Below are 55,267 nucleotides of genomic sequence, written 5' to 3'. Positions count from 1 at the left end.
CGGCTGCCGTCAGGTCGGCTGGTACGGGGCCGGGGGCTGCGGCGCCCGCTCGCGCCGTCGGCGCCGACTCCCACGTACGCCGTCTGTCTGCTGGGCAAAGAACCACCCCGGGCCCCCTGGGAAACCCGCTGGATCCGCTGGCCGGACTTCTGGCTGCCCCGCGACCGCGCGTACGCCCGCGAGGTGCTGACGCAGGCGTGGAACCGGGCGGCGGCTCCGGACGAGCGGGTCGAGATCGCGTGCGGGGGTGGTCGCGGACGTACGGGTACGGCGCTTGCCTGCCTGGCGGTTCTGGACGGCGTACCGCCCGACGAGGCGGTGGACTTCGTACGCCGGAACTACGACCGGCATGCGGTGGAGACGCCGTGGCAGCGGAGGTATGTACGGGGTTTCGCGGAGCCGTCCCGGGTCCGGTGGGGGTCCCTCAGGCGAGGCGCAAGGTGATCCAGGGCACGGTGTCGCCCGGCAGCACATACCGCTCGAACTCGACGAACCCGTGCTTCTGCGCGAACCGCAACCCGTCCTCGTTGGACGCGAGAACGACGGTCTCGATCACGTCGGCGCCGAACTCCCGCGCCCGCTCCAGCCCGCGCGCATAGAGCTCCTCGCCGAAGCCCTGCCTCCGGTGGGCGGGCAGCACCCGGGCGATGACGGTGACGTCCGGCGCGTCGTCGGTGGGCGGACGCACGGTCGAGCACCCCACGAGTACGTCTTCGAGATACGCGACCTCGAGGTGATACAGCTCGGCCCGCTCCCGCGCCTCCTCGATCGACATCGCGGCCGGAGGAACGATGACGTTGTGAACGTGCTGCCAGTCCTGAAGCGCGGCATCGCTGTCCACAGCCACTTGCTCAACACGAAGTTTGGTCACCGGGGGAGCCAATCGTGCGAGTGGGGGACCGTCAAATCAGTTTCCGGCTCCCGGCTGAACAGGGCCCCTGCCTAGGACAAGATCTGGCCTAGATGTCGCCTAGCGTGGGCCCCACATTGAGGCACTCGTATCGCAGGAGGCAGGCACATGGCCGTCAAGACTGTTCCCGAGGGCTACACCACCGTGACCCCGTGGATCATCTCTCGCGACACGGATCGGCTCATCGCGTATGTCAAGGAGGCCTTCGGCGCCGAGGAGATCGCTCGGGTGGTCGGTGAGGACGGGCGGATCGGGCATGCGGAGGTGCGGATCGGCGACTCCGTGGTGATGATGTTCGATGCGAAGCCGGAATGGCCTGCGACCCCCGGCTTCCTGCGGCTGTACGTCGAGGACGCCGACTCCGTGCACCGGCAGGCCGTGGCCGCCGGCGGTACGTCCGTCACCGAGGTCACCCACCTTTTCTTCGGCGACCGGGTCGGCCGGGTACGCGATCCGCTCGGCAACCTGTGGTGGATCCAGACCCGCGTGGAGGACGTGAGCCCCCAGGAGATGGAACGGCGGCTCGGCGACTCGGAGTTCACCAAGGCCATGGAGTACGTGCAGGACGCCGACTTCTTCCCGGGCTTTGGCACCTCGGACGATTGAGCCGAGCCGGAGCCGCTCAGGGGGCGGTCTCGCCCCGTACGAGCGGATGGCACACCGGCTGGAGGTCGCCGGGGAGTTCGTCCGGGCGGCACCAGCGGGCCTCCAGGATCTCGAAGGGGTCGATGCGCAGTTCGCCGCCCAGCAGTCGCGCTTCATAGGCCACTTCGAGACGGGTGCGGAAGCCGCTGTTCAGCAGGACGAGGCGGCCCGCCTCCACATCGAGGTTGGTCTCCTCCTTGATCTCGCGGACCACGGTCCGCCGGAAGTCCTCGCCCTTGAGCGCGAAGCCACTCGGCAGGCCCCACTGGCGTCCCGGCGGCCACATCCGGTGCCGTAACAGCAGCACCCGGCCTTCGTCGTCGCGCACGACACCGGTCACGCCGACCACGAACTTCGCGTTCAGGCACCACATCACACGGCTTTGCACCGGGCGCAGGGCGCGCCAAAGGCGGGCAAGGAGTCGCCTCACGGGGCCTCCGAGGGGTACGGGGGTGTCGCTCCCCGCGAGAACGGGTGGCGGTCGGGCGAGGCCTTCGCCCCTACGGACGGTACCTCGTCGGCGACGCGTGTTCGCGCCGCGCTCGGTGATGCTCGGCACCGACGGCGGCCCGGGCGGCAGGCTTCGTGCGTGCTGTCCGGCCACCCTGTGTTCCACGGCCCGATGGTGAGTTCTGAGAGGATTCAGCCCTTCGCCTTTTCGGCCAGGAAAGCGCTCAGGCTGTCGAGAAGCATGGTGCTGCCCTGCTCGGCCATGTCGCGCTCCTCGGCGGAGTCGCACGTGTGGCTGAGCACGATCCGGGTGTGGTGGTCGTCCTGCCCGTCGAGTTCCAGGGCCATGACTGCGGGCTCGGGCTTGCCTGGGACGTCCATGCCGATCACCAGACGGCGGTTTTCGGCGACCTCGAGATAGCTGCCGGTCAGCGGGAACTGCCCGCCGTCGGGGGTGAGCATCGGAGTTCATACCTTGGTTGCCCTCTCATCGACCATCGACGGACAGTCAAGTTCCCCTCGGCTCAAGAGACTTGCTGCATGGAGAAGACCAAGGGGAATCAGGGGAACACGGGGATCAGTCGTGCGCACTTCATGGCGGGAGCGGCTGTTGTCGGGGGTGCGGTGGCGGCCGGGGGTCTCGCGGCCCCCGCGTCGGCGTCGACCCGAGCGGCCGCGTCAGGGGCAACGGCAGTGGCGGCAGAGTCAACGGTAGTGGAGGCTCGGCGCGGGCTGACGCACAGGGGTGTCGTCTACACCGTGGGGAAAGGGGAGACACCCGGCACCGCCTGGAGCGAGCGGAGGATGCGCGAGGACGTCCGTGTGATCGGGGACGAACTGCACGCCGACTCCGTCGAGGTCACCGGGGACGGCGTCGAGAGGCTGAACGCCACGGCGAGTGAGGTGGCCGAGCGCGGACTGCACGTGTGGTTGCAGCCGACGCTGGGCGACGTTCCGGAGAAGGAGATCCTCGATCACCTCGCCGAGAGCGGGCGGCACGGGGAGCGGCTGCGGCGGCAGGGCGCGCAGGTCACCCTCGCCGTCGGGTGTGAGTTCTGGCTGTTCGTGCCGGGCATCGTGCCGGGAGGCGACGTCTTCGAGCGGATCGACAACCTGGAGAAGGGGAACTTCGATCTCGCGAAGGTGCAGAAGCGGCTGGCCAGGTTCACCGCGAAGGCGGCGGCGGTTGGCCGGTCCGTCTTCCGCGGCAAACTCAGCTACGCCGCCATGCAGGACGAGACGTTCGAGAACGTCGACTGGGGGCTGTTCGACATCGTAGGCATCGACTATTACTCGTACTTCCGCCAACGAGCCGACTATGTACGGGAGTTGCGTACGTTCCAGCGCTGGGGCAAGCCCCTGGCCATCACCGAGTTCGGCACCTGCACCTTCAAGGGTGCCCCTCAGGCGGGCGGCATGGGCTGGAACATCGTCGACTACACCAAGAATCCGCCGGAGATCAAAGGCAACCCGGTCCGCAGCGAGCGCACCCAGGCCGCGTATCTCACCGATCTCCTCGACGTCTTCGAGTCGATGAACCTGCACGCGGCGATGGCCTTCGAGTTCGTGACCGCCGACGCCCCGCACCGGCCCGACAATGCGCGCTACGACCTGGACATGGCGTCGTACGCCATCGTCAAGCCCCTCAAGGACCGCCCAGACGACCCCGTCTCCGACTGGCACTGGGAGCCCAAGCAGGCCTTCCACGCCGTAGCCCGCCACTACGATCGGGCACGCTGCTGAAAGCAGACGCCCAGTTCAGGGACGCCGGGCCCGGAATCGGAGGGCGCCCGACTCCGGGTGCCGCTGCACCGATACGTCGGTGAAGCCGGCCTTCGTGAGGCGGTCCGGGAGGCCGGCCGGGTCCAGCGTGTTCATCGTGTCGCGGAAGTGGAGCAGCCGGAACCGGAAACTCGGCTGGCTGTCGCAGCCGGCGAAGACACCGCCGGGACGCAGCACGCGGTACGCCTCCGCGAAGATCCGGTCCTGGTGGGCGGCCGTCGGCACATGGTGCAGCATGACGAAGCAGACGACCGAGGAGAAGCTCTCGTCGGGGACGGGGACCGTCGCTCCGTCCGCGTGCAGGATGCGCGCCTTGTCGCCCCACTTCTGCTCCAGCAGGGCGGCGGTGGTCTCGTCGATCTCCGCGGCCGTGACACGGGGCGCCTGTTCGATGAGTAAGCGGAGATTGGCGCCGTAACCCGGACCGATCTCCAGTACGTCGTCTCCCAGGTCCACGCCGTCGAGGGTCCACGGGAGGATGTGGTCCTTGGTCGTCCGAGCCCACTTGTCGGAGCTGCACAGTCTGCGGTGCATGAGATTCATCGGCATACGGCGACGGTATGGGCGAGCCGCCGTGTCCGACACGGGCTACGCTGCCGTCCCATGTCGCCAGACGGACAGCCGGCCGCCACCGCGATCTTCATCGGCCACTTCACCATGCCGAGGGGGACGACGTACGGCCGGCACTGGCACTCCTTCCACCAACTCGCCTGGGCCGCAAAGGGGTTGCTGCGCGTGAGCAGCGAACGCGGGGCCTGGCTGCTGCCGCCCTCGTTGGCCCTGTGGATCCCGGCCTGGGTGCCCCATACGACCGAGTCCGCGGGCGACACGGTCATGCGCAGCGCGTACGTCGACCCCGCAGCGTCCCCGGAGATCCGGTGGCCCGAGCCGACGGTGGTCGCCGCGGGCCCGCTGCTCCAGGCGCTCATCGACCACCTGGGACGGACCGGCCTCGCCCCGGACGCACGGTCGCGTGCGGAGGCCGTACTCCTCGATGTGCTGCACCCCGTGCCGGTGACGAGCGTGTCGGTGACCGAGCCACGCGATCCGCGGGCGCGGACGGTGGCGCGGGTGCTCGTCCAAGACCCTGCGGACGGACGGCCGTTGGAGTCTTGGGGTAGGGAAGTCGGCGCCAGCGCAAGGACGTTGGCCCGGCTGTTCGTCGCCGAAACCGGGCTGGCCTTCGGCCAGTGGCGCGAGCAGCTGCGTATGCAGTCCGCGATGCCGTTGCTCGCCGAAGGCATGACGGTGGAGGCGGTGTCCCGGAGGGTGGGTTACGGCTCCGCCAGCTCGTTCGTCGCGGCGTTTCGGCGGGTGGTGGGGGTTACGCCTCGCCAGTACTTCCCGGTGCGCGACTGAGGGATCTCTTGTGCGCCGAGGCCGGAGCCGGACTCTGAGCCATCGCGCCGTCATTTGGAGGGATCGCCTCGTACGAGTGAAAGCTCCGGGTTCGGGGTGGCGGCCCCATCTGCCAGTGGGTTTAGTGAATGCTAAACTCGCGAAGGGATTGAAGGTGGAAGAGCAGTGGGACGTCTACCTGACCGACGAGGTGGATCAATGGCTACACGACCTGGAGAAGGCCGACCCGGTCTCGTACGTGCTGGTGAACCAAGCGATCTGGATCCTCGCCTGCCACGGGCCCGCCGAGGGACGCCCTCTGGTCGATCGGATCAAGGGATCGACGCTGCACAACCTCAAGGAGCTTCGTCCAGGATCGGCGGGGCGGAGTGAGGTGCGCGTCCTGTTCATGTTCGACCCGTGGCGGTCCGCGATCCTTTTGGTGGCCGGAGACAAGGCGGGGAACTGGACGGCCTGGTACGACGAGGCGATCCCGCTGGCCGAGCTTCGGTATGCGGAGTACGTGGCTGAGCGGGATGAAGGAGTCGGGGAAGTGAGCGGATACATCAAGTGGTCGGCCAGTGGGCATCGTGAGCGGGCCGAGGAGTTGGCGGGTGACCGGGACGCGTTTCTCGAGGGCGCCCAGCGCATGCTCACCGAGGCTCGGGCGTGGCGGCTGGTCGACATGCGTCAGGAACGCGGGTTCACCCAGGCGCAGGTGGCCGAGCGGATGGGTGTGAGCAAGGGGCGGATCTCACAGATCGAGAGCGGTCAGGTCTCCGGTACGGATGTCGTGGCCCGGTACGTCGAGGCACTCGGCGGCAGTCTGGTTATGGTCGCGGTCTTCGGTGACGGGCAGTTGCGCAAGGTTGGTTGACCGGGGGCGGAGGAGGTGCTCGCGGCTCGGTGGGGCGTGGGCCGGAGTTTGAGAAGCGGGCGGCCCAAGCGTCCACTTGAGAGCTTGCGGCACGGTTACTCCGCTACGGCGCCGATGAACTCCGTCCAGACCGCCGCACCGATCACCAGCACGGGCCCGTCCATGACCTTGCTGTCCCGGACGGGGACGATGCCGGGGACTCCGTCGGCCACCTCGACGCAGTCCTCCCCGCCGTCGCCGCCGCTGTGGCTGCTCTTGCGCCAGCGGGCTGCGCCCACGAAGTCGTACGCGACCTCGACGCACGACTCGCCGTCCTCGCCGCCGCTGTAGCTGCTCTTGCGCCAGCGGGCGTTGCTCAGGTCGTACTCGCGCATCGTCTGTAGTCCTCCGCCACCGATTCGATCAGGGCCAGGGACGCCTCCGGCGACAGAGCAGCGCCCCTGAGGAGATCGTAATACCCCTGGATGCGCTTCACGACGGCTGGATCGTCCAGCAGGTTCCCCGAAAGCACGCCCTCTGTATAGGCAGTTGGCGGGGCGTCCTCGAACTCCATGAGCGTCATCATCTTGCCCATGGTCGGGTGCGCTCCGGCCGAGAACGGCAGCACCTGTACCAGCACCATGCGCTCGCGGATCATCGCCACGATGTGCTCCAACTGGGCAGCCATGACGGCAGGCCCGCCGACGGGGACGCGGAGCGCAGTTTCGTGCAGGACCGCCCAATACACGGGGCGTGTAGCGTCCTTGAGGATCGGAGCCCGGTCCATACGGGCCCTGACCATCTCCTCGATGTACGCCTCCGAGGCGAGCGGCTTGCTGGCCAGGTAGAGCGCGCGGGCGTACTCAGGGGTTTGTAGGAGCCCTGGGACCACCGTAGGCGCAAAGTCACAGATGCTCGTTGCCAGCCGCTCCAACTCCACCACGTGTGCGAAGTACGTATACGGCTGCTCCTTGATGAGCTTTCGCCAAAGCCTCTCGAAAAAACCCTCGGTTTGCAGAACCCCGTCGATCCGCTGTGCCACATCCAACTGCGGCTTCCGAATAGCCTGTTCGAATTGCCCAATGTAGCCGCCCGACACAAAAACGCGAGAACCCAAGTCGGACTGAGTGAATCCGGCTTCCTCCCGCCGCCGTTTCAGCTCTGTACCGAAGAACTCCCAGGCCGCCTGACGCGAACCATTGGCCATGGCCAACCCCCTTGTACTGCACCGTCGTTGCTGAGCGTAGAGGTCTTCCAGAGTCTAAGCGGCCGACGCCACCGTGGAGATGAAAAGCGTGAAAACCAAAAGCAAGGGGAGCACCACGATGGCTCACTATGAAGGTCGCGGCGTACGGCACTCGACGGGATGCGTCGAAGAGGCGGAGGAAACGGTGAAAGAGTTGCGGGAAGCACTCGCGAACGCAGGAATTAAGTTGCCGACGCTCCGGATCGACCCGGCAAGTTTGGCGCGGGAGACGCCTTGCCCGCTCATCGAATTGGGGCGGTGTTCCGTCGGGACGGCGGCACGGCTCGCGGCGGTGATCCGGTGACGCTGCCGATCGGGGCGTATGCCTTCGATACGAAGACGGGGAAGGTGGGCGTGGTGATGGGACACGAGGGACCGTACGTACAGCTCAGGCCGATCGGCGGCGGACGCGAGTGGGACTGCGAACCGGGCTCGGTCCGCACAGCCACCCAGGCGGAACGCCTCCGCGCGGCTACGGCGTACGCGAACGCACGCAGCCGCGGGGAGGTCCCTTGAAGCGTGACAGGTGGTAGCCGTGGGGAGATCGGTGTGACATAGGGTGCGGGCGCATGGCGATATGGAACCCGATACGGAACCTTCGCAAGCCGAGAACGGCTCGCAAGTACCCCGTTCCGCTCACCATGCACCAGCTGTGGATGGTGTCGCTGAGCGCTCCCGTGCACCGCGACCGGGACGCCTCACGGACGACGCTGTACCCCTTCACCCGCATCGACGACGAGAAGGCCCGGCGGTGGCTGGCCGACCAGTGGGAGATCACTTCGCGTGAGGCGCTGGCCGGCCGGCTCGACGGTCTCACGCGGGGCGGTTACCGCGCGCGGGCGCGGATGCGGCTCGGCGTCGAACCGCTGGCGTGGGACGCCGGGCTGTACGTGGACATCTCCCGGCGCGGCTTCGCCTGCGGGATGCTGAGCGAGGCCGAGGCATGGACCGCGCTCAAGAACATCGTGCCGGCGGTGGTGCGCACGTACGGCTCCTGGAAGGAGTACGCCGAGCACTATCTGCTGGGGCGGATGGTGTGGCTCGAAGGCCTCCAGGGCACCCGGGACACGGACTTCCCGGCCCCGCAGGAGGTGTCCGACGCCCACCTGCAAGCCCTCCTGGACCCGATGAACACGGCCAGCCCCTGGAACATGGCGCCCTGGGAGGCGATCAGCCACCCCGACCACGCACGCTGACTCCGTACGCGAGAATGGACCCATGGTATGGGCTGCGGAGGCGCGCGATGAGTGTCTTCCGGGACGACTGTGTACCCACGGGGGTGCGCGATGAGTCTTTTTCGGGATGACGGCGTCGTCCTGCGGACGCAGAAGCTCGGCGAGGCGGACCGCATCATCACCCTGCTCACGCGTGGGCATGGGCGTGTGCGGGCCGTGGCCCGCGGAGTGCGGCGTACGAAGTCGAAGTTCGGGGCGCGGCTCGAACCGTTCTCGCATGTGGACGTGCAGTTCTTCGCGCGCGGGAGCGAGCTGGTGGGGCGCGGGCTGCCGCTGTGCACGCAGAGCGAGACGATCGCTCCGTACGGTGGCGGGATCGTCGCCGACTACGCCCGCTACACCGCCGGGACGGCCATGCTGGAGACGGCCGAACGATTCACGGACCACGAGGGCGAGCCGGCCGTTCAGCAGTATCTGCTGCTCGTCGGCGGGCTGCGGACGCTGGCCCGCGGGGAGCACGAGCCGCATCTCGTTCTCGACGCCTTTCTGCTGCGCTCCCTTGCCGTGAACGGCTACGCGCCCAGTTTCAGCGACTGTGCCAAGTGCGGGATGGCGGGACCGAACCGGTTCTTCTCGGTCTCCGCGGGAGGTTCCGTCTGCGCGGACTGCCGGGTGCCCGGCAGCGTCGTACCCTCGGCGCAGGCCCTCGAACTGCTCGGTGCGCTGCTGACGGGGGACTGGGCCACGGCCGACGCGTGTGAGTCGCGGTACGTCCGGGAGGGCAGCGGGCTGGTGTCGGCCTATCTGCACTGGCATCTGGAGCGCGGGCTGCGGTCGCTGCGCTACGTGGAGAAACAGCCGTACAAAACAGCGGCAACAGAGACCTAGGGAGACGAGAAGCACATGGTGGTACGCGGGATCCTGGGGCGCCAGCGCCGCGAGTACAAGACGCCGGAGCCGCATCCGTCCGGCGCCCGCGCGCCGAAGCTTCCCGGTGAGCTGATCCCGAACCATGTGGCGGTCGTCATGGACGGGAACGGGCGGTGGGCCAAGGAGCGGGGGCTGCCGCGGACCGAGGGGCACCGGGTCGGTGAGGGCGTCGTCCTGGACGTACTCAAGGGCTGCATCGAGATGGGGATCAAGAACCTCTCCCTGTACGCCTTCTCGACCGAGAACTGGAAGCGGTCCCCCGATGAGGTCCGCTTCCTGATGAACTTCAACCGGGATGTCATCCGGCGCCGGCGTGACGAGATGGACGAGATGGGGATCCGGATCCGCTGGGTCGGCCGTATGCCCAAGCTGTGGAAGTCCGTCGTCCAGGAGCTTCAGGTCGCGCAGGAGCAGACGAAGCGCAACGATGCGATGACGTTGTATTTCTGCGTCAACTACGGGGGGCGGGCCGAACTCGCTGACGCGGCCAAGGCGTTGGCCGCGGACGTTGCCTCCGGCAAGCTTGATCCGGAGAAGGTCACCGAGAAGACCGTGCAGAAGTATCTGTACTACCCGGACATGCCGGATGTTGATCTCTTCCTTCGGCCGAGTGGTGAGCAGCGTACGTCCAACTACCTGATCTGGCAGTCGAGTTACGCCGAGATGGTCTTTCAGGATGTGCTGTGGCCGGACTTCGACCGTCGCGATCTGTGGCGGGCTTGTGTGGAGTATGCCCAGCGGGATCGGCGGTTTGGCGGGGCGGTTCCCAATGAGGAGCTGCTGGCGATGGAGGCCGCGATGAAGGGGCGTCCCGAGGGCGGTTGATCGCCCCCGCCGCCCCTACTCTCCGCCCCGCTCTCGGCTTCGCTCAAGCGGGGGACACCCTCATCGCTCTTCGATCCCTGCGCCACCTTCTCGTAACCGGCTACAGCACTCGCTGGGCGGAACGGCCCCGCGATCTTCCTGGCCGACTCACCGAACTCTGCCGAGAAGGCGCGTGGCGCGGCGGACGGCGGCGATGGTGTGCCGGTCGTCGGTGACGCGGGTGGCGACGGCGATCTCCACGGGCGGTCCGTCGAGCGGGACGAACCGGACGTCCGGGTGCGGGTAGAAGCGGCTGGCGGCCTCGGCGTGCAGGGCTATGCAGCCGGTTGTCGCCACGGCTGACGGTATGGCGGCGGGGTGGCGCAGGGCGCCACGGCTGTGGGACCCGTCGGCGGCGGGGCCGGACCATGCTTCGAGCGCGGGATGGGCGAGGGCGGTAGGCAGCCACGGGCTGTCACTGACGTCGGCCTCGGTCAGACGGTCGGCGTCGGCGAAAGGGGAACGGGCGGGGACGACCACGACCCGGGGCATGGTCAGGGCGTGCTCGAAGACGAGCCCGTCGACGGGACCGACGTACTGGACGATGCCCACGTCGACCCGGTGGCTGCGGACCGCTTCGTACTGGTCGGCCAGGTCCAGTTCGGCGTAGGAGAAGGCGATTCTGGGATCGTGTCCGTGCACTGCCGCAGTCAGGTCCGTCCAGCGTTCGGCGAGTCCGAATCCCAGGACGCCCAGCGTAAGGACCTTTTCGTCGGCGGTGCGGCGGCGGTTTTGTTCGGTGAGGGAGTCCACGGCGTCGAGCAGAGTCCGGGCTTCGGCGATCAGCCGCGCTCCCTCAGGGGTGAGCGTCACCCGGCGGCTGGTGCGTTCGAAGAGCCGGGTGCCCAGTTCCCGTTCCAGTCGCTGGATGTGGCGGCCGAAGGGCTGGGGGCTGATGTAGTGCCGCTGCGCGGCCCTGCCGAAGTGCAGTTCCTCCGCCAGTGTCACCGCGTAGCGGAGCGCCCGGATGTCCATCCCTGTGCCTCCGTGCCTCCCGCTCGGTACCGCCCGTACAGCCGGTGCTTTCGTCTACGTCAGAGGAGGTCGAGCCGTCAATCCCTCGGTCACGGCCGGTTCACAACCATTTCGGCTGATGATCCCCAGCTTCCTCCTCTGGTGAGGTGAGTCCACGGGAGGCACTGCCTCTGTGGCTCGGATGACGAAGGGGTCATCATCATGGCTCGGCATCGCGTTGTGCTGCGCGGCGGCACCGTCCTCACCATGGATCCGCACCTGGGGAACCTGCCCCGAGGTGACGTGCTGATCGAGGACGGTGTGATCGCCGCGGTGGCACCGGCTCTCTCCGTCGAGGACGCGGAGACGGTGGACGTTACGGGATACATCGTGGCACCCGGCATGATCGACACCCACCGGCACACCTGGCAGACGCAGCTGCGCGCCCTGTGCGCCGACTGGACCCTGGCGGACTACCTGTTCGGCATCCGGCTCGGCGTCTCACCGGCCTACCTCGCCGAGGACGTCCACCTGGGCAATCACCTCGGCGCCCTGGACGCCCTGAATTCCGGCGTCACCACGATCCTGGACTTCTCGCACTGCAACAACACGCCCGAGCACGCCGACGCCGCGATCACCGGGCTGCGGGACGCGGGAATCCGCGCGGTGTTCGGCTACGGCTTCTTCGAGTCGAACCCGCTCCAGCCGCCGCACTTCACCGACCACGCCTTGCGCCTCGCGGACTTCCGGCGCGTCGCCGACACCCACTTCCCGAGCCGGGACGCACTGCTGACCCTCGGGGTGGCGCTCACCGAGTACGGCACGCTGCCGTTCGACACCACCCGCGCCGAGATCGCCGCCGCGCGCGAGCTGGACGCGCTGATCGTCACGCACACCGGCTGCGTGTGGTCACTGCCGAGCGGCGTGCGCGAATTCGCCGCGGCGGGCCTGCTCGGACCGGACCAGGTCCACGTGCACTGCAACACCCTCACCGACGAGGAGTGGCGCCTGCTGGCCGACCACGGCGCCAAGCTGTCGATCTCGGTGGAGACCGAACTCAACATGGGCATGGGCCGCCCCGCCTTCGCCGCCGCCCGTCGGCACGGCATCAAACCGACCCTGTCCTGCGACATCGTCTCCCTCAACACCGGTGACCTGTTCACCCAGACCCGCATGGGCCTGGCCTTTCAACGCTGGGCCGACACCGAGGACCTCAACCTCTCCGGCGGGGACCCCACCGCGGTCACCATCACCGCGCAGGAGGCACTGGCCTGGACCACCGTCAACGCGGCCGAGGCGATCGGACTCGATCACCGCATCGGCAGCCTCGCCCCCGGCAAGCAGGCCGACATCATCGTGACCGGCGGGCCTGGCATGTCCCAGCACCCGCACCTCGACCCGGCCGGCACCCTCGTCTTCCAGACCACCCCCGCCGACGTCCGCCACGTCCTGGTCGCCGGCCGCTTCGTCAAGCGCGACGGCCGACTCACCGGGACTGACCTTCCGTCCCTGCTCGCACGGGCGGACGCCTCAGCCGAATCCGTCCTCGGTCGGCTCGCCGACACCGGGCGCCCCCTGCCCGGCACCCCGCCGGAGGGCTGGGGCCTCATTGCCCGCATGTCGTCAGAGCTCCAGGCGACTGCGGAACACCAGCAGCCCGGAAAGTGATCATGCGATTCGTCACCTACACCGAAAGCGACGGCGACCGCGTCGGCGTACTCGACGCCGAGGATCTTGTCCACGCGCTCCCACCCGGCATCCGTCTCATCGACCTGCTCGACGACCCGCAGCGACTGCACAACGCGGCGGACAACGCGCTGCGCGATCCCCGTGCCGTGCATCCCTACGCCTCGCTCAGGCTGCGGGCGCCGATTCCCCAGCCGCCGACCGTGCGGGACTTCATGACCTTCGAGAGCCACGTAGAGGGCGTGGCCAGACTGGGCGGACCAGAGGCAGGCCCGCCCGAGCAGTGGTACGAGGCGCCGGCCTTCTACTTCACCAACCCCTACGCCATCCACGGCCCGCAGGACGACGTGCGCATCCCGCCGGGCTGCACGCGCTTCGACTTCGAACTGGAGGTCGCCGCCGTGATCGGGCGAGGCGGCCGGGACCTGACCGTCGACGAGGCCGAGTCCCACATCGCCGGATACGTCCTCATGAACGACTGGTCCGCGCGCGACCTGCAGTTCGCCGAGATGCAGGTCCGTCTCGGCCCCGCCAAGGGCAAGGACAGCGCCACCACGCTCGGCCCGGTGTTCGTCACCCCCGACGAACTGGAGCCCTACCGGGCGGGCAACGCCTACAACCTGCGGATGACGGCCGCCGTCAACGGCACCGTCGTAGGCGAAGACGTATGGAGCAACATGGCCTTCAGCTACGCGCAGATGATCGCCTACGCCTCGCGGGGCACCGAGGTCCGCACCGGCGACATCTTCGGCTCCGGGACCTGCGGCGGCGGCTGCCTGGCCGAACTGTGGGGACGCCACGGAGTCGACGCCCACCCTCCCCTCGTCCCGGGGGACACCGTCACCCTCAGCGTCGAGCACCTGGGCACCCAGACCTGCCGCGTGACCGAGCGTGCCGAGCGCCCCGCCGGCGATCTGCGGGCCACATCGCATCCGCACGCCCTCGCCCCCCACGGAGGCCACCGATGATCTCCGCCCAGAGCCCGGCACCGGACGCGGCAGGCACCGCCCACGCCGTGGCCCCCGGCGTGTACGCCTGGGTACAGCACGACGGCTCCTGGTGGATCAACAACGCCGGGTTCGTCGTCACGGACGACCACACCGTCCTCATCGACACCTGCGCCACCGAGAACCGCACCCGGGACCTGCTGGGCGCCGTCGACCGGGCGGCGCCGGGCACACCGATCCGCTACCTGGTCAACACCCACCTGCACGGCGACCACACCCACGGCAACAGCCTGCTGCCCCGCACGACGGTGGTCATCGCGCACGAAGCCACCCGCGAAGGCATCCTGACCGACACCGTCATCGACGGCTGCCCGCCGATCTGGCAGCCCGTGCCCGACTGGGGCACGGTCACCCGGCGCGCCCCGGATCTCACCATCCGCACAGCACTCACTCTGCACAGCGACAGCCATCCGATCGAACTCCACCACCCCGGCCACCCCGCGCACACCAGCGGCGACCTGATCGCCTGGCTCCCCGAACAACGCGTTCTGTTCGCCGGAGACCTGCTCTTCCACCGCGTCACCCCGCTGGTGTTCATGGGCTCTCTGGACGGCGCCCTGCGGTCCCTGGACTGGATCGCCTCCTTCGCACCCGAGCACGTGGTGCCGGGCCACGGCCCCGTCATCGACGCACATGCCCTGCCGGCGGTGCTCGACCAGCACCGCGCGTACTACCGACTCGTACTCGCCACCGCCCAGGCCGGCCTGCGCGACGGCCTCACACCCCTGCAAGCGGCGCGCACCTGCAGCCTCGGCCCATTCGCCGACCTGCTCGACGCGGAACGCATCGTCCTCAACCTGCACCGCGCCTACGCCGACACCACCGGCCAACCCTTCGACCTGCCCCAGGCATTCACCGACGCGATCACCTACAACGCGGGCCTCCTGCACACCCAGGTCTGACCGCACAAGGCGCGGGCGGGCTGCGGGTCGTCTCCAACCACTGCGGCGTGGACGGCCACGGCCTCGGTGTCCTGCTCGCCGCCGGCCGGATCGCCCGCGTCACCGGCTCCTACGTGGGCGAGAACAAAGGAGTTCGCTCGCCAATACCTGTCCGGCGAACTGGAGGCGGAACTCCTGCCGCAGGGCACGCTCGCCGAACGTCTGCGGGCCTGCGGCGCCGGTCGAGCGGGGGACCCCCATCATCCCGGGGCTCCGCCCCAGGCCCCCTTGATGGGTCGCGTGTCGGCTGCAGGTTCGTTGTGGCTTGTCGCTCCCCCACTTACGCCTCCGCTCGAGTGGGGGACCCCATCGCGGTGGAGCCGCAAGCTGATACAGCTCTGCGCCTCTAATGGGCGCTCACGGAACCGCCCATTACCCCCGCGCCGCCGCGCACTCCGCGCAAGTACCGAAGATCTCTACCGTGTGGGCCACGTTCACATAGCCGTACTCCGTGGCGATAGCTTCCGCCCACTTCTCGACTGCGGGGCCCTCGACCTCCACCGCCTTGCCGCATACGCGGCAGACCAGGTGGTGATGGTGTTCGCCCGTCGAGCAGCGGCGGTACACCGACTCTCCGTCGGACGTGCGCAGAACGTCGACCTCGCCCGCGTCGGCCAGGGACTGGAGCGTGCGGTACACCGTGGTGAGGCCTACGGAGTCGCCCTTGTGCTTGAGCATGTCGTGGAGTTCCTGCGCGCTGCGGAACTCGTCGACCTCGTCCAGCGCCGCGGCCACGGCAGCGCGCTGCCGGGTCGAACGGCCCCGTACGGGCGGTCCAGCGGTCGTCACCGTTGCCTCCTTCTGTCTGCGGCTCGCCGGGCCATTGTGCCAGCCCGATCTGAGGGCAGTCAGACGCCGACCTTCCCCGAGGCGTCACGGGTGGCCGGAATCGCGCACTCCGCAGGGTCCCCGGCGGTCTGCGCCATGGCCCGCGCCCGGCGCCGGTTCAGCGGCGTGGCCAGTGCGGTCAGCGCGATGAACGCCCCGATGGTCAGCAGGACAATTGTCGCGCCGGGCGGCACGTCCTGGTAGTACGAGGTGACCGTGCCGCCGATCGTCACGCTCACACCGATCGCCACGGCGACCGCGAAGGTGGCCGCGAAACTGCGGCTCAGCTGCTGCGCGGCGGCGACCGGCACCACCATCAGGGCGGAGACCAGGAGCAGGCCGACGACCCGCATCGCGACCGTCACCGTGACGGCCGCCGTGACGGCCGTGAGGAGGTTCAGGGCGCGGACCGGCAGCCCGGTCACCCGCGCGAACTCCTCGTCCTGGCTCACCGCGAACAGCTGCCGGCGCAGGCCCAGAGTGACGAGGACCACGAAAGCCGCCAGCAGGCAGATCGCGGTCACGTCGCTCTCGCTCACCGTCGACAGCGAGCCGAAGAGATACGAGGTCAGGTTGGCGTTGGAGCCGCCCGGCGCGAGGTTGATCAACATCACGCCGCCCGCCATACCGCCGTAGAAGAGCATGGCGAGGGCGATGTCGCCGCGCGTCCTGCCGTACCAGCGGATCAGCTCCATCAGCACCGCGCCCACCACGGACACGAGCGTCGCCATCCAGACCGGGGACCAGGACAGCAGGAAGCCGAGGCCCACGCCTGTCATCGCGACATGGCCGATTCCGTCGCCCATCAGGGCCTGGCGGCGCTGTACGAGGTAGATGCCGACGGCGGGCGCGGTGATACCGACGAGCACGGCGGCGAGCAGGGCCCGCTGCATGAAGGCGTAATCGAGGATGTCCATGGCCGGTCCTTCAGCTTCCTCAGCTCAGCAGGCCCGTGCGGACCGGTTCGGCGTCGTGCGCCGCGTGCGGGTGTACGTGGTCGTGGCCGGGCAGCGCATGCTGGCCGACCGCGGGCGGAGGCGGGCCGTCGTGTGCCACGCAGCCGTCGCGCAGGACGACCGCGCGGTTGATCAACGCCTCCAGCGGGCCCAGTTCGTGCAGCACCAGGAGTACGGACGCGCCCTGGCCGACCTGCTCGCGGAGGGTCTCGGCGAGCACCTCCTGGCTGACCAGATCGACGCCCGCCATCGGCTCGTCCATGATCAGCAGGTCCGGCTGGGCGGCGAGGGCACGGGCGATGAGTACGCGCTGGTTCTGGCCGCCCGACAGTGCGTCGACGGAGTGCTTGGCGTGGTCCGCCATGCCGACCAGCTCGAGGGCCTGGTGGACGGCCTCGCGGTCCGCCTTGCGCAGGATCCCGAAACGGGCCCGGGACAGCCGCCCCGACGACACCACCTCGGTCACCGTCGCGGGCACCCCGCCCGCGGCCGTCGTGCGCTGCGGTACGTACCCCACGCGCGCCCAGTCGCTGAAACGGCGCCGCGGTGTGCCGAACAGCTCGATCTCGCCGCGGGTGACCGGGACTTGACCGATGACCGTGCGGACGGCCGTGGACTTGCCGGAGCCGTTCGCGCCGAGCAGCGCGACGACCTCACCGCGGTGCACGGTGAGGTCGATGCCGCGCAGGACAGGGCGTGAGCCGAGTTCGGCCGTCACACCGCGCAGGGCGATGACGGGTTCCCCGGGCTGGTCAGCCTTCATGGCTCGCGCCCTCCCTTTGCCTTGTTCCGTGGTCACGTCGTGCCGAGAGCCTTCTCCAGCGCCGTCAGGTTCGCCTGCATGACCTGGAAGTAGTCGTCGCCCTTGGACTTGTCGGTGATGCCCTCGAGTGGGTCGAGTACATCAGTCTTGAGACCGGCGTCCGCGGCCAGGGTCTTCGCTGTCTTGTCGGAGACCAGTGTCTCGTAGAAGACGGTGGTGACGCCGTCCGCCTTCGCCTCCTGCTGGAGCTCCTTGACCCGCGCCGCGCTCGGCTCGCTGTCCGGCTCCAGGCCGGCGATGGCCTCCATGGTCAGGCCGTAGCGCTGGGCGAGGTAGCCGAAGGCCGCGTGGTTGGTGAAGAAGACCTTCGTCTTGGTGTTCTTGAGGCCGTCCTCGTACGCCGTGTCGAGGTCGTCCAGCTTCTTCACGAGGTCCGCGGTGTTCTTCTTGTAGTCCGCCGCGTTGTCCGGGTCCTCCTTCTCGAGGGCCTTGCCCACGCCCTCGGCGATCTCGGCGTACTTCACCGGGTCCAGCCAGACGTGCGGATCGAGGGTCGACTCCTCCTCACCCGCGTGCTCTTCCTCGCCGGCGGGCTCCTCTTCGCCCTCGCCGTGTTCGTGGCCGTCCTCGGTGCCGAGGTCCTCGAGCTTCGTCAGCGTGGCCGCGTCGAGCTTCGTCTTGACCTCGGACTGGCCCACCGCCTCGTCGACGGAGGGTTGCAGGCCCTTCAGATAGAGAATCGCGTCCGCTTCCTGGAGCTTCGCCGTCTGCTGGGCGCTGATCTCCAGGTCGTGCGGCTCCTGGCCGGGCTCCGTCAGGGAGGTCACACTGACGTGGTCCCCACCGATCTGCTCCGCGAGGAACTGCATCGGATAGAACGACGCCACGACGTCGAGCTTCCCGTCACCCTCGCCCTCCGCGGCGTTGGAGTCGGAGGAGCAGGCGGAGAGAGTGCTGATCGCGAGGGCGGTGGCCGCCAGTGCCGCGGTCCCGGCGGTGTTTATTCGAGAGGCGGCGAGGCGTCGTCGTACGTTCATGACACCCATTTTCAATGAAAGTGGAAACGATTGTCAACAAGCGTCCTGGTAAGAGGCAGGTAAACCCTGCGTAGGCGCTCTGTCCGTCCTCAACCCGAACCGATTTGATCCGGGGGGCGGGACCGCCGGTAATCTGAAGCATTCGCTCCTGAAGCATCGCTCCCGAAGCAATCGCTTCATCGCCGTCGTCGTAATGAAGAGAGCACCGTGGCCGCCGACAAGATCGACACCATCGTCAGCCTGAGCAAGCGCCGTGGCTTCGTCTACCCGTGCAGTGAGATCTACGGCGGCCAGCGCGCCGCCTGGGACTACGGGCCGCTGGGTGTCGAGCTCAAGGAGAACCTCAAGCGCCAGTGGTGGCGCTACATGGTGACGTCGCGCGAGGACGTCGTCGGTATCGACTCCTCGGTGATCCTGGCGACCGAGGTCTGGGTGGCCTCCGGTCACGTCGCCACCTTCACCGACCCGCTCACCGAGTGCACCTCCTGTCACAAGCGGTTCCGCGCGGACCACCTGGAGGAGGCGTACGAGGCCAAGCACGGCCGCATGCCCGAGAGCCTCGCCGAGGTCAACTGCCCGCACTGCGGCAACAAGGGACAGTTCACCGAGCCCAAGCAGTTCTCCGGTCTGCTCTCCACGCACCTCGGCCCCACGCAGGACAGCGGCTCCATCGCCTACCTCCGCCCCGAGACCGCGCAGGGCATCTTCACCAACTTCGCCCAGGTCCAGCAGACCTCGCGCCGCAAGCCGCCGTTCGGCATCGCGCAGATGGGCAAGTCCTTCCGGAACGAGATCACTCCGGGCAACTTCATCTTCCGTACGCGCGAGTTCGAGCAGATGGAGATGGAGTTCTTCGTCAAGCCGGGCGAGGACGAGAAGTGGCACGAGTACTGGATGGAGCAGCGCTGGAACTGGTACACCGGCCTGGGTCTCCGTGAGGAGAACATGCGGTGGTACGAGCACCCGGCCGAGAAGCTCTCCCACTACTCGAAGCGCACCGCGGACATCGAGTACCGCTTCCAGTTCGGCGGCAACGAGTGGGGTGAGCTGGAGGGCGTCGCGAACCGGACCGACTACGACCTCGGTGCCCACTCGAAGGCCTCCGGCCAGGACCTCTCCTACTTCGATCAGGAGGCCGGCGAGCGCTGGACTCCGTACGTCATCGAGCCCGCGGCCGGTGTCGGGCGGGCGATGCTCGCGTTCCTGCTCGACGCGTATGTCGAGGATGAGGCGCCCAACGCCAAGGGGAAGATGGAGAAGCGGACCGTGCTGCGGCTCGACCCTCGGCTTGCGCCGGTCAAGGTCGCGGTGCTGCCGCTTTCGCGGAACCCGGAGCTTTCCCCCAAGGCCAAGGGGCTGGCTTCGGCGCTGCGGCAGCACTGGAACATCGAGTTCGACGATGCCGGTGCCATCGGGCGCCGTTACCGGCGGCAGGATGAGATCGGTACGCCGTTCTGTGTGACGGTGGACTTCGACACGCTGGACGACAACGCGGTGACCGTGCGTGAGCGGGACTCGATGAAGCAGGAACGTGTTTCGCTGGACCAGATCGAGGGGTACCTGGCGAGTCGGCTGATCGGCTGTTAGGTCGCCCCCGCCGCCCCTACCCGTCCCATCCTGGGCTTCGCCCCGGACGACCCCACTGGGGCTGCGCCCCAGACCCGCCTGCGTCTGCCGGGTTCGTGTGGTTGGGCGGCTGCGGGTTCGTTGCGGCTGGTCGCTCCCCCACTCTCGAATTCGCTCGAGCGGGGGGACCCCCATCGCGGCGGAGCCGCAAATTGATACAGCCACGCGCCCCTAAAAACGCGCGGTTCCCCGCCCCTTACGGGGCGCGGGGAACCGCGCGTTTTTTAGCGCGGACCTGCCCGTTTCAAATGCCCCGGTTCTGTCTCGTCCGTAACGGATGTAACAGAACCGGCGGATTCGCAATCCAAGGCCCAAACCGTTCCGAAGAGGTGGGCATACGCGGCCCGCAGGGGGTGGGTCGCTGTGGACCTGTCACGGGGGCATCAATGCGTAAGCAGGCAATCATCGGCGTCGCGACCATGGCGCTGGCCATCGGAACCGTCGGCTGTGTCGCTGGGAGTCACGGGGAGCAGGGGGCCTCGTCGTCCGCGGCCTCGTCCTCTTCTGTGATCGAGGCCAAGGGCGGTGCGGGGGCGGTGCCGGCGGGCTCGGGCGGGCGGCTCAGCGCCATCGGGCTCACCGACAACCAGCGGCTCGTCAAGTTCCGTGTCGACCAGCCGAACCGCACCCTGCCGCTCGGCAAGGTGAACCGGCTCAAGGGGGACAGCAAGCTGATCGGCATCGACTACCGCGTACAGAACAACAAGCTGTACGGCGTCGGTGACCGCGGCGGCATCTACACGATCCGCGAGATCGGCGCCAAGGCCACCAAGGTCTCGCAGCTGAGCGTGGCCCTGCAGGGCAATTCCTTCGGCGTCGACTTCAACCCGGCCGCGAACCGGCTGCGGGTCATCAGCGACACCGGCCAGAACCTCCGCCACAACATCGACGACCCGGCCGGCGCCCCGGCCGCGGGCACCACCGCGGTCGACGGCACGCTCAGCAATCCGCCGGTTCCGCCCGCAACGACCGGGGCCACGGCGCAGGGGGTGACCGGAGCCGCGTACACGAACAACGATCTCGCCGCGACGACCGCCACCACCCTCTTCGACGTGGACACGGCTCTCGACCAGGTCTCCGTCCAGTCCCCGGCCAACGCGGGCAACCTCGCGCCCACCGGCAAGCTGGGCGTGGACGCCGGACCGGGCGCGGGCTTCGACGTCTACACCTCGACCCGTTCCGGCTCGAACACCGCGTACGCCGTCCTGCGCGTCGACGGCAAGCAGCGGCTGTACCGGGCGGACCTGCTGAACGGTTCGGTGGCTCGTACCGGGACGTTCGACAGCGGCCGGGCGGTTGTGGACCTGGCGTTGCCGCTCCGACAGGGCTGAGCCGAGTCCGGGCAATCACTGACACATGACAGGTGAGAAGTGACAGATGACAGATATTGAAATCTGTCATCTGTCATGTCAGGGTGAACGTACGACATCCCATCCGGCGGGGATTCCACCCCGCCGGGATCCTAAGGAGTTCGTATGCAAACCCGTCCTCTCGGAACGACCGGCCCCCGGGTCTCCGCTCTCGGCCTCGGCTGCATGGGCATGTCGGCGTTGTACGGCGAGGCCGACCGCGCCGAGTCCGTCGCGACCATCCACGCCGCCCTCGAAGCGGGCGTGACCCTGCTCGACACCGGTGACTTCTACGGCATGGGGCACAACGAGATGCTGATCGGCGAGGCGTTGCGGACCGCGCCCGCCGCGCGGCGCGAACAGGCGCTCACCAGCGTGAAGTTCGGTGCCCTGCGCGACCCGGACGAGGGGTGGGCCGGATACGACGGCCGCCCGGCCGCGGTCAGGAACTTCGCCGCGTACTCGCTTCAGCGCCTCGGCGTCGAGCACATCGACGTCTACCGGATCGCCCGCCTCGACCCGGACGTGCCGATCGAGGAGACGGTGGGCGCGATCGCGGAACTGGTCGAGAAGGGGTACGTCCGGCACATCGGCCTGAGTGAGGTCGGTGCCGAGACGATCCGCCGGGCCGCCGCGACCGCGCCGATCGCGGACCTCCAGATCGAGTACTCGCTCATCTCGCGCGGCATCGAGGACAAGGTGCTGCCGGTCACCCGTGAGCTGGGGATCGGCATCACGGCGTACGGCGTGCTCTCCCGGGGGCTGATCTCCGGGCACTTCACCGCGGACCGGCAGCTGGCGCCGAACGACTTCCGCTCGTTCTCGCCCCGCTTCCGGGGCGAGAACCTCCAGCACAATCTGGGCCTCGTCGAGGCGCTGCGGAAGATCGCCGAGCAGAAGGGCGTCTCGGTCGCGCAGATCGCCATCGCCTGGGTGCTGTCCCGCGGCGAGGACATCGTGCCGCTGATCGGCGCACGGCGCCGGGACCGCCTGACGGAGGCGCTCGGAGCGCTCGACGTCACCCTCGATGCCCCCGACCTCGCCGCGATCGAGGACGCGGTGCCGGCCGACGCCGTCGCGGGCGAGCGTTACCCGGAGCAGCAGATGGCACACCTCGACAGCGAGCGCTGACGGCACCGCCGGGTACGGTCATCGGCATGGCGACCACCGAGACTCTGACCGCCGAGCGCATCCTCGAAGCGACCGAGGAGGTGCTGCGCCGCCACGGCCCCGCGAAGGCCACCGTGGTGGACGTGGCCCGAGCGCTCGGCGTCAGCCACGGCAGCGTCTACCGGCACTTCCGTACGAAGGCGGCGCTCCGAGAGGCCGTGACGATGCGGTGGCTGGACCGTACGACGGGGACCTTGTCCGGCATCGTCACCGAGGAGGATCGGGACCCGGAGGACCGGCTGCGCGAGTGGTTCTCCGCCCTCTTCGCCGCCAAGCGCCGTAAGGCGGGGGACGATCCCGAGCTCTTCGCCACGTACAGCGTGCTGGCCGGCGAGAACGGCGAGGCGGTCGGCCGGCACCTCGCCGAACTGACCGGCCAGCTGACGGAGATCGTCCGGGCCGGTGTCGATGCAGGCGTCTTCACCACCACCGACCCGGCGACCACCGCCCGCGCCCTCTTCCACGCCACGGGCCGCTTCCACGACCCCGTCTACGCCCCCGAATGGGAACAGCCGGGAATCGACGCGGAGTTCGAGGCGGTCATGGGCCTGGTGCTCCGAGGGCTGCGCGCCTGACCGGCTCTCACCAGGTGGGCATGATCGCCTCCGGGTAGCGGGACCCGGCCGCGCCCTGCGGCAGGATCTCCTGGACACGGGCCAGGTCCTGCGGTGTGAGCGTGACGTGCGCCGCCGCGACGTTCTCGGCGAGGCGCTGCGGGCTGCGGGTGCCCGGGATGGGCACGATGTCGTCGCCCTGGGCCAGCAGCCAGGCCAGCGCCAACTGCGTGACCGTGATGCCCTTGGCGTCGGCCAGCGCGGTCAGCTCGCGGATGGCGGTCAGGTTCTTCTCGTAGTTGCCGGGCTGCCAGCGGTCGTCCCAACTGCGCATGTCGTCCGCGGGGTATTCGGCGGCGGGCTTCACCGCACCGGTGAGGAAACCGCGGCCCAGCGGTGAGTACGGTACGAAGCCGATGCCCAACTCGCGTACCACGGGCAGTACTTCGGCCTCTACCGCCCGCTCGAACACCGAGTACTCGGTCTGCAGCACGGACACCGGGTGGACGGCGTGGGCGCGCCGCAGGATGTCCGGGCCCGCCTCGCTGAGCCCCAGGTACCGCACCTTGCCTTCGGCGATCAGCTCGCCGACGGTGCCCGCCACGTCCTCGATGGGTACGTCCGGGTCGACCCGGTGCTGGTACAGCACGTCGATGTGGTCGGTGCCGAGGTGGCGCAGGCTGTTCTCGGTGACCTCACGGATGTGGTCCGGGCGGCTGTTCAGCGCGAAGCCCGCGCCGTTCTGCGGGACGCTCATGTCGAAGCCGAACTTGGTGGCGATGACGACGTCGTCGCGGAAGTCCCTCACGGCCCGGCCGAGCAGTTGCTCGTTGCTACCCGTGCCCATGCCGTACAGCTCTGCGGTGTCGAAGAGGGTGACGCCGAGGTCGTACGCCCTGCGGATGGTGGCGATACCGCCGGGCTCGTCGCCGGCTCCGTACGCCATGGTCATACCCATCGTGCCGAGACCGATCGCCCCGACCTGAAGGCCCTGCGTGCCGAGCTTGCGCGTCGGCAGGTTCCTGCTCTGGTCTGTGTCCTGCTGTGTCATGCCGTCGACGCTATGAGCGATGGGGCCGCCGGGTCATGGGCCGCAGACCGCATAGAATTGCCTGATCCTCTCAGCCTCCTGTTCAGGTTCCCGCTCAGGATCCGGCACTGATCCCGCTCATGACCCCCACCATCCAGGGAGCGCTCCATGCTCGACGAGCTCGCGTCGGCCATCGCCCGGCACGGCGACGACTGGTGGTCCGACACCGCGGTGCCACGCCTCCGGCTGGTGAGGCTGGACGAGCCCATCACCCCCATCGACCTGCTGTACGAGCCGATGATCTGCTTCATCGTCGACGGCTCCAAGAGCAGTGTCGCGGGCGACCGGAGCTGGACGACCGGGAGCGGGGAGATGCTCTTCAACTCGCTCGTGCTGCCGGTCACCTCCACGTTCGAGCGGCTGCCGTACCGCTCGGCGGTGCTGCGCCTCGACGGCCCGACGCTCGCCGACCTCCTGCTGGAACTGGACGGAACGGACCCCGTCACGCTCACCGGGCCCGAGCCCGAGTCCGGCGGGCAGATCACCGCACCGATGACCCCCGAGATCGTCGACGCGGTCACCCGATGGGTACGCCTGCTCGACACCCCGGACGACATCCGCCCCCTGGCGAACCGTATCGAGGGCGAGATCCTCTACCGCCTGCTCGGCAGTCCCCTCGGCCCGACTCTGCGTCACTTCACGCTTGCAGACACCGCCGCCGCCCGGGTCCGCACGGCGGCCAGGTGGATCTGCGCTCACTTCACCGAGCCGCTCAGCATCGAAACGATCGCTTCGGTGGCCCACATGAGCCCCGCCACCCTGCACCGCCACTTCAAGACGGCCACCGGCATGAGCCCGTTGCGCTTCCAGAAGCACCTGCGACTTCAGGAGGCCCGCCGCCGTCTGCTCGCCGGCGACACCACGGTGGCGCTGGTCGCGGAGGCGGTCGGGTATGCGAGCGCGACGCAGTTCAACCGCGAGTACCGACGGGCGTACGGACTGCCGCCGGCCCAGGACGCGGCCCGCCTGCGGGGTCGGCTGGTGGGCGCCGGGCGGACACGGTAGGGACCGGTTCCGCTATCCCTCCGACGGATCCACCGTCGCCTGATGCGCCTCCGCGAGGTGTTCCTCCGCCTTCAGCCACGGCAGGAACTGCGCGCCCTTCTTCCAGCCGCACGTATCACATCTGACGGTGCGCTGCATCCCCGCGCGTTGAACCCGTACGACGTGCTCGCGGCCGTGCTGGTCCCAGCGGCTGACCTTGCTCGTGTTGATCTCCAGCATGACGAACTCCTCTTGTAGGGCGGCTCGCAGAAGGAGTTTGCAGCAAGACCAACATCAACAGGGGTCACTTGTGAGGAGACTTGGCGCACGGAAGGCGTCGGACCTCGAGGCGCTAGCTGATCCTGCGCGGCAGGCGCAGGCTCAGCAGGATCGTCAGGACGATGCCCGCCAACTGCGCCAACAGCGTTGTGACCAGGGCGTCTCGCATGCCCAGGCCGGGTACCAGGGCCAGGAAGAGGGTGCCGAGGGTGGCGACGCCCAGGGCGAGGGCCGACTGCTGGACTGTGATCATCACGCCGCTGCCGACTCCGGCCCGCGCGGGCGGAACCTCGGAGAGGATCACGCGGAAGACGACGGGGAGTTGGAGGGCCTGGCCCGCGCCCGCCACGGCCGCGCCCGGCAGCAGTTCCACCACGCCCAGGTCCGGCCAGGAGCGCCAGGCGGCGAGGGCGATGAGGGCCACGCCGACCGCCTGGATCAGTCCGCCGACGGTCACGACGCGTGTGCCGTGGCGGGTGACGAGCCGAGGGCCCCAGAGCGAGACGACCAGGAAGACCACCGCCATGGGCGCCAGCGCGAGTCCGGCCGGGACCGGGCCGAGCCCGGCACCCTGCTGCAGCGCCACCGCGATCACGAACATGAAGCCGCTGAAGCCGATCGAGAACGGCACCACCATGGCCAGGCCCCGGCGCAACGACACCAGCGCGAACAGACTCGGCGGCACCAGGGGCGTACGGCCCTGGCGGTCCTCCCGGCGCTCGACGAGGTAGAACGCCGTCGCCGCGAAGGGGAACGCCGCCAGCGCCAGCCAGGTCCACAGCGGCCAGCCCGCCGCCCGGCCCTCGGTCAGCGGCGCCAGCAAGGTCAGCAGGGAGACGGCCAGGAGCACTGTGCCGGGGACGTCCACCGGCTCGGGATGCTGCGAGCGCGTCTCGGGGACGGTGCGTGCGGCCAGGATCAGGCCGAGCAGCACCACGGGCACGTTCACCAGGAACACGGAGCGCCATTCCGTGCCCGCGATGTTCGCCGCGACCAGGACGCCGCCGAGGATCTGGCCCGCGACCATGGAGAGCCCGGCCGTCGCGCCGTACAGGCTCATGGCCTTGGCGCGGCGCGGACCCTGAGTCGCCGACTGGATGGTGGCGAGGACCTGCGGCAGCATCGCCGCGGCTGCCGCGCCCTGTGCGACGCGTGCCGCGACCAGCGTCCAGGCGGTGGGTGCAAGGCCGCACGCCAGCGAGGTCAGCCCGAAGGCGGCCATACCGGCGAGGAAGAGCCGACGCCGGCCGAACATGTCGCCGAGCCGTCCGCCGAGGACGAGGAGCACGGCGTACGAGACTCCGTATCCGGCGACGACGAGTTCCAGGACCGCCTCGCCTGCGGACAGGTCGCGGCCGATCGTCGGCAGGGCGACATTGACGATGAAGAAGTCGATGAGGGGGAGTGCCGCGCCGAGGAGCACGGTGAAGAGCCCCAGTCCGCCGAGCACGGGCGGGGCGGCGTGGGAGCGGGCGGCACTTCGGTCGAGAGTTCCTGTGTCGGTCACGTACCTCAGCGTGGGCCAACTCCCAGACGGGTACCAGAGTGTGCTCATCCTGGTAGAAGCAGTACCTGGCAACAGGATCGGCCAGGCGGCAGGCTGGAGGCATGACGAGCATGGTCCGGGAGGTTCAGGAGATTCACGCGGCGGAGGCCCGCGAAGACAAGGAGCCGGTGGCGGCCAGGGAGTCGGTGATCCGGCGACATGAGCTCGCCGCCTTTCTGCGTCACCGCCGCGAGCACATCGCCCCCGAGCAGGTCGGCCTGCCCCGAGGCCGCCGCCGACGTACCCCGGGTCTGCGCCGCGAGGAGGTCGCGCAGCTCTCCGCGGTCGGCGTCACCTGGTACACGTGGCTCGAACAGGCCAGGGACATCCAGGTCTCCGTCCAGGTCCTCGACGCCCTCGCCCGCACGCTGATGCTCGACGCCAGCGAGCGCGCGCACCTCTTCAACCTGGCGGGGGCCGTCGACCCCGCACCCGGCGCGCACTGCGCGTCGGTCACCGACGCCCAGCGCGCACTCCTGCGACAGCTGGATCCGATCCCGGCCTCCATCCAGAACAGCCGGTACGACGTCCTCGCCTACAACCGCACGTACGGGCTGCTGTTCTGCGACCTCGACGCCATCCCGCCTCAGGACCGCAACTGCATGCTCCTGTGCTTCACGAACGAGGACTGGCAGTCGTCGCTCGTACGGCTGGAGGAGACCATGCGGATCATGGCCGCCAAGTTCCGCGCCTCGATGGCCGGTCATCTCGCGGAGCCCGCCTGGAAGATGCTGCTCAATCGGCTGCGTACCGAGTCGCCGGAATTCCGGGAGATCTGGGAACGGCACGAAGTCGTGAGCGCGAGCAGCAAACGCAAGCAGTTCACCAACGCCCACGTCGGCCTGCTCACCGTGGACAGCACCGACCTGTGGCTGGGCCCGCACAACGGTCCCCGCATGCTGACGTTCGCCCCGGCCGACGCCGAGTCCCGCGAACGCCTGGAGAAGCTGCACGCGATCGCCCTCGAGAGGGCGGGAGGGGTCGGGAGGGGGTGAGAGCTTCAGGCCAGTACGTCCGCCTGCTCCCTGACCTCCGCCGACTCCAGCCGCTCCGCCGTGCGTTCGGCCGTGCGGCGGGCCCAGCGGCCGCTCGTCAGGGCGCCGACGAGCAGGACCGAGAGGCCGCAGGCCGCGATGATCCACCAGCCGGGGTGGGCGGCCGAGACGAAGACCTCGCGGTACGGGGACGAGCCCACACCCGCCGCCAGTACGGCGCCGATCACGGCGACGCCCAGGGTCTGGCCGATCTGGCGGCTGGTGGAGGCGACCGCGGCGGCGACACCGGCCTGGGCGCGGGGCATTCCGGAGACGGCGGTGTTGGTGATGGGCGCGTTGACGAAGCCGAAGCCGAGGCCGAAGAGGACGTATCCGATGACGAGCGTCACGTTCGACGTCTCGGCCTCGAAGGCGGCGAAGAACACCCCGCTCGCGGTCATCGCCACCCCGGCGACCAGGAGGGAGAGGCGAGGGCCGCGGCTGCCGACCAGACGGCCGGACAACGGGGCGGACACGAAGGTCAGGGCCGCCATCGGGAGCATCCACAGGCCCGCGCTCAGGGCGGTGAGCCCGCGTACGTTCTGCAGATAGAGCGTCGAGAGGAAGAGGAAGCCGCCGAGCGCCGCGAACGCGCTGATCGCCACGACCGTGGCCCCGCTGAACGGCGCCGAACGGAAGAAGCGCAGATCGATGAGGGGTTCGGCACGGCGCGGCTCGTACCACAGGAGGCTCAGCAGGGCGGCCAGGGCGAGGGCGCCGAAGGCGATGACCGTGGGGACGCCCGAGTGGGGGGCCTCGATGATCGCGTACGTCAGGGAGCCGAGCAGCGCGATCACCAGGAGCTGGCCGACCGGGTCGGGGCGGCGGGCCTTCGGGGCGCGGGACTCGGGGACGTACCGGAGGGTGAGCAGGAGTGCGGCCAGGCCCACCGGGAGGTTGATCCAGAAGATCGAGCGCCAGCCGACCGAGTCCACGAGCAGGCCGCCGATCAGAGGGCCGGCCGCCATCGATATGCCGACGACACCGCCCCACACCCCGATCGCCCGGGCGCGCTCGCGCGGGTCCGTGAACGTGTTGGTGATGATCGACATCGCGACCGGGTTGAGCATCGAACCTCCCACCGCCTGCACCATCCTGAAGGCGATGAGCGATTCGAGGTTCGGCGCGAGGGAACACAGCACCGAGCCGATCGTGAAGACGACCAGGCCCGCCATGAAGACCCGCTTGCGGCCGATACGGTCGGCCGTCGACCCCGCGAGCATCAAGAGCGAGGCGAGCACCAGCGTGTAGGCGTCGATCGTCCACTGGAGGCCGGACGTGCTCGCGTGCAGTTCGCGCTGCATCGAGGGCAGCGCGACGTTCAGCACGGTGTTGTCGAGGCTCACGATCAGCAAGCTCATACAGCAGATCGCGAGGACCAGCATGCGTCGGCGGTGGCTGAGCTCGGGCATTTCTCCAGAGTACGCGATGTCGGTAGTGCGCCTAACTAACGATCGGGGTTCATCGTCGTGGTCGCGGCCGAAGGCTGTGGCTCGCGCTCGTCGGCGTACGGGACAATGGGGCCATGCCCACGCCCACACCTCTCCTGAACTCCACGCTGTCGATCGGCCCGCACCCGGTGCAGCCGCCCGTCGTCCTCGCCCCCATGGCCGGGATCACGAACGCGCCGTTCCGCACGCTGTGCAGGGAGTTCACCGGTGGCAAGGGCTTGTTCGTCAGCGAGATGATCACGACACGGGCGCTGGTCGAACGCAATGAGAAGACCATGCAGCTGATCCACTTCGACGCCTCGGAGACTCCGCGCTCGATCCAGCTGTACGGGGTCGACCCGGCGACCGTCGGCAAGGCCGTCCGCATGATCGCGGAGGAGGACCTCGCCGACCACATCGACCTCAACTTCGGCTGCCCGGTTCCGAAGGTGACGCGCAAGGGCGGCGGCTCGGCCCTCCCGTACAAGCGCAACCTGCTGCGCGCGATCCTGCGCGAGGCGGTGAGCGGCGCGGGGGACCTGCCGGTCACGATGAAGATGCGCAAGGGCATCGACGACGACCACATCACGTACCTGGACGCGGGCCGGATCGCCGTGGAGGAGGGCGTGACGGCGATCGCCCTCCACGGCCGGACGGCCGCGCAGCACTACGGAGGCACGGCGGACTGGGACGCGATCGCCCGCCTCAAGGAGCACGTGCCGGAGATTCCCGTCCTCGGCAACGGCGACATCTGGTCGGCCGACGACGCGCTGCGGATGGTGCGGGTGACTGGTTGTGACGGCGTGGTGGTCGGGCGGGGTTGCCTCGGTCGGCCGTGGTTGTTCTCGGATCTGGTGGCGGCGTTCGAGGGCCGTACGGCCGATTACGCCCGTCCGGCCCTGCGTGAGGTGGCGACGGTCATGGTCCGCCACGCGACCCTGCTCGGGGAGTGGATCGGCGACGAGACTCGCGGAGTCATCGACTTCCGCAAGCACGTGGCCTGGTACCTGAAGGGTTTCGCGGTCGGCTCGGAGATGCGCAAGCGCTTGGCGATCACGTCATCCCTGTCCGAACTCCGTTCCGGCCTCGAGGAGTTGGACTTGGACCAGCCGTGGCCGACGGGCGCGGACGGCCCTCGTGGCCGCACGTCCGGCAACAACAGGGTTGTCCTGCCGGACGGTTGGCTGAAGGACCCGTACGACTGTGCCGGGATCGGTGAGGACGCGGAGTTGGACACGTCCGGGGGTTGAGTGTTGGCTGCGGGCGAGTGGGGGCTGGTCGCGCAGTTCCCCGCGCCCCTGAGTAGGTGACTCTGTCGGGGATCTTGGAGTTGCCAAGGTCAGCTGCCCAGGGTTCGCCAGCCCAACCCGGCGCTCTCTCCGGCACAGAGCGCCGGGAAACCGGCATCTCACCCAGGAGTTGGCCTTTCGACACCCGCCACACGGGCCATGCCGCGTACGGCCCCCCAATCGATCGCGGGTGAGGCCGTATGCGGCATGAAGTTCAAAATCAGGTCGTGTGCCAGTCCCCCAGGTACCATCCGGTGCCCCCACCAGCATTCTGGTAGAGCCTCACCTTCGTGACCGTCACTCCGCTCGGAGCCGTCCCCTTCCCGCACCCGGCTGCGGACCCGTTACCGTCCTTGATCGTCCCGGTCTTACCGTCCGACCGCTTGTACTCCGCCCAGAACCCGAGCCCGTCGGGCTCCTCGTCGCACACGGTCAGCGTGCGGTGATTGCTGCTTATGTAGGCCGTCCCGCAGTTCCTCAGCTTCGAGGCTCCGCAAGCAGGCCAGTCCCATTCATCCGCATGCGCGTGGGCAGCGGTACCGCTCCCCAAGATGGTGGCCACAGCAGCAGCACTGACAACGGCAATTGAACGCTTTCGCAACGTTCCCCCTACCTACGTGGTCTCAGGGCCGGCGGCCCTTCCCTCGAAGGGAGCGTAGAAAGATCCAATAGCGACAACAACCTACAAAGTCATAGGGTTACTGCATGACGCTGTCAGGGATCTTGAGTGAGCGTGCTCGGGTGCCCTTGGTGGCGGTGCGTCGTTCCGGGAACGTGCTGTCCGAACGGCTTGAATCAGAAGCTGTGGAATCCCCTTGCCGATGACGTAGAAGGCGTCCCTGACCGGCGGGATGATGGAACGGCTGGCCTCGGTGCGAGGGGAGGGTTCGGCCATCGGCTTCGAAAAAACGGTGTTCTTCTGCTGCTCGGGCTGCGACTTGATCAGCACCCCGAGTTCTGGTGCCTTCTCCGCGACGGCGGACCGCCATGAAATCGACTGGTCCGCGCCTGCGCTCGTGACCTGCATGTTTTGTTGACGGGAGTCACAGATCTGGCGGCGGGACGTTCTGGACCTGGACGCGGAATCGGAGTGTCCGCGCTGCCATCACCGGACGGCGTGTCCTCGCGCGGCGGACCGGGTGCAGTGCGCGCAGTGCAAGCTCGTTGCTGAAGGTCCGCATGCGGACCCCGAACGCCGCGCGTAGCGTCACGACGTCGAGCTGGCGACAGCCCGCAGGAGATGGGAGGCGGTCATGGAGGCCAGGCTCCGTGATGTCTGACCGCCGTCCCCTGGTTCAGCGCAGGGGCGTCGGGCCGGCTCAGCCGACGGGCTTCCGGATCGGTCAGGTTTTCCCCGCCGTGCGCCATGCGGATGGCCTTGGGATGCGCTGCCAGTCGAGGAAGCTCTGGAGCGCGGTGGGTGTTCGGGGCTGGCGTTCTGTCACGGGGGCCGTGAGCTCCGCGTTGACGCGTTCGATGTTGACGGCGATGGCGGTGAGGACGTGCTGGACGTGGGACTTCGCCTGGCTCCGGTAGCGGGCTTGTCGCATGCCGTGGCCGTTGACGAATTCGTTGACCGTACTCTCGACGCTGGCACGCATCGCGTAGTTCGCCTTCCACTCGCCGGTCTTTTGTGCGGCCCGGGCGGCAGCCTGCCGTTCGTAGAGCTGCTGCGGCAGGAAGGTCAACGCCCGTCGCTCGCTGCGGGTGCAGCTGGACTTGACCGGGCACTTGCCGCAGTCCTCCTTGGAAAACCTGACGTTGACATACGGAGTGATCGCCGGGGGCGTCGTCCACTGCCGGCTCAGCTTGCCCTGCGGGCATACGACGTGCTGCCGCTCCCAGTCGATGGTGAAGGCGTCACGGTCGAAGACGTTGCCCTTGCGTGACTGGCGGGTGCGTTTCTGCCGGACCGGTCCCACGAGAGTGATCCCGTGCTTGCGGTCCACTTGGTCCTGCTCCACGACCGAGGTGTATCCGCCGTCGACCAGGTGCTCGCCGGGCAGCAGGTTCCGCTGCGCCAGCCGGTTGTGGATGGCGGGCAGGGCCCTGCCCTGCGTACCTACAACGTTCCAGGGTGCTCCGCCGCTTATCCGAGCTGTCACATCGCCACAAGCCCGACAGTTCCTCTCCCCGGCCCGCCCGGTGCCCTTGGACACCACGCCAGCGTAGAACTGAAGGCTACTCAGGTCCGGGGATCAGAAACACGTACTGAAAGACAGGGTTGCGCCCCGGTCTTTCAGGGGCGCAGCTCCTGTTTTTGAGGGGCGCGGGCAACTGCGCGACCAACCACACACGACCCGCACCCGCGAACCGACAGACAGCCCCGAGCTCTTAGGCGCCCCCAACAGCCGTCAGCAAGGCCAAAGGAGCCGCAGCTGACCGAGACTCCCGCACGCACGCGTGCGGATAAGGCACCGGCTCCCCCCGATGGGCATCGCGGGCATACCCCGCGAGGACCTCCGGGAGCCGGCTCCCGGAAGCCGTCGCCGCGTCGACCAGCGCATGGGCGACCGCCCGAGCCTCGTCATGCAACCCATACCGCGCCAACCCCAACGCGATCAACGCGTTGTCATGCGGCCACACAGACCCCCGGTGATACGACAGCGGATGGTATGCGGCCTGGCCGGAGGCCACCGTCCGCACTCCCCACCCGGAGAAGAAGTCCGGCTCCAGCAGCCGCCGCCCCACCAACTCGCCGTACTCCTTGTCCAACAGCCCCGACCACAGCAGATGCCCGGCGTCGGAGGCCAGCGCGTCCACCTGGTTGCCGTCACCGTCCAACGCCAGCGCGGGGAAGGCGCGTTCAGGCATCCAGAAGTCCCGCTGGAAGCGGTCACGGAGGTCGCCCGCCGCCTGCTCCAGCAGCGCCGCGTACACCTCGTCCTCCCACACTGTGCGCGACAGGTGCGCGGTGCGGCGCAGGGCGTCGTACGCGTACCCCTGCGCACCCGCGGCCATCACCGGGCCGGTGGCGCGGCTGCCGTCGGCGGAGCAGATGGCGCCGGGGGAGTCCTTCCAGTTCTGGTTGGCGAGACCGCCCTCGTCGGCGCGGTAGACGAGGTAGCCGCGTGAGGTGAGGCCACCGTGGTCCAGCATCCAGCCGATCGCCGCACGGGCGTGCGGCTCGAGGCGGCGGGCCGTCGCGACATCGCCGGTCTGCTCGACGTACGCGCCGAGCAGCACGAGGAACAGCGGCGTGGCGTCGACCGAGCCGTAGTAACACCCGTACGGCACCTGCCCGAAGTGCGCCAGCTCCCCGTGCCGTACCTCGTGCACGATCTTGCCCGGCTGGGCCACCGCGCCGGTGCCGGTCGCGGTCGCCTGGGCCGCCGCGAGCGCGGGCAGGGTGGCGGCGGCGAGCTGGGGGCGGTAGGGCAGCGCGAAGAGGGAGGTGAGGAGCGCGTCGCGGCCGAGCAGCGTCAGGAACCAGGGGACTCCGGCCGCCGGGACGCGAAGTTCCTCTCCGTCGGGTCCCGTTGCCGGAACCTGGAGGACGGCCAGGTCGGCGAGGCCCCGCTCGCAGGCCGCGGCCAGCTCCGGCCAGCCCGTCGGGAAGGGCACGCCCTCGGTGAACTCGTCCTCCAGCGCGCCGAGTTGCTCGTTCGCGGCGGACGGGGAGGCCGGCACCTCCGGGTGCGGCGTGCCGTGCGGGCGGGCCGCGACCCTCAGGGTCAGCTCTTCGGAACCGTGCGGTTCCAGGTCGAGGGCCCAGACCAGGCGACGGGCGCCCGTACCCGTCTCCTCGACGCTGTCAGGCGCGGGCTCGGCGGTGACCGTCGTAGAAGAACGCCATTCGCCACGCCGGTAGCTGAACTCCACGCCGTCGTCCAGGATTTCGCGGGAGCGGACGGCGCCGGTCTTGGCGTACGTACGGTGGTCGGAGCGCAGCTCGAACTGGTCCGAGAAGTCGGCGTCCGCGGTGACCGCGATCCGGACCGTCGTCGGCACCGGGCGGTTGCTGGTGACGCGCAGCGCCTCGACGAACGCGCCGTCGGCGACGGCCTGTTCACGGAAGAGCGTGTACGCGGGCGGCTCCTGGCGGCCCCCGCGTGGTACGAGAACGCAGCGCGCCGCGTCGCCGTCCGCGACCGGAGACAGCAACTCGGGCACCGCGCCGTCGACGGTCAGCTGCCAGCGGCTCAGATGCCGGGCGTCTCGTACGAACAGCCCGTCCGGGGAGCCGCCGCCGCGCACTCCGCTGATGTCCCCGCCGTCGCCCACGGCCGCGAACGTCCCACCGTGCACAAGCAGATGCTGCCGCTCCGTCATACCTGGTTCCCTCCCTTGGCACCCTTGCCGATCTCTTCGCCTGCGCGGACCGCACCCTGTGCCGTGTTGTGTGCCGGGCCCGGCGGCTCGTGCTGGTGGTCGTGGTCGTGCAGCAGGTCGAGCGTCAGCGCGGCGGTCCAGCTGAAGCCGGGCGCTCCGCAGGCCTCGCCGCTGTACGGGGTCACGTACTCCGCGAATCCCGACGCGCCCGCCGTGTCGAGCAGCGCGCTGCGCAGGCCGTCCGCGAGGGCCTGCTCCCCGTGCAGCCTGAGGCCCCGCTCCAGCATCCAGTTGGTGTTGAACCAGGCCGGGCCTCGCCAGTACCGGTGCGGATCGAAGGCCTCGCCGGTCAGGTCGTAACTCGGTACGAGCCGGGTGGCGCCGCCGAGCCCGAAGTGCGGGCCGCGCAGGGTCCGTACGAGGCTGTCGGCGACGTCACGGGGCAGGGCGGGCAGGAGCAGCGGGACGAGTCCGGCCACGCCGCGCTCGGGGATGAGCTCCCCGGTCAGTACGTCCCGGCAGAAGAACATCCCCTCCGCCGGCTCCCACAGCCGCTCCACCAGCGCCGCCGTCAGCCGCTCGGCCCGTGCGCGGCGTGCCGTGGCCGTGGCGCCCAGCTCGCGGGCGATCCGGGCCAGCGCGTACTCGGAGGCGATCAGAAGCGCGTTGAACGCCGGGTCCTCGACCGCGAACCGGCCCTCTCCGGCCCCGTGCCTCCCGCCCGGCCCATCCCTGTACCCACGGTCCCGGTAGTCGCTCGCCAGCGCCACATACCGCCCGTAGTCCAGATCCGTCGGCCGGTCCGAGGCGGCCCCGTGGTCCAGGTCGGCGCGGCGGAAGGTGCGGGGCGGGGCGGGCGTGACGCGACTGAGCGGGGCGTCCCAGGCCGGGGCGTTGTCCATGCCCTGTTCCCAAGGGTGGACCACGGAGGCCAGGCCCCCGCCGCCCAGGTCCCGGCGGTGCAGCAGATAGCGGTGCCAGGCCGCGAGCTGCGGATAGAGGCGGGACAGGAAGCCGCGGGCCCGTGACAGGCCAGGGTCGGCGACATGCACCAGCCAGGCGGCGAGCGCGTGAACCGGTGGCTGCACGATGCCCGACGTCTGTACGGTGCGCGGGGCGCCCGCGGCGCGTCCCGCGGTGGAGGAGCGCCAGAAGTCGGGGCTCGGGAAGTACGCATCCAGCGGGACGGAGGGATTGAAGACGATGTGCGGAATCCGGCCGTCGCCCCACTGCGCGTCCAGGAGCGTCTCCAACTCGACCTGCGCCCTGAGCGGCGACAGATGGCGCAGCCCGATCGCGATGAACGCCGAGTCCCAGGACCACTGGTGGGGATACAGGCCGCGCGAGGGCACCGTGGACGTCCCGGTCCAGTTGTCGTGCAGCACCCGGGCGGCCCTCAGGTGCAGCGAGCGCACGGCGGGGCCCGGATCGTATACGGCCGTCCCGGAATGGCCGATCTCACCCTGGCCGGAAAATGGGGGTGAGGCCGGGGTGCGTACGGGCTCCGGGTGTCCGGTGCGGCGGGCGGTGAGCTGGGTCGAGCGGTTCACTCGGGTCTCCACGAAGACGTATGTCCGGCCAGTTCGGCTGTAGCTACCGTAGGGTTACGTCTATTTAACACGCAAAACTCAATATGTAATGCAGAGTTGAGGAACGCAAGAGGGTGTGCATGACCGGGAACGCCGGGAGGACCGGTATGGCAGGAAGGGCCGGAAGGGCGGCGGGCCAGGCGAGCGCCGGCGAGCTGCTGGCGCTGGTGCGCAGCGGGCGGGCCACCACGCGCGGTGCCTTGCAGCAGGTCACGGGCCTGTCCCGGGCCACGGTGGGCCAGCGCCTCGACCGGCTCTTCAGGGCGGGCTGGCTGCGCGAGGGTGCCGCGGGCCCGGTGGACTCGCCGCTCGGTGGCCGGCCCTCGGTCCGACTTGAGTTCGACGACTCACATGCCGTCGTCCTGGCTGCCGACCTCGACACCCGGCACGCGCGCACCGCGGTCCTCTCGCTCAGTGGCGAGCTGCTGGCCGAGCACACGGGATCGCTGCTCATCGAGGACGGCCCGGACCTGGTGCTCGGCGAACTCGGCCGCTGGTTCGGCGAGCTGCTGGAGAAGGCGGGACACCGGGCGCAGGAGGTGTGCGGGATCGGGCTCTCCGTGCCGGGGCCGGTCGACAGCGACACCGGCCGCGTCGTCCAGCCGCCGATGATGCCCGGCTGGGACGGCTACGACATAAGAGCCCGACTGGCCCGCTCCTTCGCCGAGCACACGGACGCCGAATCCGTCCCCGTGCTGGTGGACAACGACGCCAACCTCATGGCGTACGGCGAACAGCGCACCGCCTACCCGGACTGCTCGGCCTTCGTCCTGATCAAGGTCTCCACCGGCATCGGTGCGGGCGTCGTCGTCGGCGGCACGATCTACCGGGGCATAGACGGGGGTGCCGGGGACATCGGGCACATACGGGTCCCGGAGGGCGCCGACGCCTTGTGCAAGTGCGGTTCGTACGGGTGTCTCGCCGCCGTCGCCAGTGGCGGCGCCGTGGCGCGGCGGCTCGCGGAGACCGGGGTGCCGGCTTCCTCCGGCTCAGATGTGCGGGATCTGCTGACCGCCGGGCATCCGGGGGCGGCGGCGCTCGCGCGGGACGCCGGGCGGCTGGTCGGTGACGTACTGGCGACCGTGGTGACGCTGCTCAACCCCGGGGTGCTGATGATCGCCGGAGATCTGGCCGGAACTCCGTTCCTCACGGGCGTGCGCGAGCTGCTCTACCAGCGCGCCCTGCCCCGCTCCACCGCTCACCTGGACGTGGTCACCTCACGGCTCGGGGAGCGGGCGGGCCTGGTGGGGGCGGGGCTGCTGGTGGTGGAGCACCTGTATGCGCCCGAGCGGGCGGAGGGGCGACTGCTGGCGATGGGTGTGTGACATCCGCATTACGGTCCGCGTACGCGTCCGCATGGTGAAATCCGGCCGCTCCAATCGGCGTGATTCTTGCCACCCTTGATAAGGGTTGCGCTCAGATGAGCGGATCTTGGGCCATTGCACTTCTCCAAGGGGTGGCACTCAGTGCCACCCCTTGATCGTTCACGGTATGAACTCACACGTACGGGGTGCCGCTCATGTGAGCGCTTTAGCGGGTTTACGGGCGTCGACTCGTTCGGAAAGTGAAAACATCGACCTCCGACTCATTGCCAGGTCTTGACTTGCGATCTGTTGGCGGACGAGCGGTTACGGCCGCATGACGCGCAAGTGGACGTACCGAGGTACCTTCGATCTGGGTATGTTCCTCGCCGTCAGGGCAGCCAACGCGTCCTCGAGGAGTCGAGATCCGTGTCGGAAAACAAAGATCCCCACGTAACTGGTAGCGGCGACGGTGTTGTCGGCGGAGCGAAGTTTGTTTACGACTTCACCGAGGGCAACAAAGACCTCAAGGACCTTCTCGGCGGCAAGGGCGCGAACCTCGCCGAGATGACCAACCTGGGCCTTCCCGTCCCGCCGGGCTTCACGATCACCACCGAGGCGTGCAAGACGTACCTCGAAAGCGGCACGGAGCCCGCGGCACTGCGTGACGAGGTCACTGCGCACCTCGACGCCCTCGAAGCGCAGATGGGCAAGAAGCTCGGGCAGGCCGATAACCCCCTGCTCGTATCAGTCCGTTCAGGGGCGAAGTTCTCCATGCCGGGCATGATGGACACCGTCCTGAACATCGGGCTCTCCGACAAGTCGGTCCAGGGCCTGGCCAAGCAGGCCGGTGACGAGCGCTTCGCCTGGGACTCGTACCGCAGGCTCATCCAGATGTTCGGCAAGACCGTCCTCGGCGTCGAGGGCGAACTCTTCGAGGACGCGCTGGAGGCGGCGAAGGCGGCCAAGAAGGTCACGGTCGACACCGAGCTGGAAGCGGCCGACCTGAAGAAGCTCGTCACCAAGTTCAAGAAGATCGTCAAGACCGAGGCCGGGCGCGACTTCCCGCAGGACCCGCGCGAGCAGATGGACCTCGCCATCCACGCGGTCTTCGACTCCTGGAACACCGACCGCGCGAAGCTCTACCGCCGCCAGGAGCGCATCCCGCACGACCTCGGCACGGCCGTCAACGTCTGCTCGATGGTCTTCGGCAACCTCGGCCCGGACTCGGGCACGGGCGTCGCCTTCACCCGCGACCCCGCCAGCGGCCACCAGGGCGTGTACGGCGACTACCTGCAGAACGCGCAGGGCGAGGACGTGGTCGCCGGCATCCGCAACACGGTCCCGCTCGCCGATCTGGAGAAGATCGACAAGAAGTCGTACGACCAGCTGATGCAGATCATGGAGACCCTGGAGAACCACTACAAGGATCTCTGCGACATCGAATTCACCATCGAGCGCGGCCAGTTGTGGATGCTCCAGACGCGCGTCGGCAAGCGGACGGCGGGCGCGGCCTTCCGCATCGCGACCCAGCTGGTGGACCAGGGGCTGATCGACGAGGCGGAGGCGCTTCAGCGCGTCAACGGCGCCCAGTTGGCCCAGCTGATGTTCCCGCGCTTCGACGAGGACACGAAGGTCGAGACGGTCGGCCGGGGCATCGCGGCGTCGCCGGGTGCGGCGGTCGGCAAGGCGGTCTTCGACTCGTACACGGCGGTGAAGTGGTCGCGTTCGGGCGAGAAGGTGATCCTGGTCCGCCGCGAGACGAACCCGGACGACCTGGACGGCATGATCGCGGCGGAGGGCATCCTGACCTCGCGCGGCGGCAAGACCTCGCACGCGGCTGTGGTGGCGCGCGGCATGGGCAAGACCTGTGTGTGCGGTGCCGAGGAGCTCGAGGTCGACACCAAGCGGCGCCGGATGACGGTGCCGGGCGGGCATGTGGTGGAGGAGGGCGACCTCATCTCCATCGACGGGTCGAGCGGCAAGGTGTACCTCGGTGAGGTGCCCGTGGTCCCGTCCCCGGTCGTGGAGTACTTCGAGGGCCGGATGCACGCGGGCGCCCAGGACGCCGACGAACTGGTCGAGGCCGTACACCGGATCATGGCGTTCGCCGACCGCAAGCGTCGCCTGCGGGTGCGCGCCAACGCGGACAACGCCGAGGACGCGATGCGCGCCCGTCGCTTCGGCGCGCAGGGCATCGGCCTGTGCCGCACGGAGCACATGTTCCTCGGTGACCGTCGTGAGCTGGTCGAGCGCCTCATCCTGGCCGACACGGAGGCCGAGCGCGAGGAGTCGCTGAAGGAACTGCTCCCGCTCCAGAAGCAGGACTTCGTGGAGCTGTTCTCGGCGATGGACGGCCTGCCGGTGACGATCCGTCTCCTCGACCCGCCGCTGCACGAGTTCCTGCCCGACATCACAGAGCTCTCGGTCCGGGTCGCCCTGGCCGAGTCCCGCCAGGAACCCCACGAGAACGAACTCCGCCTCCTCCAGGCGGTGCACCGCCTGCACGAGCAGAACCCGATGCTGGGGCTCAGGGGTGTGAGGTTGGGCCTGGTCATCCCCGGCCTGTTCACCATGCAGGTACGGGCGATCGCGGAGGCCGCGGCGGAGCGGAAGTCGGCGAAGGGCGACCCGAGGGCCGAGATCATGATCCCGCTGGTCGGCACGGTCCAGGAGCTGGAGATCGTCCGCGAGGAGGCCGACCAGGTCGTCGCCGAGGTCGAGGCGGCGACGGGCACGGAACTGAAGCTGGCGATCGGCACGATGATCGAACTGCCGCGGGCCGCGCTGACGGCGGGCCAGATCGCGGAGGCGGCCGAGTTCTTCAGCTTCGGCACGAACGACCTGACCCAGACCGTGTGGGGCTTCAGCCGCGACGACGTGGAAGCCTCCTTCTTCACGGCTTACCTGGAGAAGGGCATCTTCGGCGTCTCCCCGTTCGAGACGATCGACAAGGACGGCGTCGGCTCCCTGGTGAAGCTCGCCGCCGAGGCCGGCCGCGCCACCCGCCCCGACCTGAAACTCGGCGTCTGCGGTGAGCACGGCGGCGACCCGGAGTCGGTCCACTTCTTCCACGAGGTGGGTCTGGACTACGTATCCTGCTCGCCGTTCCGGATCCCCGTGGCCCGCCTGGAGGCCGGCCGCGCGGCGTCCACGTCGAAGGGCAGCGACCACCGCTGATCCTGTCCCGGACTCCGGAGCCGTCGTCGGTCACCCCGACCCTCACCGACGCGATGGCGGCTCCGGTGCGTGAAAGGAGAGGGGCGGCGCCTGTGCGGAGGCGCCGCCCTCTCGGCGCGACGGCCGAGGTCAGCGCACCGTACGGAAGAACGCGCGGATGTCATCGACCAGCAGGTCCGGGGCCTCCATCGCCAGGAAGTGGCCTCCGCGGTCGAGTTCGGTCCACCGTACGATGTTGTGGTCGCGTTCGGCCCAGGGGCGGACGGCCACGTCGTGGGCGGTCAAGAGGACCGCGGTGGGTACGGTGCCGCGCCCGCTGTCGTCCCACGTGGCGGCGGAGATCTCCTCGTAGTAGATCTGGGCGGCCGAGGCGGCGGTGGCGGTGAACCAGTACAGGGAGATGCCGGTCAGCATGTGGTCACGGTCGACGCTGTCCTCCGGCAGTCCCCCCTCGGGGAAGCTGAGCTCCTGGAACTTCTCGACGATCCAGGCCAGTTGGCCGACGGGGGAGTCGGTGAGGGCGTAGCCGACCGTCTGCGGGCGCTTGGAGTTGCACTGCAGGTAGCCGTCGTTGAAGTTCTGCATCCGGTCCCAGCGCCGCTGCTCGGCCCACGGCTACGACACCGGCGCCTGGGTCGCCTCGGCGATGGGCAAACACGCACGCTCCGCCGTGACGTGGAGCGGCTGCGCGAACTCGGCTACCCGGTGCAGGCCACCCGGGGAACCGTTGGTTACCGGCTCGGTGCCGGGGCCACGCTGCCGCCGCTGCTGCTTGACGACGACGAGGCCGTCGCCGTCGTGGTCGGCCTGCGCACGGCGGCCGGTGGATCGGTCGCCGGAATCGAGGAGTCCTCGCTGCGCGCGCTGACCAAGCTGGAGCAGGTGCTGCCCGCACGGCTGCGCTACCGGGTGAACACCCTGCACGCCGCGACCGTCCGGGCGGGTGAGGCTCCGGCCCCCAAGGTCTCCCCGGACGTCCTCATGGCCGTTGCCGAGGCGTGCCGCCGGCACGAGTGGCTGCGGTTCGACTACACCGACGCCCGCGGCAAGGGCGGAATCCGCTCGGTGGAGCCGCACAGCCTGGTGAGCTTCGGCCGCCACTGGTACCTGGTCGCCTGGGACACCGACCGCGCCGACTGGCGCACCTTCCGCGTCGACCGGCTCACCCCGCGCACGCCGACCGGCCCGCGCTTCACGCCCCGGGAAGTCCCCCACGGGGACGTGGCCACGTTATCTCGCCCACCAATTGTCCGCGCAGGCATGGCCGTTCAGGGCCACCGTCACCCTGCACGAGTCCGCCGCAGCGGTCGCCGACCGCGTCTGGCCCGGCATGGGCGTCCTCGAACCCCTCGACGACCACAGCTGCCTGCTGCACCTGGGCGCCGACAATCCCCGCGACCTCGCCTGGATGATCACCTCGGTCGACGCCGACTTCTCCCTGACGGAGGCCCCGCCCGAACTCGCCGAGGCCTTGCGCGCCCAGGCCGTTCGCTGTCTGACCGCCGTACGAGAGACGTGACGCCTCCTCCGACGAGGGGGTCGGGGGTGACGAAATGCCAGGGTCTGCTCACCTGGGGTGCGGCTGTCGTCCTCGCTCCGTAGGCTCGTACGGAGTGTTGCCGGCGGGCCGAGGTACACCTGGTGCACCGCGTCGCTCGCCTCCAGCTCCCTGAGGTGAGGTGGAGTCATTCATGACCACGCCGCGGGACCTTTTGATCATCGCCATGGACGTGGCGGCCAGTCGTGCCCCGGAGCGAGGCGATCTGTCACTGGCGCTGGCGGGTGCCGAGCTGATCGACCTCCTGGATGCCCGAGCCATCACTCTGGCCGGTGATCACATCGTGCCGGGTGACCGGCATGCCGTTGCCGATCGGATGTTGGACGAGGCGGTGTCGTCGCTCGCGCGACAAGCGCCGTACGACTCGGTCGACGACTGGCTGTGGCGCAGGGGCCGCGACCTGTCTGCGGCCTATCTGGCCGCGCTTGAAGCGGCAGGGCAGCTCAGTCGGCAACGTCACCGCCGCTGGATGATCTTCCAGCCCACTCACGTGGTGCTGGTGGATTCGCCCGCACGCCGCCACGCGGCTAACCGCTATGCATCGGGTGAGCCCATCATCGCCGCCCTCGCGGCGGCCGTCGGGATCGGCGACAAGCCGACGGGAGAGTCACCGAGCGTGGCCGACGATGCCGTGGCGACAGTGCTCGCCGCCGTCCATGACGCGGTAAGGGGTCTGGAGGCCGAACGGCAGCGGCGAGCCCTCGACGACGCGGCCTTCGACAACATCTGGCGGGGTGAATAGGAACCCGCTGGGCGCACTCTGCAGCCGAGTCCTGGCCAAGGGAGTGTTCGCCGGCAGGCCGCCACGACGGGGCCACCGTGGTGGCCGGCCACCAGGGCTCCCGACCGCGAGATCACGGGGAGCGCCGCCCGGAAGGAGCGGTCCCCGGTCCGTTCTGAGCGGTCAGGTGCCGAGGGGGAAGGTGAGGGCGACGGTGCCGCGGAGGTCGAGCCAGGCTTTGTCGGGGCTGCGGACGAGGCGGAGGATCACGTGGTCGCAGTCGGGGCAGCGGCCGACGTATCCCGGGGCGTGCGCGTAGACGTGCAGCCGCGCCAGAGGCCAGTTGCTGCCGCAGCCGGTGCAGCGGCCGAGAGCGGTGGTCGGGTCGACCGCGAAGATTTCGGAGAGGGGCCCGGCCAGGGCGTTGCCGTCCTCATGCTGGCCGGTGTAAGGGTCCTCGTCGGGGTTGTGGGGCATTTCATCCTCCACTGGGGCCGAAACGTTCGGTGCGGATACGGTCAGGGGCGTGGCCCAGGGCTACCAGCAGGTCGGCGGCGTTTTCGACGAAGCCGGTGGGCCCGCAGACGTAGCAGGTGGGTTCGAAATCCGGCGGCCACCCGGCGCGAGTGAGGTCTGCTGGGGTGAGGCGCCCGGCGGGTCTTGGCCACTGCGGTGGGGTGGAGCGGGTGTAGAGGTACGTCTTGTCGAGGCCGGGATCGTCCCGTCTCAACTCCGGTGCGTAGAGCTGGTCCGCGGGTGTGCGCACGGAGTACACCAGCCGGAAGGGCGTGCGGCTGCCGGCCGCGCGGCGGTGGCGGATCATCGCCATCAGCGGCACCAGGCCGGAGCCGCCGGCCACGAGCAGGACCGGTTCCTTCTGCTCGGGGCGCCACACGAACCAGCCGCCGACCGGTCCGCGCAGTTCCACCAGGTCTCCGACCGCGAGTTCGTCCGTCAGGTACGGGGACACCTCGCCGTCGGTGACGCGCTGCACGGTCAGCTCGATGCGCTCGCCGTCCGGCGCGGATGCCAGGGAGTAGCTGCGCTGTGTGCTGTAGCCGTCCTCGGCGGTGAGCCGCACATCGACATGCTGGCCCGCCTGATGCCCCGGCCAGCCGGGTACGTCGAAGACCAGGGTGCGCGCGGCGGGGGACTCGGGGCGCCGTTCGGCCAGCCGGGCCGTCTTCCAGCGCAGCCGGTCGCCTAGTCGCCCTGGTACCGCTGCTCGCGCCATGGGTCCCCGTAGTCGTGGTAGCCGGCGCTCTCCCAGAAGCCCGGTTCGTCCTCGAGGAGCAGGTGGATCCCGCGCACCCACTTCGCGGACTTCCACAGATACAGGTGCGGGACCAGCAGCCTGGCCGGGCCGCCGTGCTCGGGCGCCAGCTCCTCCCCGTCGTAGCGGTAGGCGATCCACGCCTTCCCGTCGAGCAGGTCCTCCAGGGGCAGGTTGGTCGTGTAGCCACCGTAGGAGTGGACGAGCGCGAATTCGGCAGCGGTCTCCACGTCCTCCAGCAGGACATCCAGGGAGACTCCCTGCCACTCGGTGGCGAACTTGGACCACTTCGTGACGCAGTGCAGGTCCACCGTCGGCGTCTGGCTGGGCAACGCCATGAACTGAGCCCAGTCCCAGCTGTGCCGCGCGCCCGTCTCGGTGCGGATGGTGAACTCCCACGCGTCACGGTCGACCCTCGGCGTGGGCCCGGCGGACAGTACCGGGAAGTCGGTGGTCTCGTACTGCCCGGGAGGCAGTTTATGGTGCGTATCGCCTGGTCGGCCGCGGAATCCGCGCGAAACGACGGCCATGCTGTGCCGCCCTTCTCCGAAGGTGCACTACCCGCCATTGTTTATGACATGGCCCATCAGAGCATCTGGCGGAGGAAGAAGCGATACGGCGGCACACGCAGGGCGCCAGGTGCTCCAACCCGGGCCTGCTCCCGGGTCAGCGGAAAGACGGACTCTCGCCGGGCACCGAGTCGTACCAGTAGCTCCCCCGGCGCGAGTTCCTCGCAAAAGATGATGCTGTAGCCGAAGGGATACGTCTCGAACACCCGGCGGAGTCAGTCAGTCATTCCGTCGTCCTGTCAGGCGACCACAGGTCAGCGGGTCGTACGGCGCTTGCGGGCCGCCAGCAGTACGCCGCCGCCGGCGAGCAGGACGGCCGCGCCGCCGCCCGCGAGATAGGGGGTCGCGCTGCTGCCGCCCGTCGCGGCCAGGTCGGTGCCCTGGTCGCCCGCGGTGCCGTCCGCGCCGTTGGACTCGTCGGCTCCGGCGCTCTCGTCCTCGTCGCCGGTGTTCCTGTCCTCGGCCGGGACGAAGTCCGCGGGCGGCTGGTCGCAGCCGAGGCCGTCACCGTCGCGGTCGAGGCGTTTCGCATAGTGCTCGTCGGTGGCGGGGATGTTGGAGTGCCCGTTGGCGTACGCCTCGGTGCAGTTCTTGAACGGGTGATCGCCGTCATGGGCCTCGGCCGTGGCCGGCAGGGCGGCCAGTGCCAGGGCGGTGACGACCACGGCGGCAGGTCTGCGGAACAGGTTCATGGAGAGCCCCCAGATATGTGCGGATATCCGTACGCGTGATCACGAAGTGGCGATCGAGCGGATTTGAGGTGATCAACGTATTGAGGGGCTGTCGGTGCGGAGGCGATATGAAGGACCTGTGATGCGAACGTGACGTGACTGGAAGGTAGCTCTCCGCTCATAGGGTGGGGCTTTGTAAACCTCGGGGCGTGCGAAAACCGCCGCGTTCAACCCGAGAATCAGCCGGAGAACCTTCTCGCCAGCTCCCGGTGCCACCGCGCGGCCTCGGCCGCCTGGTCGCCGGTGATGACCGCGCCGGGCATCCGGCTCAGGCGTTCGGCCTGGTCGGCGAAGCGCAGATGTTCCCGGTGGGCGTGTTCCCGGCAGGCGAGGCAGGTGACGCGTTCCGGGTGGGGAGAGGTCATCGCGTACGGCACCCGGCGTGCGCAACCGGTGGTGACGACGCTCGGCGCGTCGGGCACGCGGCCAAGCGTCGACGCGATCGTGTTGCGGTAGGCGGCGCCGGCCTGCGCCACTTTCTCCTCGACGTGGATGTGCGGATCGGTCTCGTCCATGTACGTCCCCACCTCCGCTTCCGAGTCATCGGGCGCCAGGCTACGGGAGCGGCATGGAGGCAGGAGGTGACGGGCGTGGAGCTGCCTGGACTGCACCCTGGGGCCGGGAAATGCTCACTCTGCCCCGAGCCGGGTGAGGTGGGAACGAATGTTCCCGATGTGCACGTGCGTGGGACGCTCGTACGATCGGCGGCATGCAGCTCCGGTACAGCTTTCGCCTGTACCCGGAGCCCGGTCAGGCCCGTGCGCTGACGCGGGCGTTCGGGTGCGCCCGCGTCGTCTACAACGACGCCGTGCGTGCCCGCCGCGACGCCCACGCCAACGGTCGGCCGTACCCCTCGCTGGGTCTGCTGTCTCGCGCTCTGGTCACTGAGGCGAAGCATCGCCCGGAGCGGGCCTGGCTGGGGGAGGTGTCCGCAGTGGTGCTTCAGCAGTCCCTGCGCGACGCCGAGGCCGCCTACCGCAACTTCTTCGCCTCCAGGAAGGGCACCCGCAAGGGCCCCAGGGTCGAGGCGCCGCGTATGAAGTCGCGAAAGGACAAGCGGGCCGCGATCCGGTTCACCGCCAACGCCCGTTGGTCGATCACTGACGGCGGTCGCCTCAACCTGCCGAAGGTCGGGGCGGTGAAGGTCGCCTGGTCTGGGCGCCTGCCCGCCATCCCCTCCAGCGTCACGGTGATCAACGACAGTGCCGGCAGGTACTTTGCGTCGTTCGTCATCGACACCGACCCGGCCGCTGACGCGGAGCTGATGCCTGCCACCGGTCAGGTCATCGGCATCGACCTCGGCCTCACCCACTTCGCCGTCCTCTCGGGCGGCACGAAGATCGACTCGCCGAGGTTCCTGCGCCGGGCGGAGAAGAAGCTGAAGAAGGCACAGCGGCAGTTGTCCCGCAAGCAGAAAGGATCGAAGAACCGGGCCAAGGCCCGTCTGAAGGTCGCCCACGCCCACGCACAAGTAGCCGATGCCCGCCGCGAGTTCCATCACCAGTTGTCCACTCGTCTGATCCGTGAGAACCAAGTGGTCGCAGTGGAGGACCTGGCGGTGAACGCACTCACAAGCACCCGGCCGGCGAAATCGGTCCACGACGCGGGCTGGGGCACCTTCGTGAACATGTTGGCCTACAAGGCGGCCCGGTACGGGCGCGCTCTGATTCGGGTCGACCGGTACGAGCCGACCAGCCAGGTCTGCTCCACCTGCGGTGTTAAGGGCGGACCCAAACCCCTGGACGTCCGCGAGTGGACGTGTGCCGCCTGCGGCACGGTCCACGACCGCGACGTCAACGCCGCACAGCATGTCAAGATGGCCGCCGGACTGGCGGTATCAGCCTGCGGAGCGCCGGTAAGACCAGGAGTAATCCCGGCACAGCGCGAAGAAACAGGAAGCCACGGAATCCCTACCAGTGACCGGGCCGCCAAGCGGCACAGCCACCGGTAGGGACGGCCGGAATCCCCACTCTCCAGGTGGGGAGCATGTCAAAACACCGAACTCATCGCCGCCGCCCGCTGCGGCGTGGTCCTGGCGGCGCTGCGGATGTCGCAGAAGGTCGTTCGGCAGCCTCTCCGAGAGGGCCCGCGCCAGGATCGAGTCGACACGGAACGCCCTCGGGTGTCCTCGCGGTGCCCCCCACCCCGGCGCGAGCCCCCCGGCCACCGACCACACCCTGAAGAAAAGCGGAACCATAGTTACCCTGAAACCGTACGTTTCGTGCGGGAGTTGAGAGGGTCCTCAGGGCACCGTGAGAGGGAGCCGTCATGGCCGGCTGGAGTATGCAGGACATCCCTGACCAGGGCGGGCGCATCGTCGTCGTGACCGGTGCCAACAGTGGGCTCGGGCTGGCCACCTCGCGGGAGCTGGCCCGGCGGGGGGCACATGTGGTGCTCGCCTGCCGGAGTGAGGAGCGGGGGGCCCACGCTCGGGACCGGATCGAGAGCGAAATCCGTGATGCTCAGGTCGAGTTGAGGGTTCTTGACCTCGGACGCCTGGAATCCGTACGGGAGTTCGCGGCCTCCTTCGGCCACGAACGGCTCGATCTGCTCATCAACAACGCGGGTGTGATGGCCTTGCCCCACGGGCGCACAGCGGACGGCTTCGAGACCCAGTTCGGGGTCAACCACCTCGGGCACTTCGCGCTCACCGGGCTTCTGCTGCCGCTGCTCCTGACGACGCCGGGTGCGCGGATCGTCACCGTGTCCAGCACCATGCACTCGGTGGCCAACATCGACATCAAGGACCTCAACAGCGAGCGCCGCTACAACCGTTGGCTCGCCTACTCCCGCTCCAAGACGGCCAACCTGCTCTTCACGCACGAACTCGCCCGCCGCCTCACCGCTACCGGCGCGGACGTCGTCGCGGCCGCCGCCCACCCCGGCTACGCGGCCACGAACCTGCAGACCAAGGGCCCCAGGATGGAGCGACGCAAGGCCGCCGAACTGTTCATGCGGACCGGCAACCGTTTCTTCGCCCAGTCCGCCGAATCCGGCGCCCTGCCCATCCTGTACGCGGCCACCGCGCCCGGCGTCGAACCCGACTCCTTCACCGGCCCCTCGTTCGCCAACTGGCGCGGCTCACCGGCCAAGTCCCGCCGTGCCAAGTGGACGCTCGACGACGCGGCGGGGGAACTGCTCTGGGCGGAATCGGAACGCCTCACGGGAGTGACGTACGACGCCCTCAAGGTCTGACAACAGCCATCTGACAACAGCCAGGGGCCGGCCAGGTTCAGGACGTACGCACCGTCAGCGTCAGGACGTACGCACCCCGTACGTCGCCACCCTCACCGTGTCGTCGTCCAGGCAGCGCCCGGTCTCCAGCTCGAAGCGCTGCTTGAGCAGGGGCGAGGCCACGAACGAGCGGCCCTGGTGGGAGCCGATGAGGCCGCGGGAGAGGACGGCGGCGCCGGTGAACGGGTCGCGGTTGTCGACGGCGTACAGGCGGCCCGCGCGGTCCTGGAAGAGGGCGACCTGGCGGCCGTCGGGGAGCAGGGCCGCCACCCCGCGGCCCGGCATCAGCGCGCTCATGTCGCAGACCGTGAACCAGTCGTCCGCCGTGTCGTCGACGCGAAGCTGGACCTTCAGGGTCGTCGTCTCGGGTGCGAGGGTCATCGCTGGGCGCTTCCTTCCAGGGGACGGGTGCCGATGGTCAGCAGCGGCAGGTCGGGCTTGATCTGGTCGCGCTCGGGGACGAAGCCGACGACGGGGTCGGGGGTGTCCGGCGCGTTCACGAAGGAGACGAAGCGGGACAGCTTCTCCGGGTCGTTGATGGTCTCGGCCCACTCGTCGCGGTAGTTCGCGACATGTGCGGCCATCAGGGACTCCAGCTCCTCGCAGATGCCCAGGGAGTCGTCCACGACGACATCGCGCACGTGGTCCAGGCCACCGGGGATCCGCTCCAGCCAGGTCGACGTGCGCTCGAGGCGGTCGGCCGTGCGGATGTAGAACATCAGGAAACGGTCGATCAGACGGATCAGTTCGGCGTCGGAGAGGTCCTGCGCGAGCAGGTCCGCGTGGCGCGGGGTGGCGCCGCCGTTGCCGGCCACGTACAGGTTCCAGCCGTTGGCCGTGGCGATCACGCCGAAGTCCTTCGACTGGGCCTCGGCGCACTCGCGCTGGCAGCCGGAGACCGCCGACTTCAGCTTGTGCGGGGAACGCAGCCCCCGGTAGCGCAGCTCCAGATCGATCGCCATGCGTACGGAGTCCTGGACGCCGTAGCGGCACCAGGTCTGGCCGACGCAGGACTTCACCGTACGCAGCGCCTTTCCGTACGCGTGTCCCGACTCGAAGCCCGCGTCCACCAACCGCGCCCAGATGAGGGGGAGTTGCTCGACGCGTGCGCCGAACATGTCGATGCGCTGGCCGCCGGTGATCTTCGTGTAGAGGCCGAAGTCGCGCGCCACCTCCCCGATCACGATGAGCTTCTCGGGGGTGATCTCCCCTCCCGGGATGCGCGGCACGATCGAGTACGAGCCGTTCTTCTGGAGGTTGGCGAGGAAGTGGTCGTTGCTGTCCTGCAGGGCTGCCTGGTCGCCGTCCAGGACATAGCCGCTCGCGCCGATCGTCGGGGCGAGGGAGGCGATGATCGAGCCCACGGCCGGCTTGCAGATCTCGCAGCCGTCGCCGCCTCGGGCGCCCTCACGGCCGTAACGGTCCAGCAGGTCCTGGTACTTGTTGATGCGCAGGGCGAGGACGATCTCGTACAGCTCCTCTCGGGTCTGCGAGAAGCAGCCGCACAGGCCCTTGTCGACCTCGACGCCGCTGGCCTCCAGCTCGGCGTTGACGAGCTGGCCGAGGACCTTGACGCAACTGCCGCAGCCCGTACCGGCCTTGGTGCACTTCTTGACCTCGGGCACCGTCGTGCACTGGTGGTCGGTGACCGCGCCGCGGATCGTGCACTTGGAGACGTTGTGGCAGGAGCAGATGACCGCCTCGTCGGGCAGCGCGGACGGGCCGAGCTGGGCGCCGCCGCCCGAGCCCGCCGGGAGCACCAGCTGCTCGGGGGAGACGGGCGGTACGGAACCGGTCAGGGCGCGCAGCGTGCCGTACGCATCCGCGTCGCCGACCAGGATGCCGCCGAGCAGCTCGCCGTCGCGACCGATGACCAGCTTCTTGTACGTGCCGGAGCGGGAGTCCGCGTACACGACGTCGAGGCAGTCCTCGGCCGTTCCGTGCGCGTCACCGAAGGAGGCCACGTCGACGCCGAGCAGCTTCAGCTTGGTCGACATGTCGGCGCCGGTGAACGACAACTGCTCAGACTCATCCGCCGCGATCGTCGCCGCCACCGTCTCGGCCTGCTCGTAACCGGGCGCCACCAGGCCGTACACCCGGCCGTCGGAGGCCAGCGCGCACTCGCCGATCGCGAAGACATGCGGGTCGGAGACCGTACGGCACTGCTCGTCGACCGTGATGCCGCCGCGCTCGCCGACCGTCAGGCCGCAGTCACGGGCCAGCTGGTCGCGGGGGCGGACACCGGCGCTGAACACCACCATGTCGGTGGCGAGTTCGGAACCGTCGGACAGCTTCATGCCCGTGACGGCGCCCGAGTCGTCGGTCACGATCTCCTGCGTGCCCACGCCCGTGTGGACGGACAGGCCCATGTCCGCGATGGTGCGCAGCAGGGCGGCGCCACCGCCCTCGTCGACCTGCACCGGCATCAGTCGGGGCGCGAACTCCACGATGTGGGCATTGAGTCCGAGACCCTTCAGCGCACCCGCGGCCTCCAGGCCGAGCAGACCGCCACCGACCACGGCACCGGTCGTCGCCTTCGACTTCGCGTACTCCTCGATCGCGAGCAGGTCCTCGATCGTGCGGTAGACGAAGCAGCCCTCGGCGTCCTTGTTCGGGACCGGCGGCACGAACGGGTACGAGCCGGTGGCGAGGACCAGGACGTCGTAGTCGACGACAAGACCGGAGCGGGCGGTCACCTTGCGGGACTCACGGTCGATGGTCTCGGCCGGGTCGCCGACGTACAGCTCGATGCCCTCCTTCTCGATGAACGCCATGTCGGTCATCGAGAGGTCCTCGGGCGTCTTGCCCGAGAAGTACGAGGTCAGCTGGACCCGGTCGTACGCGGGCCGCGGCTCCTCGCACAGCACGACCACGCGGTGCGTGGCGGTCAGGCCGCGCTCGGCGAGCGCTTCGAGGAAGCGCTGGCCGACCATGCCATGGCCGACGAGCACGATCGTGGGGCGGGGCCGGTCCCCAACAATTGCGGTCGTGGACATCAGGAGCCTCCATCGTTGGTAAGCAGGTGGAGCAGAGGGCCGGTCTCGGGGAGCGGCTCTGCTCCCTCCCAGGCGCGGGCGAGCGCGCCTACGGTGCCGAGTTCGCCGACGAGTACGCCGCCGACCACGCGGTCGTCGCGGACGACGACCTTGCGGTAGGTGCCGCGGGTCGCGTCGGCGAGCTGAATGACGTCGTCACCGGGCTGCGGGGTGGGCTCGCCGAAGGCGGCGAGGTCGAGCGGGGTGCCTGAGGCGAGGGTCAGCCGGGTGAGGGCGCGGGTGCCGGTGTAGCGCGCGGCGCTGTCGCCCGTCGCCAGCAGCTCGGCCAGCGCTTCGGCCTGTTCGATGGCGGGCGTCGCGAGACCGTAGACGGTGCCCGCGTGCTGCGCGCAGTCGCCGATCGCCCGGATGTGCGGGTCTGATGTACGCAGCTCGTCGTCGACGATGACGCCCTTGTGCACGGCGAGCCCCGCTTCCTGGGCCAGACCCACGCGCGGGTGCACGCCACAGGTCAGCACCACCAGGTCGGCGTCGAGCGCGTACCCGTCGGCCAGCTCGACCGAGCGGACGGCTCCGCCGACGCAGCGCACGTCCCGTACCCGGCACTCGGTGTGCACCTCGACGCCCAGGTCCTTCAGATGCCGGAGCACCAACTTCGAGGCGGACCGGTCGAGTTGGCGTTCCATCAGCCGCTCGGCCTGCTGCGCGAGCACGACCTGCGCGCCGCGCGCGGCGAGCGCGCGGGCGGCCGAGACGCCGAGCAGACCGCCGCCGATGACGACGGCGCGGGCGTCCGGGCGCACGGCCTTGGACAGCCCGAGGCAGTCGTCCATCGTGCGGAAGGCGTGGACGCCCTCCGGCAGCACGTGATCCGCGGTGAAGAGCCCCCGCAGCGGGGGAAGCTTCGCGTTCGACCCGGTCGCCAGGACCAGCGTGTCGTATGCGATCACCGAGCTGTCCGAGCAGTGCACCTCCCGCTGACCGCGGTCGATGCCGGTGACCCGGGCGCGGACCAGCTGTGCGGGCGCGGGCAGGGCGATCACGTCTGGGGCGTACCGTCCGGCCAGCACCTCGGCGAGCAGAACCCGGTTGTACGGGGTGTGTTCCTCCTCGCCGATGAGTACGGCGGGCAGCCCGAGCTCGCCGAGCCGCCGGGCGAGCCGTACGCCCGCGAGGCCGGCGCCGATCACCACCACACGCGTATTCGAGGTCATGGTGACGAGCGTGCGGTGCCGGTGTTACCCGGCCGCATCACAACTGTTTCCCCCCGGGAACGCTGCCCTCAGCGGGTTGCCTCCGGCGGTGTGAGGGTTGGGTTCGTTGTCGGCTGCGGGTTCGTTGTGGTTGCTCGCGCAGTTCCTCGCGCCCCTTGGGTGGGTGGTTGGGTGCGGGGCCGTGGGCCGGTGCGTCAGCCCGTCGCAGGCCGGGCATACGGCCCGGTGTTGGTACACGGTGCGGGTGACCTGAGCAGAACCTGAGCGACGGGCATACGACGCACCGGCCCACGTCCCCTCCCGCCGGTGGGAGACTGCGGGCAGTTGGGGGTGCGGGCTTCCCCGGGGCGCGGGAAGTCGCAGGCTTTGGCTTTTCAGGGGCGCGGGGCTGTGACATCAGCGGCTCCGCCGCGGGGCGCGACCAGCCACAGCGCACCCGCAGCCGCGACACGCAGTGTCACCCCCCACCCCCCTTGGGTTCTAGTGGTCGTTGCAACACCCCAGTTCAAGGGGTGCGACGCAACGACCCCTCGAATACGCCCCCTGGCGGGGGCCTGGGGGCGCAGCCCCCAGTTTCGGGAAGGGGCGGGCTTGGGGAAGAAAAAACCTCCCCCACCGAGCCGCGAGGGGCGTCGGACCCGGAGGGGGAGGGGACAGCGGTACCGGTGGACAGCGGAGGTGTCCGTCAGATCCCGTCGCCTCTCGCCCGGCGAAGCAGGAGCCAGGTACCGCCCGCGACGGCGACGACGACCGCCGCCACTCCCGCCGCGGTCCGCACGGGGCCGGGGCCGACCGCACCACCGACCCCCGTCTTCACGCTTCCTCTCGGGCGCACCGGTTCCCCGGCGCCCTTCTCGGCCCCCTCCGCGTGGGCCAGCGCGACCCTCAGGTCTCCCGACAGCCGCATACCGCTGGAACAGCGCGCGACGATCTCGTACGTTCCCGGCTGCGCGGACGGCGGCACCCGGAACCGCCCGACCGTGTTCCGCTCGTGCACGCTGGGCGTCAGCGTGAAGGCGCCCGCGCCAACCGCGCCCGCGTCCCCCGTCATCGAGCCGTCCGCACCGCACTGAGCCGTGTTCACCGTGACCTCGGCGCCGGGCGCGACGGTCGACGGGTACACCTCCAGCGGGCCGGTGTCCTCGCCGAACGCATACGCGGGCGCGGCGGGGAGGCCCGCGGCGGCGAGGGCCAGCGCGGTACCGGTCAGCAGACGGCGTGTGCGCATCGTGCTCGCTCCTCCACCTCGGTCGCATCCCTGCCCTATCGAGGTAAGTGGCAGTCCGCCCGACACGCCTCCTGATAAGGCGTCAGAACAGGTGTCGGGTGGCTGCGTCGGCCGACGTGGCGGGTGACGTTTCGGCAGGTCACGGGCGTACGGGTAAAAAGAATCCGCGGGACGTGGGGCGCGGGTGTGAACGGGTGACCCACCCTCGTGGGCGACGGCCCCACCGGGGGGTCCGGTCGAGTGACCCCGGCCAGGACTTGACCTCAAGTTTGATTGAGGTATCAGCCTGTCCCCATGAACTCCGCTACTGATCAATCCATCACCGACGTACCCATCCATGTCGCCCTGATCATCGGCAGTAACCGGGAGGGCCGATTCGGGCCCGTGGTCGCCGATTGGCTGCTGAGCCGCATCCGTGAGCACGACGACATCGAGGCCGATGTCGTCGACGCCGCCGACGTGCGACTGCCGACGGCCCTGTCCTACTCGCCGTCCGCCGAGGTGACCGCCGAGCTCGCCAAGGTCGGGCCGAAGCTCGCCGACGCCGATGCTTTCGTGGTCCTCACGCCCGAGTACAACCACTCGTTCCCGGCACCGCTGAAGAACCTCATCGACTGGCACTACACCGAGTGGCGCGCCAAGCCCGTCGCCTTCGTCTCGTACGGCGGACTCTCCGGCGGCC

Annotated in this window: 55 protein-coding genes and 4 pseudogenes (2 of these 59 only partly in view); 29 read left to right on the top strand and 30 right to left on the bottom strand. The window is 69.3% G+C overall.

What is annotated here, in order from left to right; genetic code table 11:
• Nucleotides 1-444 carry the 3' portion of a protein-tyrosine phosphatase family protein gene (locus ABD357_RS36160; protein ID WP_344395497.1) on the top strand. Its footprint begins 66 nt before the window's first position, so 444 of the gene's 510 nt are visible here — the last part of the coding sequence; its start codon lies off the left edge, out of view; its stop codon occupies nt 442-444.
• Here the strand turns inward: ABD357_RS36160 and ABD357_RS36155 are convergent.
• Complete coding sequence (locus ABD357_RS36155) at nt 425-871, bottom strand: GNAT family N-acetyltransferase (RefSeq protein WP_344395496.1); 447 nt, start codon at nt 869-871, stop codon at nt 425-427. The two genes, ABD357_RS36160 and ABD357_RS36155, sit on opposite strands and share 20 nt — an antisense overlap.
• 147 nt (nt 872-1,018) lie before the next feature.
• Between ABD357_RS36155 and ABD357_RS36150 the strand changes: the two genes are divergently transcribed.
• Nucleotides 1,019-1,516, top strand: coding sequence for a VOC family protein (locus ABD357_RS36150; RefSeq protein WP_344395494.1), 498 nt, complete (start codon nt 1,019-1,021; stop codon nt 1,514-1,516).
• A gap of 16 nt (nt 1,517-1,532) precedes the next feature.
• Here ABD357_RS36150 and ABD357_RS36145 read toward each other — a convergent pair whose 3' ends face one another.
• Complete coding sequence (locus ABD357_RS36145; protein ID WP_344395493.1) at nt 1,533-1,985, bottom strand: NUDIX hydrolase; 453 nt, start codon at nt 1,983-1,985, stop codon at nt 1,533-1,535.
• 212 nt (nt 1,986-2,197) lie between these two features.
• Nucleotides 2,198-2,467 (bottom strand): annotated as a pseudogene (locus ABD357_RS36140) (SRPBCC family protein); the annotation flags it as partial.
• Nucleotides 2,468-2,545: 78 nt separating this feature from the next.
• On the opposite strand from ABD357_RS36140, the gene ABD357_RS36135 reads away from it, so the two are divergent.
• A complete protein-coding gene (locus ABD357_RS36135; RefSeq protein ID WP_344395492.1) occupies nt 2,546-3,748 on the top strand; it encodes a glycoside hydrolase family 113 protein in 1,203 nt (400 codons plus the stop codon).
• 15 nt (nt 3,749-3,763) lie between these two features.
• Here the strand turns inward: ABD357_RS36135 and ABD357_RS36130 are convergent, their stop codons facing one another.
• Nucleotides 3,764-4,336, bottom strand: a complete 573-nt coding sequence (locus ABD357_RS36130) for a class I SAM-dependent methyltransferase (RefSeq protein ID WP_344395491.1) — start codon at nt 4,334-4,336, stop codon at nt 3,764-3,766.
• Between the two features lie 54 nt (nt 4,337-4,390).
• Here ABD357_RS36130 and ABD357_RS36125 point away from each other — a divergent pair, with 54 nt between their 5' ends.
• The 3 genes and pseudogenes from ABD357_RS36125 to ABD357_RS36115 all read left to right on the top strand — a co-directional run bounded on the left by ABD357_RS36125 (nt 4,391) and on the right by ABD357_RS36115 (nt 6,002).
• A complete protein-coding gene (locus ABD357_RS36125) occupies nt 4,391-5,146 on the top strand; it encodes an AraC family transcriptional regulator (protein ID WP_344395489.1) in 756 nt (251 codons plus the stop codon).
• 154 nt (nt 5,147-5,300) lie between these two features.
• Nucleotides 5,301-5,675 (top strand): annotated as a pseudogene (locus tag ABD357_RS36120) (type II toxin-antitoxin system RelE/ParE family toxin); the annotation flags it as partial.
• Between the two features lie 99 nt (nt 5,676-5,774).
• Nucleotides 5,775-6,002, top strand: a complete 228-nt coding sequence (locus tag ABD357_RS36115) for a helix-turn-helix domain-containing protein (RefSeq protein WP_425585161.1) — start codon at nt 5,775-5,777, stop codon at nt 6,000-6,002.
• 95 nt (nt 6,003-6,097) lie between these two features.
• Here the strand turns inward: ABD357_RS36115 and ABD357_RS36110 are convergent, their stop codons facing one another.
• The gene (locus ABD357_RS36110; protein ID WP_344395488.1) at nt 6,098-6,376 is read right to left on the bottom strand and encodes a DUF397 domain-containing protein; all 279 of its coding nucleotides are present in this window, start codon (nt 6,374-6,376) and stop codon (nt 6,098-6,100) included.
• Nucleotides 6,358-7,188 carry a helix-turn-helix domain-containing protein gene (locus ABD357_RS36105; RefSeq protein WP_344395487.1) on the bottom strand — a complete coding sequence of 277 codons (831 nt, stop codon included), beginning with the start codon at nt 7,186-7,188 and terminating at the stop codon, nt 6,358-6,360. The genes ABD357_RS36110 and ABD357_RS36105 overlap by 19 nt, the downstream gene beginning before the upstream one ends.
• 339 nt (nt 7,189-7,527) lie before the next feature.
• Here ABD357_RS36105 and ABD357_RS36100 point away from each other — a divergent pair, with 339 nt between their 5' ends.
• The 4 genes from ABD357_RS36100 to ABD357_RS36085 all read left to right on the top strand — a co-directional run bounded on the left by ABD357_RS36100 (nt 7,528) and on the right by ABD357_RS36085 (nt 10,157).
• A complete protein-coding gene (locus ABD357_RS36100; RefSeq protein ID WP_344395522.1) occupies nt 7,528-7,743 on the top strand; it encodes a hypothetical protein in 216 nt (71 codons plus the stop codon).
• A gap of 53 nt (nt 7,744-7,796) precedes the next feature.
• Nucleotides 7,797-8,423, top strand: a complete 627-nt coding sequence (locus tag ABD357_RS36095; protein WP_344395486.1) for a DUF1266 domain-containing protein — start codon at nt 7,797-7,799, stop codon at nt 8,421-8,423.
• 90 nt (nt 8,424-8,513) lie between these two features.
• Entirely contained in the window at nt 8,514-9,290 is a 777-nt protein-coding gene (gene recO / locus ABD357_RS36090) for a DNA repair protein RecO (protein ID WP_344395485.1), read from the top strand.
• Nucleotides 9,291-9,305: 15 nt separating this feature from the next.
• Nucleotides 9,306-10,157: an isoprenyl transferase gene (locus tag ABD357_RS36085; RefSeq protein WP_344395484.1), complete on the top strand. Its 852-nt coding sequence runs from the start codon at nt 9,306-9,308 to the stop codon at nt 10,155-10,157.
• Between the two features lie 147 nt (nt 10,158-10,304).
• Here the strand turns inward: ABD357_RS36085 and ABD357_RS36080 are convergent, their stop codons facing one another.
• Nucleotides 10,305-11,171, bottom strand: coding sequence for a LysR family transcriptional regulator (locus tag ABD357_RS36080; protein ID WP_344395482.1), 867 nt, complete (start codon nt 11,169-11,171; stop codon nt 10,305-10,307).
• A 201-nt stretch (nt 11,172-11,372) separates the two neighbouring features.
• Between ABD357_RS36080 and ABD357_RS36075 the strand changes: the two genes are divergently transcribed.
• The 4 genes and pseudogenes from ABD357_RS36075 to ABD357_RS36060 all read left to right on the top strand — a co-directional run.
• Nucleotides 11,373-12,818 (top strand): amidohydrolase family protein, encoded by a 1,446-nt coding sequence (locus ABD357_RS36075; RefSeq protein WP_344395481.1) that lies wholly within the window; start codon nt 11,373-11,375, stop codon nt 12,816-12,818.
• Between the two features lie 2 nt (nt 12,819-12,820).
• Nucleotides 12,821-13,804, top strand: coding sequence for a fumarylacetoacetate hydrolase family protein (locus tag ABD357_RS36070; protein ID WP_344395480.1), 984 nt, complete (start codon nt 12,821-12,823; stop codon nt 13,802-13,804).
• Nucleotides 13,801-14,745 carry an MBL fold metallo-hydrolase gene (locus ABD357_RS36065; RefSeq protein ID WP_344395478.1) on the top strand — a complete coding sequence of 315 codons (945 nt, stop codon included), beginning with the start codon at nt 13,801-13,803 and terminating at the stop codon, nt 14,743-14,745. The genes ABD357_RS36070 and ABD357_RS36065 overlap by 4 nt, the downstream gene beginning before the upstream one ends.
• Nucleotides 14,742-14,971, top strand: a pseudogene (locus ABD357_RS36060) (CoA-transferase); the annotation flags it as partial. The gene ABD357_RS36065 and the pseudogene ABD357_RS36060, both read left to right, overlap by 4 nt.
• Nucleotides 14,972-15,156: 185 nt before the next feature.
• Here ABD357_RS36060 and ABD357_RS36055 read toward each other — a convergent pair.
• From ABD357_RS36055 to ABD357_RS36040, 4 genes are read right to left on the bottom strand one after another with little or no spacing between them, the layout of a single operon-like run.
• Entirely contained in the window at nt 15,157-15,573 is a 417-nt protein-coding gene (locus tag ABD357_RS36055) for a Fur family transcriptional regulator (protein ID WP_344395477.1), read from the bottom strand.
• Nucleotides 15,574-15,632: 59 nt separating this feature from the next.
• Entirely contained in the window at nt 15,633-16,529 is an 897-nt protein-coding gene (locus ABD357_RS36050) for a metal ABC transporter permease (RefSeq protein WP_344395475.1), read from the bottom strand.
• A gap of 19 nt (nt 16,530-16,548) precedes the next feature.
• On the bottom strand, nt 16,549-17,331 hold the full coding sequence (locus ABD357_RS36045; protein WP_344395474.1) for a metal ABC transporter ATP-binding protein: 783 nt from the start codon (nt 17,329-17,331) through the stop codon (nt 16,549-16,551).
• Nucleotides 17,332-17,363: 32 nt separating this feature from the next.
• Nucleotides 17,364-18,368 (bottom strand): metal ABC transporter solute-binding protein, Zn/Mn family, encoded by a 1,005-nt coding sequence (locus ABD357_RS36040; protein ID WP_344395473.1) that lies wholly within the window; start codon nt 18,366-18,368, stop codon nt 17,364-17,366.
• Between the two features lie 207 nt (nt 18,369-18,575).
• On the opposite strand from ABD357_RS36040, the gene ABD357_RS36035 reads away from it, so the two are divergent.
• From ABD357_RS36035 to ABD357_RS36020, 4 genes are all read left to right on the top strand, one after another.
• Nucleotides 18,576-19,955 (top strand): glycine--tRNA ligase, encoded by a 1,380-nt coding sequence (locus ABD357_RS36035; protein ID WP_344395472.1) that lies wholly within the window; start codon nt 18,576-18,578, stop codon nt 19,953-19,955.
• Between the two features lie 425 nt (nt 19,956-20,380).
• Entirely contained in the window at nt 20,381-21,325 is a 945-nt protein-coding gene (locus ABD357_RS36030; protein ID WP_344395471.1) for a DUF4394 domain-containing protein, read from the top strand.
• 144 nt (nt 21,326-21,469) lie between these two features.
• Nucleotides 21,470-22,474 (top strand): aldo/keto reductase, encoded by a 1,005-nt coding sequence (locus ABD357_RS36025; protein WP_344395470.1) that lies wholly within the window; start codon nt 21,470-21,472, stop codon nt 22,472-22,474.
• 26 nt (nt 22,475-22,500) lie between these two features.
• A complete protein-coding gene (locus ABD357_RS36020; protein WP_344395469.1) occupies nt 22,501-23,088 on the top strand; it encodes a TetR/AcrR family transcriptional regulator in 588 nt (195 codons plus the stop codon).
• Between the two features lie 7 nt (nt 23,089-23,095).
• Here ABD357_RS36020 and ABD357_RS36015 read toward each other — a convergent pair whose 3' ends face one another.
• Complete coding sequence (locus ABD357_RS36015) at nt 23,096-24,118, bottom strand: aldo/keto reductase (RefSeq protein WP_344395468.1); 1,023 nt, start codon at nt 24,116-24,118, stop codon at nt 23,096-23,098.
• 147 nt (nt 24,119-24,265) lie between these two features.
• Between ABD357_RS36015 and ABD357_RS36010 the strand changes: the two genes are divergently transcribed.
• A complete protein-coding gene (locus ABD357_RS36010) occupies nt 24,266-25,162 on the top strand; it encodes an AraC family transcriptional regulator (protein ID WP_344395467.1) in 897 nt (298 codons plus the stop codon).
• 12 nt (nt 25,163-25,174) lie between these two features.
• On the opposite strand, the gene ABD357_RS36005 is transcribed toward ABD357_RS36010, so the two are convergent.
• Both ABD357_RS36005 and ABD357_RS36000 read right to left on the bottom strand, forming a co-directional pair.
• Nucleotides 25,175-25,381 (bottom strand): hypothetical protein, encoded by a 207-nt coding sequence (locus ABD357_RS36005; protein ID WP_344395465.1) that lies wholly within the window; start codon nt 25,379-25,381, stop codon nt 25,175-25,177.
• 112 nt (nt 25,382-25,493) lie between these two features.
• Nucleotides 25,494-26,927, bottom strand: a complete 1,434-nt coding sequence (locus ABD357_RS36000) for an MFS transporter (RefSeq protein ID WP_344395464.1) — start codon at nt 26,925-26,927, stop codon at nt 25,494-25,496.
• Nucleotides 26,928-27,028: 101 nt separating this feature from the next.
• On the opposite strand from ABD357_RS36000, the gene ABD357_RS35995 reads away from it, so the two are divergent.
• Nucleotides 27,029-27,961 (top strand): helix-turn-helix transcriptional regulator, encoded by a 933-nt coding sequence (locus tag ABD357_RS35995; RefSeq protein ID WP_344395463.1) that lies wholly within the window; start codon nt 27,029-27,031, stop codon nt 27,959-27,961.
• 5 nt (nt 27,962-27,966) lie between these two features.
• Here the strand turns inward: ABD357_RS35995 and ABD357_RS35990 are convergent, their stop codons facing one another.
• Nucleotides 27,967-29,412, bottom strand: a complete 1,446-nt coding sequence (locus ABD357_RS35990) for an MFS transporter (RefSeq protein ID WP_344395462.1) — start codon at nt 29,410-29,412, stop codon at nt 27,967-27,969.
• A gap of 113 nt (nt 29,413-29,525) precedes the next feature.
• Between ABD357_RS35990 and dusB the strand changes: the two genes are divergently transcribed.
• On the top strand, nt 29,526-30,680 hold the full coding sequence (dusB, locus tag ABD357_RS35985; RefSeq protein WP_344395461.1) for a tRNA dihydrouridine synthase DusB: 1,155 nt from the start codon (nt 29,526-29,528) through the stop codon (nt 30,678-30,680).
• 259 nt (nt 30,681-30,939) lie between these two features.
• On the opposite strand, the gene ABD357_RS35980 is transcribed toward dusB, so the two are convergent.
• The 4 genes from ABD357_RS35980 to ABD357_RS35965 form a co-directional block, all read right to left on the bottom strand.
• On the bottom strand, nt 30,940-31,281 hold the full coding sequence (locus ABD357_RS35980) for a hypothetical protein (protein ID WP_344395460.1): 342 nt from the start codon (nt 31,279-31,281) through the stop codon (nt 30,940-30,942).
• Between the two features lie 781 nt (nt 31,282-32,062).
• Nucleotides 32,063-32,824: a transposase gene (locus ABD357_RS35975; protein ID WP_344395458.1), complete on the bottom strand. Its 762-nt coding sequence runs from the start codon at nt 32,822-32,824 to the stop codon at nt 32,063-32,065.
• Between the two features lie 229 nt (nt 32,825-33,053).
• Nucleotides 33,054-34,991 carry an amylo-alpha-1,6-glucosidase gene (locus ABD357_RS35970; protein WP_344395457.1) on the bottom strand — a complete coding sequence of 646 codons (1,938 nt, stop codon included), beginning with the start codon at nt 34,989-34,991 and terminating at the stop codon, nt 33,054-33,056.
• On the bottom strand, nt 34,988-36,541 hold the full coding sequence (locus tag ABD357_RS35965) for an MGH1-like glycoside hydrolase domain-containing protein (RefSeq protein WP_425585149.1): 1,554 nt from the start codon (nt 36,539-36,541) through the stop codon (nt 34,988-34,990). The genes ABD357_RS35970 and ABD357_RS35965 overlap by 4 nt, the downstream gene beginning before the upstream one ends.
• Before the next feature lie 146 nt (nt 36,542-36,687).
• On the opposite strand from ABD357_RS35965, the gene ABD357_RS35960 reads away from it, so the two are divergent.
• Entirely contained in the window at nt 36,688-37,905 is a 1,218-nt protein-coding gene (locus ABD357_RS35960; protein WP_344395456.1) for an ROK family protein, read from the top strand.
• Nucleotides 37,906-38,310: 405 nt separating this feature from the next.
• Entirely contained in the window at nt 38,311-41,061 is a 2,751-nt protein-coding gene (gene ppdK / locus ABD357_RS35955; protein ID WP_344395455.1) for a pyruvate, phosphate dikinase, read from the top strand.
• Nucleotides 41,062-41,190: 129 nt separating this feature from the next.
• On the opposite strand, the gene ABD357_RS35950 is transcribed toward ppdK, so the two are convergent.
• Entirely contained in the window at nt 41,191-41,646 is a 456-nt protein-coding gene (locus ABD357_RS35950) for an alpha/beta fold hydrolase (RefSeq protein WP_344395453.1), read from the bottom strand.
• Between the two features lie 90 nt (nt 41,647-41,736).
• On the opposite strand from ABD357_RS35950, the pseudogene ABD357_RS45035 reads away from it, so the two are divergent.
• From ABD357_RS45035 to ABD357_RS35935, 3 genes and pseudogenes are all read left to right on the top strand, one after another.
• Nucleotides 41,737-42,168 (top strand): annotated as a pseudogene (locus ABD357_RS45035) (helix-turn-helix transcriptional regulator); the annotation flags it as partial.
• Nucleotides 42,169-42,307: 139 nt separating this feature from the next.
• A complete protein-coding gene (locus ABD357_RS45030; protein WP_344395452.1) occupies nt 42,308-42,580 on the top strand; it encodes a WYL domain-containing protein in 273 nt (90 codons plus the stop codon).
• A gap of 172 nt (nt 42,581-42,752) precedes the next feature.
• Entirely contained in the window at nt 42,753-43,361 is a 609-nt protein-coding gene (locus ABD357_RS35935; protein ID WP_344395451.1) for a GOLPH3/VPS74 family protein, read from the top strand.
• A gap of 162 nt (nt 43,362-43,523) precedes the next feature.
• Here ABD357_RS35935 and ABD357_RS35930 read toward each other — a convergent pair whose 3' ends face one another.
• The 6 genes from ABD357_RS35930 to ABD357_RS35905 all read right to left on the bottom strand — a co-directional run bounded on the left by ABD357_RS35930 (nt 43,524) and on the right by ABD357_RS35905 (nt 46,428).
• On the bottom strand, nt 43,524-43,817 hold the full coding sequence (locus ABD357_RS35930; RefSeq protein ID WP_344395450.1) for a DUF6510 family protein: 294 nt from the start codon (nt 43,815-43,817) through the stop codon (nt 43,524-43,526).
• A 1-nt stretch (nt 43,818) separates the two neighbouring features.
• Nucleotides 43,819-44,574, bottom strand: coding sequence for a ferredoxin reductase (locus ABD357_RS35925; protein ID WP_344395449.1), 756 nt, complete (start codon nt 44,572-44,574; stop codon nt 43,819-43,821).
• Nucleotides 44,544-45,143 carry a sulfite oxidase-like oxidoreductase gene (locus ABD357_RS35920; RefSeq protein WP_344395448.1) on the bottom strand — a complete coding sequence of 200 codons (600 nt, stop codon included), beginning with the start codon at nt 45,141-45,143 and terminating at the stop codon, nt 44,544-44,546. The genes ABD357_RS35925 and ABD357_RS35920 overlap by 31 nt, the downstream gene beginning before the upstream one ends.
• Before the next feature lie 56 nt (nt 45,144-45,199).
• A complete protein-coding gene (locus ABD357_RS35915; protein ID WP_344395447.1) occupies nt 45,200-45,388 on the bottom strand; it encodes a hypothetical protein in 189 nt (62 codons plus the stop codon).
• A 48-nt stretch (nt 45,389-45,436) separates the two neighbouring features.
• Nucleotides 45,437-45,874, bottom strand: coding sequence for an LAETG motif-containing sortase-dependent surface protein (locus tag ABD357_RS35910; protein WP_344395446.1), 438 nt, complete (start codon nt 45,872-45,874; stop codon nt 45,437-45,439).
• A gap of 218 nt (nt 45,875-46,092) precedes the next feature.
• On the bottom strand, nt 46,093-46,428 hold the full coding sequence (locus tag ABD357_RS35905; protein ID WP_344395444.1) for a hypothetical protein: 336 nt from the start codon (nt 46,426-46,428) through the stop codon (nt 46,093-46,095).
• A gap of 194 nt (nt 46,429-46,622) precedes the next feature.
• Here ABD357_RS35905 and ABD357_RS35900 point away from each other — a divergent pair, with 194 nt between their 5' ends.
• Nucleotides 46,623-47,864: an RNA-guided endonuclease InsQ/TnpB family protein gene (locus ABD357_RS35900; RefSeq protein WP_344395443.1), complete on the top strand. Its 1,242-nt coding sequence runs from the start codon at nt 46,623-46,625 to the stop codon at nt 47,862-47,864.
• A gap of 317 nt (nt 47,865-48,181) precedes the next feature.
• Nucleotides 48,182-49,108 (top strand): oxidoreductase, encoded by a 927-nt coding sequence (locus ABD357_RS35895; RefSeq protein ID WP_344395442.1) that lies wholly within the window; start codon nt 48,182-48,184, stop codon nt 49,106-49,108.
• Between the two features lie 60 nt (nt 49,109-49,168).
• Here the strand turns inward: ABD357_RS35895 and nirD are convergent, their stop codons facing one another.
• The 4 genes from nirD to ABD357_RS35875 all read right to left on the bottom strand — a co-directional run bounded on the left by nirD (nt 49,169) and on the right by ABD357_RS35875 (nt 54,585).
• Complete coding sequence (gene nirD, locus ABD357_RS35890; protein ID WP_344395441.1) at nt 49,169-49,528, bottom strand: nitrite reductase small subunit NirD; 360 nt, start codon at nt 49,526-49,528, stop codon at nt 49,169-49,171.
• Complete coding sequence (gene nirB, locus ABD357_RS35885; RefSeq protein ID WP_344395440.1) at nt 49,525-52,143, bottom strand: nitrite reductase large subunit NirB; 2,619 nt, start codon at nt 52,141-52,143, stop codon at nt 49,525-49,527. The genes nirD and nirB overlap by 4 nt, the downstream gene beginning before the upstream one ends.
• On the bottom strand, nt 52,143-53,357 hold the full coding sequence (locus tag ABD357_RS35880; RefSeq protein ID WP_344395439.1) for an NAD(P)/FAD-dependent oxidoreductase: 1,215 nt from the start codon (nt 53,355-53,357) through the stop codon (nt 52,143-52,145). Before ABD357_RS35880 ends, nirB begins: the two co-directional genes overlap by 1 nt.
• A gap of 685 nt (nt 53,358-54,042) precedes the next feature.
• Nucleotides 54,043-54,585, bottom strand: coding sequence for a hypothetical protein (locus ABD357_RS35875; protein ID WP_344395438.1), 543 nt, complete (start codon nt 54,583-54,585; stop codon nt 54,043-54,045).
• A 294-nt stretch (nt 54,586-54,879) separates the two neighbouring features.
• On the opposite strand from ABD357_RS35875, the gene ABD357_RS35870 reads away from it, so the two are divergent.
• Nucleotides 54,880-55,267: the 5' portion of an NADPH-dependent FMN reductase gene (locus ABD357_RS35870; RefSeq protein WP_344395437.1), read on the top strand. The gene runs 221 nt beyond the window's last position; 388 of the gene's 609 nt are visible here — the first part of the coding sequence; its start codon is at nt 54,880-54,882; the stop codon falls past the right edge of the window.

It is taken from the genome of Streptomyces vastus, from assembly GCF_039532825.1.
GTDB classification, from domain to species: Bacteria; Actinomycetota; Actinomycetes; order Streptomycetales; family Streptomycetaceae; genus Streptomyces; species Streptomyces vastus.
Note: the sequence above shows the minus strand (reverse complement) of the source record. Positions and strands in the feature narration are given on the sequence as shown.

Bases quoted from the DNA above. Each gene is read 5' to 3' on its own strand.
- ABD357_RS36150 (WP_344395494.1), top strand. From the start codon at position 1,019: ATGGCCGTCAAGACTGTTCCCGAGGGCTACACCACCGTGACCCCGTGG.
- ABD357_RS36135 (WP_344395492.1), top strand. From the start codon at position 2,546: ATGGAGAAGACCAAGGGGAATCAGGGGAACACGGGGATCAGTCGTGCG.
- ABD357_RS36130 (WP_344395491.1), bottom strand. From the start codon at position 4,336: ATGCCGATGAATCTCATGCACCGCAGACTGTGCAGCTCCGACAAGTGG.
- ABD357_RS36125 (WP_344395489.1), top strand. From the start codon at position 4,391: ATGTCGCCAGACGGACAGCCGGCCGCCACCGCGATCTTCATCGGCCAC.
- ABD357_RS36115 (WP_425585161.1), top strand. From the start codon at position 5,775: ATGCTCACCGAGGCTCGGGCGTGGCGGCTGGTCGACATGCGTCAGGAA.
- ABD357_RS36110 (WP_344395488.1), bottom strand. From the start codon at position 6,376: ATGCGCGAGTACGACCTGAGCAACGCCCGCTGGCGCAAGAGCAGCTAC.
- ABD357_RS36105 (WP_344395487.1), bottom strand. From the start codon at position 7,188: ATGGCCAATGGTTCGCGTCAGGCGGCCTGGGAGTTCTTCGGTACAGAG.
- ABD357_RS36095 (WP_344395486.1), top strand. From the start codon at position 7,797: ATGGCGATATGGAACCCGATACGGAACCTTCGCAAGCCGAGAACGGCT.
- recO (WP_344395485.1), top strand. From the start codon at position 8,514: ATGAGTCTTTTTCGGGATGACGGCGTCGTCCTGCGGACGCAGAAGCTC.
- ABD357_RS36085 (WP_344395484.1), top strand. From the start codon at position 9,306: ATGGTGGTACGCGGGATCCTGGGGCGCCAGCGCCGCGAGTACAAGACG.
- ABD357_RS36080 (WP_344395482.1), bottom strand. From the start codon at position 11,171: ATGGACATCCGGGCGCTCCGCTACGCGGTGACACTGGCGGAGGAACTG.
- ABD357_RS36075 (WP_344395481.1), top strand. From the start codon at position 11,373: ATGGCTCGGCATCGCGTTGTGCTGCGCGGCGGCACCGTCCTCACCATG.
- ABD357_RS36070 (WP_344395480.1), top strand. From the start codon at position 12,821: ATGCGATTCGTCACCTACACCGAAAGCGACGGCGACCGCGTCGGCGTA.
- ABD357_RS36065 (WP_344395478.1), top strand. From the start codon at position 13,801: ATGATCTCCGCCCAGAGCCCGGCACCGGACGCGGCAGGCACCGCCCAC.
- ABD357_RS36050 (WP_344395475.1), bottom strand. From the start codon at position 16,529: ATGGACATCCTCGATTACGCCTTCATGCAGCGGGCCCTGCTCGCCGCC.
- ABD357_RS36045 (WP_344395474.1), bottom strand. From the start codon at position 17,331: ATGAAGGCTGACCAGCCCGGGGAACCCGTCATCGCCCTGCGCGGTGTG.
- ABD357_RS36040 (WP_344395473.1), bottom strand. From the start codon at position 18,368: ATGAACGTACGACGACGCCTCGCCGCCTCTCGAATAAACACCGCCGGG.
- ABD357_RS36030 (WP_344395471.1), top strand. From the start codon at position 20,381: ATGCGTAAGCAGGCAATCATCGGCGTCGCGACCATGGCGCTGGCCATC.
- ABD357_RS36025 (WP_344395470.1), top strand. From the start codon at position 21,470: ATGCAAACCCGTCCTCTCGGAACGACCGGCCCCCGGGTCTCCGCTCTC.
- ABD357_RS36020 (WP_344395469.1), top strand. From the start codon at position 22,501: ATGGCGACCACCGAGACTCTGACCGCCGAGCGCATCCTCGAAGCGACC.
- ABD357_RS36015 (WP_344395468.1), bottom strand. From the start codon at position 24,118: ATGACACAGCAGGACACAGACCAGAGCAGGAACCTGCCGACGCGCAAG.
- ABD357_RS36010 (WP_344395467.1), top strand. From the start codon at position 24,266: ATGCTCGACGAGCTCGCGTCGGCCATCGCCCGGCACGGCGACGACTGG.
- ABD357_RS36005 (WP_344395465.1), bottom strand. From the start codon at position 25,381: ATGCTGGAGATCAACACGAGCAAGGTCAGCCGCTGGGACCAGCACGGC.
- ABD357_RS35995 (WP_344395463.1), top strand. From the start codon at position 27,029: ATGACGAGCATGGTCCGGGAGGTTCAGGAGATTCACGCGGCGGAGGCC.
- ABD357_RS35990 (WP_344395462.1), bottom strand. From the start codon at position 29,412: ATGCCCGAGCTCAGCCACCGCCGACGCATGCTGGTCCTCGCGATCTGC.
- dusB (WP_344395461.1), top strand. From the start codon at position 29,526: ATGCCCACGCCCACACCTCTCCTGAACTCCACGCTGTCGATCGGCCCG.
- ABD357_RS35970 (WP_344395457.1), bottom strand. From the start codon at position 34,991: ATGACGGAGCGGCAGCATCTGCTTGTGCACGGTGGGACGTTCGCGGCC.
- ABD357_RS35960 (WP_344395456.1), top strand. From the start codon at position 36,688: ATGGCAGGAAGGGCCGGAAGGGCGGCGGGCCAGGCGAGCGCCGGCGAG.
- ABD357_RS35950 (WP_344395453.1), bottom strand. From the start codon at position 41,646: ATGCAGAACTTCAACGACGGCTACCTGCAGTGCAACTCCAAGCGCCCG.
- ABD357_RS35935 (WP_344395451.1), top strand. From the start codon at position 42,753: ATGACCACGCCGCGGGACCTTTTGATCATCGCCATGGACGTGGCGGCC.
- ABD357_RS35930 (WP_344395450.1), bottom strand. From the start codon at position 43,817: ATGCCCCACAACCCCGACGAGGACCCTTACACCGGCCAGCATGAGGAC.
- ABD357_RS35925 (WP_344395449.1), bottom strand. From the start codon at position 44,574: ATGGCGCGAGCAGCGGTACCAGGGCGACTAGGCGACCGGCTGCGCTGG.
- ABD357_RS35920 (WP_344395448.1), bottom strand. From the start codon at position 45,143: ATGGCCGTCGTTTCGCGCGGATTCCGCGGCCGACCAGGCGATACGCAC.
- ABD357_RS35910 (WP_344395446.1), bottom strand. From the start codon at position 45,874: ATGAACCTGTTCCGCAGACCTGCCGCCGTGGTCGTCACCGCCCTGGCA.
- ABD357_RS35905 (WP_344395444.1), bottom strand. From the start codon at position 46,428: ATGGACGAGACCGATCCGCACATCCACGTCGAGGAGAAAGTGGCGCAG.
- ABD357_RS35900 (WP_344395443.1), top strand. From the start codon at position 46,623: ATGCAGCTCCGGTACAGCTTTCGCCTGTACCCGGAGCCCGGTCAGGCC.
- ABD357_RS35895 (WP_344395442.1), top strand. From the start codon at position 48,182: ATGGCCGGCTGGAGTATGCAGGACATCCCTGACCAGGGCGGGCGCATC.
- nirD (WP_344395441.1), bottom strand. From the start codon at position 49,528: ATGACCCTCGCACCCGAGACGACGACCCTGAAGGTCCAGCTTCGCGTC.
- nirB (WP_344395440.1), bottom strand. From the start codon at position 52,143: ATGTCCACGACCGCAATTGTTGGGGACCGGCCCCGCCCCACGATCGTG.
- ABD357_RS35880 (WP_344395439.1), bottom strand. From the start codon at position 53,357: ATGACCTCGAATACGCGTGTGGTGGTGATCGGCGCCGGCCTCGCGGGC.
- ABD357_RS35875 (WP_344395438.1), bottom strand. From the start codon at position 54,585: ATGCGCACACGCCGTCTGCTGACCGGTACCGCGCTGGCCCTCGCCGCC.